Origin of the sequence: Psychrobacter sp. T6-6 (genome assembly GCF_052258185.1) — a bacterium.
Lineage (GTDB): Bacteria > Pseudomonadota > Gammaproteobacteria > Pseudomonadales > Moraxellaceae > Psychrobacter.
Window position 1 is genome coordinate 457,253 of record NZ_JBQQEX010000001.1, and the last position, 57,671, is coordinate 514,923.

The following is a 57,671-nucleotide window of genomic DNA, read 5'->3' on the forward strand; positions in this document are numbered from 1 at the left end:
TGATGCTTTAGATGGTACCACTGAGCTAACAGCTGCGCTACGCTACGATTTGGCAGTCAAAGCCTTTGAGCATACCGCACAGTATGACGGTATGATTGCCAATTTCTTAGGTAGCCGTGTCAATGAGACACAAGAGCCAGAAAACTTCTCACGTACATTCAATGTACAGCTAGAAAAAGCACAAGACCTACGCTATGGTGAGAACCCGCATCAAAACGCGGCATTTTATACTGAAAACCAACCCCTAAAAAGCCAGCAGGCCTCTATCGCTACAGCTAAGCAGTTGCAAGGTAAGGCGCTATCATATAACAATATTGCCGATACTGACGCTGCCCTTGAATGCGTAAAAGCCTTTAGTGCCCCTGCTTGCGTAATCGTCAAGCATGCCAACCCTTGCGGTGTTGCAGTTGATAATGATCAAGTAGCAGCTTATCGCACTGCTTTTAGCACTGACCCTGAGTCTTCTTTTGGCGGTATCATTGCATTCAACCGTCCATTAACTCTTGCTGCTGCAAAGGCCATCATTGACAATCAATTTGTAGAAGTCATCATTGCGCCTAGCATTGAAGACGGTGTGCTTGAAGCGACAGCGACTAAGAAGAACGTACGCGTATTGGTATGCGGCGAGCTACCAGCACCAGATCAACGTGATAGTCAGCTAGACTATAAGCGCGTCAATGGTGGTCTGCTGGTACAAGAGCAAGACCTTGGTTTGATTACCGCAAACGATCTAAAAATCGTGACTGATGTCCAGCCAACTGAAGCACAAGTGGCAGATCTGTTGTTCAGCTGGAACGTCGCAAAATATGTCAAATCTAATGCTATTGTTTATGCCAAAGGTCAACGTACTATCGGGGTTGGTGCAGGTCAAATGAGCCGCGTCAACTCAGCACGTATCGCTGCTATCAAAGCAGAACATGCTGGATTAGCTACTGAAGGTGCGGTCATGGCCTCAGATGCCTTCTTCCCTTTCCGTGACGGTATCGATAACGCTGCCGAAGTGGGTATCTCTGCTATCATTCAGCCAGGCGGCTCTATGCGTGACAACGAGACCATTGCTGCCGCCAACGAGCATGGTATTGCGATGGTATTTACAGGTATGCGTCATTTCCGTCATTAGGCTGTCATGTCGTTTTATAGACTGACATAAATAGCAGTTGAATATTATGACTGCTATTTATGATCAATCTGAATAAAAATGCTATCCAAAAAAAAGCCACTGTAACGTTACAGTGGCTTTTTTTCGGTCAATGCTTTTTTTTAGTAACAGGATAAACGCTTAGCGCCCTTGCGCATTAGCCATATTAGATTCATTGATCTCAACCTGATACATCAGACGCAGATAATCTAAGTAGTCTTGCAACTGATCTTGACCCAAATTGTCACGAATGATGCTAGCGGTCTGCGCTCGTTGCATATCAGACAGTGGTGACTGTTGCTCAGTTTGGATGCGATCACCCACCAACAGCGTTGCACCAAGCTCAGTCTCACTAGCAAGGGCTACCACTTTACCATCAGTAGCTTGCTTGCTAAAAGCCAAGCCGCGCTCTTTGTCTGTTAGCAGTGTCGTCTGACGGTTTATCTCACCCAATGCTCGTAAGCTTACAGACTGCTTAGAGATATCGCCTGATGTTTTGATACCAGCAGCTACCGCCTTGGCTTCTTTTAGTGCCAATGCTGTGGCTCTTTGCTGACGTAATATCTGAGTGATTCTTGGTGTAGCAGCACTCAGAGCAAGCGTCTTGGTAGGACGATAGTTGGTTGGTTGTACCCATACCGTACCATTACCGACTTCTATACCAGCTGTTACTGCTTGATCTTGAATCGTAAATTCATCAAAAGCCTGTTTGACTACTGCTGGTTGCGACAGGACTGAGCTGTTGTTTTGTTTGCGGTAATCTTTGATGTTTTTTAGCGTCACATTCTCTTGCTGTGCTATATCTTCGATACTAAAACCATCTGCTGCCAAATCATTAATCGACGTTACTTTGTCCGCATAAATCTCTTGACGCTTATATTCTTTCGCTTTTGCTGTTAGCTCTTCACGCATACTCTCAAGACTCGGTATTTTTTCACCATTGTCTTCGGTAACTGTAAATATCTGATAGCCAAAGCTGGTTTTGATAGGTGCGGTCACATCACCGACGCTCAATCCTTCTAAAGCGTTCTGAACCGTATCAGCATCACTACCAAATACAGAAGGGTTGAATCGACCGATATCACCGCCTGTTTCTCCTGAAGGGTCATCTGATTCTGTTTTGGCCACAGCAGCAAAAGACTCGCCTTTCGCTAAGCGCGCTTTGATTTTGTCTGCTCGTGTCTTAGCGTCATCACCCGTCAATAGAATTTGGCTCACTCGGCGCTCGTCAGTAGCAGCAATACTTTGCTTATACGCTTCATACTGCTGCTGTAATTCTTCTGAGGTTATCTCATCGACTTTGATGGTCTGCGGACTAAGCTGGATGTAAGCCAAATTGACCATCGCCGCACTTTTTAATGTGTCTTTGTTGGCATCATAGTACGTTTGGATGTCGGCTTTGCTGAGCTTGACCTGATCTGCGTAGTCTTGCCAGTTAAAACGGTGTATCCAGACATTGCGTGACTCTAGTTGCAAGTCAATTAGCTGACTAACCGCCTGCATGGGATATACCGCTGTCCCTACGATACTGGCATTCAACTGATCCAAACTTAGCTGATTACGAAACTCTGCAAACAACTGGTTTTTGGTCATACCACGTTGACGCAAGAAGTTTGAAAACTGGTCATTAGAAAAATTGCCATCCGCGTCTTTAAATATATCTTCTTCGCGCAGTAGACGATTGATCGTATCATCAGAGACTGTCATGCCAAGCTTGCCCGCCTGCTGCTCTAACAGGGTACGGTCAATCAGACCTTTTAGCACTTGTTCATGCAGTACGTCTTCATTTAATAAACTGGCATCATCAACTTGCTCGAGTATTTCGCTACGACGGTTATTGACGGCAGTCTGATACTCGGACAACCCTACGCTTGCCTCACCTACCTGAGCGACTTGATTGGGATCAACTCCACCGCCAAAATAGCTTTCGACACCCAATAAGGCAAGTGGCGATAGGCATAAAATCAATAAAATGCGACCCGGCCAGCTTTTTAAGAAATCGCGCAATTTATCCATAGTTATCTCTGCTTTATTAACCTATATTGATGAAAAACCATTGTAATACCGCTAGGAGCCAATAAATGCAACCTGCCAATATCAATGCTATCTAAGCCGGCAATGGCAAAAAAGAAGAACGTCTGCATGTTATAAAACAAAATAAGGCTGAATAGCAAACCTTACTTGAACAACGCATCTATCGCGCGCCCTATGATACGTGATTTTTCATCTATACTCAAAATATTCACATCGTATTATTCACGTTATATGATGCAAACTATAGCGACAAAAAAAGCACCTAAATATTAGGTGCTTTCTTGGTGCTTAGCTTATGACATCAGCCAAAGCACCCATTTGCTACAGGGCGTCTTAGTTCAAGCGCTCTTTTAGGTTTTTGCCAGCTTTGAAGCTTGGTACTTTGCTTGCTGGGATGCTTAGCTCTTCACCAGTTTTTGGGTTACGGCCCGTGCGCGCTTTGCGATCTTTTACGCTAAAAGTACCGAAACCAACTAGAGAGATGCTATCGCCAGCTTCTAAAGCTTCGCCAACACTTTCCATTACAGCATTCAAAGCATCACCAGCTTGAGTCTTATTTAGACCACTTTTGTCCGCGATGCTATCAATTAATTCTGACTTATTCATAAAATTTCCTTCAAGTTTATGGGGGTAATAAACGCTCACGCCAAGCATTGTAACGCTCTCATGGTACTTACGCAATAAAAACTACCTGACTGGCGTATTAACAGGTTTCACTTTGTTATCGTCTTTATATCAAGGCAGCATAAGGAGCGCAAGCGATTTTACATATTTTTGTGCGATATACTACGTATTTGACACCCAATGTTACGCAAAACATCTGCAACCTGTATTCAGGCAGGTTACTTTATCCTATCTAACCACCCTGCATATTTATTTATGCTTTGAAACGATTGTCAGACGGTGTCTGTGCACTGCCAGTCATAAATAGTAGTGTCTTTATTGACTGCTAAATTGTACTGTAATAATTTTGCCACTGACAGAAACTAGCGTTACTTTTTATTATAAAGGCGTTACTATAAACGAAATATCACTGCAAATTCTGTATACAGATAAACTTAAGTTCACTGATGTTCAATTTGCTAAATAAAAAAATGGATTACTTGCATGAAGCGTTCTACGTTGTCTCACTCTCTTCTTAATATTATTCTGGTGTTCATAGAGTCAGCGCTAACACTATTGTTGCGTTTAGATCCTGAACTGCGTAAAGCCGCTTATCCACTTGCTAAGCAAGGTACCGTTGTGGCACTACGTTTGTACCTACCTCATGTAGAAGTGTTTGCTACTTTTAGCACCAAAGGTGTGTTATTGGATGCTCAGCTACCTGTTGGACGTAGCGAGCCTGATGTTGTCATCAACGCTTATAGTATTCAGGTCATCAATGCCATCACGACTCATGACAGAGAAACAACCGAAAAATTACAAATGCGCGGTGAATCTCTACAAGTGCAACTGGTCAAGCAGTTCATTATACAGCTTGGTCTTGGCAGCCTGATTCAGGGTTTGATCAGAAAAATAAAAGGCGGTAAAGGCAAAACCAAACCGACCGATGCTGAAATGGCAGAGAAAAAAGATAATTACAAGCAGCGCATCAAAGAACAACAAACTCAAATTAATACATTGACCATCAAAAACCGCGAGCTTGAGACCACGGTAAAAGAGCTACAAAGTAAGCAAAAAACCTTAGTGGTTGTGACCGTCGTAGCGCTTGTCATTATGATCGGCTCAGTCATTGCTCTACTTGTGAACTAGCGCTAATCAAGAGCACTCTCAACACTTATATACTTAGTACTAGCTATACATAAGGATTTAATACTCGAAGTAGTATTAAATCCTTATGTATAGCACCCTCCTCTCTACTCCACACCTTTATCGCTAGCTACCTTATCACTACCCATCATTTAACAAGCTTTTTATAATCTGTATATATAATCAACTCTACTACTGGTTTATAAGTACATGTCACACGTCATTGTTTTTATCAATCATAGCGATAAGCTCTATTAACCGTTCGACCACACTTTAATCTTGACTAAATTACTCAGGATTAAGTATAATTGACCTAATCGTTGCACACATCGGGCTAACCATCTGTTGTCTAATAACGATAGAACACAACTTAGTTGGGCGAGATTGCAAAATTCTATATCGCTATAGTATTACCTTTCTATATACCCCTCTAAGATCGTTGTTAAATAAAAATGACATACAAGTTTGGAGATGACACATGCGTTTAACTACTCGAGGCAGATATGCTGTTACTGCTTTATTAGATTTAGCACTACAAACCAGTCAACAAGACAGTGCCGTTTCTTTATCTGATATCGCTAAACGACAATCGATTTCTATCTCCTACCTCGAACAGTTGTTTTCCAAACTTCGCAAGCGTGGTCTTGTGACCAGTATCCGCGGTGCTGCAGGTGGCTACCACCTAGCTAAACCATTAGATGAGATAGATGTGATGAGTATCATATCTGCGGTCGATGAGTCGGTAAATGCCATGCAGTGTGAAGGACGCGGTGACTGTCAAGGTGGTACAATGTGCCTGACCCATGACCTATGGTGTGCACTATCAAATCATATTGAGCAGTACTTGAAAAATATAACATTAGCGCAATTATTAGATATGGAAAACGTGCAGTCAGTATCAGAGCGTCAGCACACCTCTACAAAAGATATTTCCATAAAAGATATTAATACTATTACTTTATCGAACAGCGAGGCAAACCCAGCATGAGCCAACATAACAACCTTATATACTTAGATTATGCCGCCACCACACCAGTTGCTAGACCAGTAGCTGCTAAGATGAGCGAATATCTGACAGTAGATGGCATCTTTGGTAATCCAGCTTCTCGCTCACATGGCTATGGCTGGCAAGCAGAAGAAGCTGTTGAGACTGCCCGCGGACAAGTTGCTGAAGTTATCAACGCCGATCCACGCGAAATTGTCTTTACTTCTGGTGCGACTGAGTCTGACAACCTAGCTATCAAAGGCGCAGCTCACTTCTATCAGTCTCGTGGTAAACATATCATCACTAGCAAAATTGAGCATAAAGCCGTGTTAGACACGTGCCGTGAGCTTGAGCAAGAAGGTTTTGAGATTACTTATCTTGAGCCGCAGCCAAGCACTGGCCTTATCTTAGCAGAGCAAGTAAAAGAAGCGTTACGTGACGATACTATCTTAGTATCACTTATGATGGTGAACAACGAGCTTGGTACCATTACTGATGTGACTGCAATAGGTGAAATCACTCGTGAAGCCGGCGTAGTATTCCACGTCGATGGCGCACAATCTGTTGGTAAAGTAAAAATCGATCTTGAAGAAATGAAAATTGATTTGATGAGCTTCTCAGGTCATAAAGCGTATGGTCCTAAAGGTATCGGCGCATTATTTGTTCGTCGTAAGCCACGCATTCGCTTAAAAGCAGAGCAACATGGTGGTGGTCATGAGCGTGGTATGCGTTCAGGTACACTGCCGACGCATCAGATCGTTGGTCTTGGTGCCGCATTTGCTCTAGCTAACGAAAGCTTTGAGACAGATCATGCTCATGCAGCAAAATTACGTCAAAGGCTGTGGGATGGTCTTCAAGATATCGAAGAGATCTATCTAAACGGCGATCTTGAAAATAGCGTACCTAATATCGTTAATATTAGCTTTAACTTTGTTGAAGGTGAGTCGCTAATGATGTCGCTAAAAGATTTAGCTGTATCGTCAGGATCAGCCTGTACATCAGCAACGCTTGAGCCATCATATGTATTGCGCGCTATCGGTCGCCCGGATGAATTGGCACATAGCTCAATCCGCTTCAGCTTTGGTCGTTATACGACTGACGAAGACGTCGATACCGTTATTAAGCAAATGCATGAAGCTGTTGACAAACTGCGTGCCTTATCACCACTTTGGGATATGTACCAAGAAGGTGTTGACCTGAACTCAGTTGAGTGGGCTGAGCATTAATTTTTAGTATAGCTTTTTAGTATTAAGTAACCACATATATTTTATTAAACGATTGATTAGACAATTAAGTTAAGCGTTTGACCCCAATTATCGATGAGTAGTCGGACATTCAAAGTTAACAAACGACTATTCATCATCTAACCAGGAGAAAACCCCATGGCCTATAGTGACCAAGTTATTGATCATTACGAAAACCCACGCAACGTTGGTAATCTTGATAAAAATGCCAAAAACGTTGGTACCGGCATGGTCGGTGCCCCAGCTTGTGGCGATGTAATGCGCCTACAAATCCAAGTTGATGATAATGGCATTATCGAAGACGCACGCTTCAAAACTTATGGCTGCGGTTCAGCAATTGCTTCAAGCTCGCTTGTTACTGAGTGGCTAAAAGGCAAGAGCTTGGATCAAGCTGGCGAAATCAAAAACAATGATATCGCTCAAGAGTTAGCGTTACCACCAGTAAAGGTCCATTGCTCTGTACTTGCAGAAGACGCTATTAAAGCAGCTATCAGCGACTATAAAGGTAAGCACGGTACAGCAGTAACGGCAGAAGAAGCTGCTATCTAAGCTCAACCTATTAGCGTCTGCGTTATGATTTACTAGCAATGCTAAAGTGGCAATATCTAAATAGCTACTGACGCTAAAGAGGTGACAATGACATTATGTAATTGTCACCTTTTGTTTTCTGGTAGTCGCTAGTCTATTATTTTGGCAAACTTCTAATTTTAGTTGCCAATTTATACAAATTTTTATTAATACTTATGATTATTAATAGTCAATGGGAGTTGGCATGATTGAAATGACAGAACGCGCCGCTCAGCATGTTCGAGACTTTTTGGACAATCGCGGTAAAGGTGAAGGCATTCGCGTTGGCATCCGTACAGCGGGTTGCTCGGGTTTGGCTTATGTCTTGGAGTTTGTAGATACTCCTGATGAGAATGACACGCGCTATGAGAGCCGCGGTGTGAGCATTTTTATTGACCCCAAAAGCCTAGTGTATTTGGACGGTTTGTTAATGGATTACGAAAAAGAAGGCTTAAATGAAGGCTTCAAATTCACCAACCCTAATCAGAAAGGCGAATGTGGCTGCGGTGAATCTTTTACTGTCTGATAATTCGATGAGCTACTAGCCAAATAAAGACTTTAAAAAACAAATAAAAAGTAAGGCGTATGATATGACAGACTCTATTCTAGACACGCAATTTGGGAACTTCTTTGCCCTATTTGAGCAACCTGTACAATTTGAAGTCAACCAAGACAGTCTGGATCAACATCTACGTCTATTACAAAAGCGCTATCATCCTGATAATGTTGCAAAGAATTTAGCAAATACTAAGCAAGCTCAGCAGCAATCAGAGCAAGCCTCCGCTATCATCAACCAAGCATACCAAACGCTCAGCGCACCTGATAGCCGTGCTGGTTATCTATTGGATATGGCAGATCAAGCTCAAAATGTAGAGCACTCAATTGCAGATTTGGATTTTTTAGAAGATGCGATGGAAATGCGAATGGATCTAGATGACGCTATTACAGGTAAAAACCTTGCAACCTTGCAGCAGTTACATCCTCAAATTACAGCACGCCTAAACAATCAGTCTGAACGCTTTAATGCTGCTTATACAGAGCAAGACTGGGGTACAGCCATTGATGCGACACAAAAACTGAAATTCTTAGTGAAGTTAAATGCTGATGTGACGACTGGTCTCGATGATGTCGCCAGTACAGCGCATTCAGATGATGACGATCTCTATGTTTAGATGTCCGTAGGTTGTGTATTTTTTGACAATTAGATTTTAGTTTTGGCGTTAGATTCTGTATAGATGGTTAAATTAATATCAACTATGCCGTATAATCTCTAACCCTAAGTATGCATGACTGCCAAGATTTTCTGTCCTTAATGTGAGAACGTAGCTGTTATATCTACACTATACTTGCTCCATTTTACTTATTCATTTTATCCCTGAGTTATTCTTATGTCTTTAATGCAAATTGCCGAACCCAATCAAAGCGCCCAACCTCACCAGCATCGTTTTGGTCTAGGGATTGATCTTGGCACCACGCGCTCACTGGTCGCCGTAGTACGTTCAGGCAAGGCGCAAGTCTTAGAAGCAGGCAAAGCGTCAGATACGTTGTTGCCTTCTGTAGTCTATTATCCAGCGACCGGTAATCCATTAGTTGGTTATGATGCCCTAGCGCATTTAGCAGATGATCCAAAAAATACGATCGTCTCGGCTAAACGCTTTATGGGTCGTAGCCAAGCTGATATCAAATTCTCTCACCCTTATGAGTTGTCTGGTAGTACAGATGCTATGCCAGCATTTGTCACCGCTCAAGGTGAAGTGTCACCTGTCGAAGTATCAGCTCGTATCTTAGCAGCGCTTGAGCAACGTGCGGCAAGCGCATTACCTGCGGATAGCATTGAAGGGGCTGTCATTACGGTTCCTGCTTATTTCGACGAAGCGCAGCGCCAAGCGACTAAAGATGCTGCGCAAGCGGCTGGTATCAATGTGCTACGGTTGTTAAATGAACCAACTGCGGCTGCAGTCGCTTACGGTCTCGATCAACAAAATCAAAATGATAACGAAGAAAACTATTACCTAATCTATGATTTGGGCGGTGGTACTTTCGATGTGTCTATTCTAAAGTTAAATGATGGCGTTTTTGAAGTATTGGCAACGGGTGGTAATAGTGCGCTAGGCGGAGATGATATTGATCGTCTTATTACCAATTGGATCATCAAGCAATTGGGTATTGATCCAAAAGAAGTAAGCCTTCATGACAAGTCAATACTTGCACAGCAAGCCAAAGCTTATAAGCAAGCATTAACTGAAGCGGAACAGGTTGATATTGACGTTACTGTCAATGGGCAGTCTTATAAAGGTGTATTAAACCGTGAAGACCTGTTAGCTATTGTAGAGCCTGTTAGTCGTCGCACCTTGAGCGTATGTGAACAAGTACTGCGCGATGCTAAGCTAAATGCTGCAGATTTAGACGAAGTGATTTTAGTTGGCGGTTCAACCCGTATGCCCGCCATACAAGCAGTCGTCACTGAATTTTTTACCAAGCAGCCGCTTTCTCGTCTCAATCCAGATGAGGTTGTTGCTTTAGGCGCGGCCCAAACTGCTCACCAGCTGGTCAATGGCGACAGTGATAGCAATCTGTTGTTGTTAGATGTGACGCCATTATCATTAGGTCTTGAGACCATGGGCGGCCTCGTTGAAGTACTGATTCCGCGTAATACGCCCATCCCTGTCAAAAAACGCCAAGTGTTTACTACTTATCAAGATGGTCAAACTGGCATGGTTATCCATGTGGTGCAAGGTGAGCGCGAAACCGTCGAAAATTGTCGCTCGCTTGGACGTTTTGAGTTATATGGTATTCCGCCTATGAAAGCTGGGTTTGCTCGTATCGAAGTCACCTTTAGTATCGATGCCAATGGTCAGCTTACTGTCAGTGCTCAGGAAACGACGACCAAAACAGAAAGTAAGATCGAAATTGTGCCGTCTTATGGTTTGTCTGATGAGCAAAAAGAACAATTGCTTGTTGCTGGGTTTAAGCATGCAGAAGAAGATAAAAATGCGCGTTCTTTAATTGAGACCAAGGTAGAAGCTGAACGTGAAGTATTGGCTTTAGAGTCTGCACTGAACGAGTTTGCAGCGCTACTCTCTTCTGATGAGCAGCAGTCTTTAGCAGAGCAAATACAAGCGCTGAAGACCGCACTTGGCACTAGTGATTTAACACTTATAGAAGCGCAGCAGGCGCAGCTCAAGCCACATAGCGATGCTTTTGCTGCTCGCATTATGAATCAAAGCGTCAAAGCTAGCATGGCAGGTACTAGTGCTAAAGACTGGTAAGCGACACGCTTAAAATGATAGCTTAGTCATTATACTAAGCTAATTTCTTATTTTTAGATTGATTAGCATTGGACACATAATTTATGCCAAAAGTTACTGTACTACCCCATCACGAAATTTGCCCAGAAGGTGCAGAAGTTGAGCTAGAGTCTGGCGAAAACCTATGCAAAGCGCTATTAGGAAAAGGCATCAAAATTGAGCATGCTTGTGAGATGTCAAAAGCGTGCACGACGTGTCACGTTGTCGTACGCAAAGGCTTTAATAGTCTAGATGAGATGGATGATGTGGAAGCGGATCTATTGGATCGCGCATGGGGTTTAGAACCTGACTCACGTCTATCATGTCAGGTCATGCTTGATGATGAGGATTTGACCATCGAAGTACCCAAATATACGCTGAACCATGCAAAAGAAAACCATTAATAAATAATAAGTTTTATTTTGTTCTCAAAAAAAGCCAGCTATGATTAAATAGCTGGCTTTTTTCATCAATAATATGCCACGATATTACTGCTCATATCATGACTTTTTCTGAGTGCTATGGCGTTTACTTTCTTCAGCTATGCTAGTGGCCAGTTTTTCTTCCTCTTGCTCGATACGCTCAAGCGCAAAATTCAAGCGTGTTCTAATGTCCTGATAATCATTGTCTTTCATATCTTTAAAGTTCAAATGCAAGTTAAAACCTGGCAAGGTATGATCTACCCATTTAGACAAGTGACCTTTATTAGCATCAGGGTCAAACACCTGCCACGCATCTATTTTATTATCAAAACCCTTTAGTCGAAACGCGCCAGCATGCTGACACTCATAGTTGTGACAAATATAATCATAGGTGCTTTCGCTGACCAGTATCTCATCTTTGCCAGCATGTGCTTCAAGCCTTGATGCTAGGTTAGCTTCTTTACCGATGAGCGTATAGCTGAGGCGATTGTTGCTCCCGAAATTACCAACGTGGCAATAGCCCGTAGTAATACCGATACGTATATATAAACCCTCAAACCCCATAAGCCGCCACTTCTGACGTAAGGTGCGCATCTCTCGGCGCATATCTATCGCCATCGCCACACAGTCTAGTGCATCTTGGCGTGAACCACGGCTATCAGGCTCCCCAAAAAAACAGACCATACCATCGCCAATAAACTTGTCCAGTACAGCCCCATGCTTTTCAGCAATCAACGTCATGCAATGCATATAGGTATTCAAAATATCAGCCAAATTATCCGCACTTAAACTATCAGACAGCTCCGTAAAGCCTACAATGTCTGAGAACATAATGGTTAATTTAGCACGCTTGTTGGATACACTAACTGGACTATCTGTTCTGACAATGGGTTCCCAGATTTGCGGTGGTACAAAACGAGTCAGCTTATTGATAACTGATACCATCGTACTCAAACGCTCGCCTGCCTGCTGAGCACATGATTTGTAGGCAACATACTCTCCATACATACGCCGAAACTGGCATAGAATCACAGCCATACTTGCCAATAGTACTGTAGGTGGTAACCAGCTGTCATTACAGTCTATTCCACTGGGTCTTAGAATGGCGCTGACATAATAGAAAATGACAGCAGTCACTAAGGCTACGGTAAACAATCTTAGGCGATTCTGAGGCTTATTTAGAATAATTCTAACAGCAATCAAAGACGCCAAGCTGAGCGATATAATAATGCAAAACTGTGTCACGCCAATAACGACTGCCAGCAAAACAATGACAATATTGGACGTCCAAAAGTTGGTCTGGCGTCGATAGTTATAGATGAGAATCATCAGACTAGGCAGTGCAATAATAACGAGCAATGCCATTGAGGTAGGACGGAAGTCGTAGTATACAGCGAGTAACATGACCGTGAGTATTAAAACAAAAACTTCTGGGTAGTCAAATCGGCAGATGCCTTTACCCTCTAATAAAGTTTTTGGTTTCAATGTCTCTTTAAAAGGCATATTGAGTGTTCACTTAAATAAGACGGACTATCGAAGAGACAAGACATATAAGAATAACATGTATAGGCACTTTGTCTTTATGATAAATAATCATAAGATATATCTAATAATATATTATACTTTTTAAGTAGTACGAAACCTAGGTCATCGGTAACTAAAAAAACACCATTTATCATCTAATTGCACTACTGACTCGTAAGGTTTTATGGCTGTAAACACCCAATAGTATTAAAAAAGAAGCCAGATACAATCAGGTATCTGGCTTCTTTTCATTTCTGCATTATTTATTACTTCATAACTGTCGTTGTTACGCTGACACGTCGAATCTTTTTTATTACCGATTTCTTTTGTTAGCGGCACTATTAATAAATAGTATCAACTAACAATAGTGTCGATCACTTACTACATTTGCCAATCGAACGGCATTTGATGATGACCGCGTAGTGCCATCATCAATGTCTGCTGCATTTGTGCCAACACTTCTTTGGTATAAGGGACTGCTGGTACACCCCATACTGGATTTGGCCATTGCATGTCGTTTTGATAACGGACAATATGGTGAAAATGAAGTTGGGGTACTTGGTTGCCAAGGGCAGCGACATTCATCTTGTCCGCTTGAAACGTTTTAGCTAACTGGCTCGATAACCAGCTTGACTCACGTAAAAACTGAGTCTGATCTGCTTCAGACAGCTCATACAGCTCTTTTATACCTGATACGCGCGGCACTAATATCAGCCATGGAAATTGACAGTCATTAATTAAACGACAAGTGGATAATGGAAAATCCCCTACTAAAAAACTATCAGCAGCAAGTTTATGATGAAGTTGGAACATAATGACGGTTCTCTTGTTGTTTAATGCAAATAAAAGTAGGTACAAAATATAAAAGGTGAAATACAGTTTGGCTATTTTATCAGTTATCCTTTCGATAAAATAGCACCATAACTGACTGCTTCACTGTTACCTATCAACCTACTCAAACTATCTACCTTTTATCAAAGCCAAACTAAGCAGGTTCTGTCACCATATGCTCGCTAAAATAGCGCAACAGTTCTTGTATGACCGTCACTCGCTGCTGCGGTGTTGCCAACTTATCGCTATGTTGATAGCGAATACCAGATGCGCCATTCATACGGTAATGCTGACCATTCGATTGAATTAGCTTAATAATAGCTAAGGCATCGACTGGCGTATCTGGCGCAAATTCCAGCGTCATACTACTACTATTCGCATCAATCTTATTAATCTTTAATGGTTCTGCTTGCAAACGCAATCCATGAATGGCAAATAGCTGCTTGGTTTGGTCCGGTAACGCGCCAAAGCGGTCAATCATCTCTGTACGAATATCCGTCAACGATTCTTTGTCATCAGTGTTGCTAATGCGTTTATAAAACAACAAACGCTGATGCACGTCGTGTAGATACTCTTCTGGAATAAGCGCCGAGCTATGCAAGTTAATCTCGCTGGTTAGCGATAATGGCGTGTTCAAGTCAGGCTCTTTACCGGCTTTAATTGCTTTAGTCGCTCGCTCCAGCATATCCATATACAGGCTAAAACCAATCGCCTGCATATTACCACTTTGCTGCTTACCCAATATCTCACCTGCTCCGCGAATCTCTAGATCTTCACTCGCCAGCATAAAGCCTGCACCTAGTGTATTGGCGCGTTCAATCGCGTGGAGGCGGCGCTTGGCATCTCCTTTAAGACCTTTAAGAGAAGGCACTAATAAGTAGCAATACGCCTGATGATGACTACGTCCTACGCGGCCTCGCAGCTGGTGTAGTTGCGCTAGACCAAATTTATCAGCACGCTCAATGATAATGGTATTGGCATTTGGCACATCAATACCTGTTTCGATGATAGTCGAGCATACCAGCACATTGAATTTTTTATGATAGAACTGCTGCATGATTTGCTCAAGCTGGCGCTCTTGCATTTGCCCGTGAGCAACGCCTACTCTTGCCTCGGGTACGAGGTCACGAATGGTCTCTGCCATACGCTCAATACTAGCCACATCGTTGTGCAACAGATAGACCTGCCCGCCGCGTAGCAGCTCACGTAGGATAGCCTCTTTCATCAACGCTTCTGTCTTTTGCATGACAAAAGTTTTGATGGCAAGTCGGCGTGCAGGTGGGGTTGCGATAATAGACATATCACGCATGCCTGAGAGCGCCATATTAAGCGTTCTAGGAATAGGCGTCGCTGTCATAGACATACTGTCTACATCTGTCTGAATAGCCTTAATACGCTCTTTGTGGCGCACGCCAAATCGGTGCTCTTCATCAACGATCATCAGCCCAAGGTTGGCAAACTTCACATCGGGCTGTAATAGTTTATGAGTACCAATCACGATATCGACTTTACCATCAGCCAAATCCGCCAGCACCATGTCTTGATGTTTTTTACCACCGAAACGTGACAAGCTCTCAATACGCACTGGCCAATCAGCAAAACGATCACGGAAGTTGTCTTCGTGCTGTCCTGCGAGCAGTGTGGTAGGTACCAATACCGCCACTTGATAGCCTGCACTGACGGCAATGAAAGCGGCGCGCATCGCCACTTCTGTTTTGCCAAAGCCAACATCGCCGCAAATGAGACGATCCATTGGCTGGTTTTGTCTCATGTCTTCCATAACGGCATGGATGGCATTGGCTTGGTCAGCAGTCTCTTCAAACGCAAACTGACTGGCAAATAGCTCATATTGCGACGGGTCTATTTTAAAGTGGATGCCAACTTTAGCCTCACGCCTCGCTTGCATGTTGAGCAGCTCTGCGGCAACATCATGAATCTGTTCTAACGCCTTTTGCTTCGCCCTATCCCACTTACCACTACCAATCTTATGGAGCGGTGCTAACGCTGGATCACCGCCACTATAACGACTGATCATTTGCAGATTAGCGACCGGTACATAGATACTGGCATCATCATCATATTTTAAATGAATAAATTCTTGCTCACCATCGCCCACATCTAGCGTAATCAAACCGTTATAGCGACCGATACCATGCTCAATATGTACCACTGGGCTACCGTCTGTTATCTCAGTGACGCTTTTGACTAAGAACTCTTCTGATACACCGCTTTGACGACGGCGACGCGTTTGTAAGACTTGACGACCAAACAGCTGCGTCTCACTAATCAATACTAAGCGTTCAGGCACATAGACACCACGCTCAATCGGTGCCACAGTCAAACCGACATGCGGTAGACGAGCATTATTCATAGCACTCGTTTTATCTGCTGCTAAGAATGCTTCAAAGCTATCATATGCCTTGATATCAATCTTACCTTTAAACAGCTCAATGAGAATCTCACGACGGCCAGCGGTTTCTGCGACGATTAGTACTGGCGTTGCGGTTTCTTGTTGTGTGGTTAAGAATGCTAGTAGCTCAGCCAATGGTTCAGATTTTTGATGGTTAACTGCCAGCTCTGGCGGTTTTTGCGCACTTAATGTGACTAGGCCTTGCTGTTTAGTCTCATTATCATCAATGATATCGAGCGGCAGCTGTCTCTCAGATGGGAGTTTACTTTCAATATCCTGTGTCGCTAGCTCATCGCGTGCGCTTAGTATCACTCGCGGGTACTGGTTTAACTGCTCATTGAGCGCGTTAGATAATAGATATAACAGCGCAGGGTCTACGATAGGCTTATCAATATCGTGCCGACGCTCCTCATAACGGCGCTGGATCTGTGACCAATAATCTGCCTGCTTTTCGTTGATCAGCTCATCTGTGATAAACAACGCGTCATTGGGTAGGTAAGAGAATAAACTACTCTCTTCTTGCCAGTCTTTTAAATCAAAAAATAGCGGCTGATAATATTCCAGTCCGCTACTCGCAATACCTGCCATCACATCTTTATGCAGCTCAGACTTGCGGCTACTGGCATTAGGGAACATGGCCGCAAAATTCATGCGGAAGGTCTCGCGACCCTCATCCAGTGGGAACTCTTTTGCGGGAAGTATTTGAAACTGCTCGATAGGCTTAGAAATATCCGGCATCTTATGTAGTAGCGACAGCGACTCTTTGCCCATACTGGTATCATTACCCGTCAGCATTGCCTTGAGATCGTCAGCGGTCAAAGTGCGCTGCGTTTGCGGATGAAAAAAGCGAATGGTTTCGATTTCGTCATCAAATAAATCTAAACGTAGTGGGAAAGGCTGACCCATAGCAAAAATATCAATAATGCTGCCACGTACAGCAAACTCACCAGGCTCAAAGACATTGTCAACAGCACGGTAGCCCGCTTTTGCCAATAGCCCGCGTTGAGTGCTGATATCGAACCGATCGCCAACACTCAAATCAAAATGCTGACCGATTAACCAACTCGGCGGCGCCACACGATGCATTAGCGCCTGTACTGAGATAAGTAGCACGCCTGAGCTTGGCATGTCTGTCAACAAGTTAATACGTTCGCTGACGATATCTTGATGCGGTGACAGCTCATCATATGTCAGTGTTTCCCAGTCGGGGAACACATAGGCATCGACCCCGCAAAATGCCAGCTCGGTTTCTATCTGATTGAGTTGGTTTTGGTCGCGTGCCACCACGACCTTTAATCGCTCGGCAACATTCCATAGTGGCGTCTGAACCAAACTTGCCAACCACAAGCTACTGACCGCACCATGGACAGGCGCTAGCCAACGCCGCTCGGCATTTTGGATAGGAAACAACTGCTGGTTAATAGGGTCGAACGCATCAGTCAAAGCAGTAATAGGCATAAAAGATAGGATCAAAGTTAAGGAATTAGAAAGCTATTATACGAATATTTGAGCAATTACCAATACGATTTGACAAAACCAAACAGTTTGTTAGTATGGCACGCTTTTTATAATTATCGATCTTAACGTTTATTGTTTTGAGCTCTCTTTCTATTATTAGCATTTTATTGTTTTTATATACGTTTTCGCATATTAGCTTAAACAACTCTCTCCTATAAAGGCTTCTGACTGAGTGTCAACTACTCAGTAGCTTTTACGATTTATAGATCCTTAGAAGCCCTTTTATATCACCTAAAATTTAAAGCTTGTAGCTGCCAAAAACTATTTACTATTAATGAGTAGTCGATACTTTGACGGTGTCCAGCTCAGCTAACTCATCAGGAGATTCGTCACCTATGAACGAGCAAAAACAGATTCCAAAGCATCTTCTCGACAAGTTCCGTCGCAGACTCTATACCACTGAGCATACTACTGGTGAAAATAACACTGAGATATTAGGGTTAGATTTACACAGACCTGTATTCTTCTTTACCGCGTTTGCCGTTATTGGCTTTGTTTTATTTGCATTATTACTACCTAATATAGCTAACGCTTGGCTCAATGGTACTCAGGATTGGGTGGTCAATAGTTTCGATTGGCTATTTATCAGTACCGCCAATATCATGGTGATATTTAGTCTGATATTAATTGTATCGCCCTATGGCAGTATCCGAATTGGCGGTATCAATGCCAAACCTGATTTCAACCGGGGCTCATGGCTCTCAATGCTGTTCGCAGCTGGTATGGGCATCGGTCTTATGTTTTGGAGTGTGGCTGAACCATTGGCTTATGCAAGCGGCTGGGCAGGTACACCACTTGGCGTAACCGCAGGCAGTCCTGAAGCGTATCGTGCTGCTATGGGTGCAACGATGTATCATTGGGGTTTGCACCCTTGGGGTATCTATGCCGTCGTTGGTTTGTCATTGGCCCTATTTGCTTATAATTTCCGCTTTCCATTGACCATGCGCTCCGTGTTTTATCCTATTTTTAAAGAAAAAACGTGGGGGTTACCTGGCCATATTATTGATATATTGGCCGTACTAGCGACGATATTTGGTTTAGCGACTTCACTAGGTTTGGGTGCTCAACAAGCAGCCAGCGGACTCAATTATTTGTTTGGTTGGGATTTTGCAGGCAATTCACTTGAGATTGCCATCATAGTGGTCGTCACTGCGCTTGCCACAATATCAGTGGCACGTGGTCTCGATGGCGGGGTCAAGCTGTTGAGCAACGTTAATATGCTAGTCGCTTTGGCGTTACTATTGTTCGTATTCTTCGTCGGAGACTCACTCGGGCTTCTAAGCAAAATCGGCGCCACCACTATTGATTATGCAACTTATATCATCCCGTTATCTAATCCTATAGGCCGCAGTGATGGTGAGTTCTTTCACGGCTGGACCGTGTTTTATTGGGCGTGGTGGATCAGCTGGTCACCATTTGTAGGTATGTTTATTGCTCGTATCTCAAAGGGCCGTACCGTACGTGAGTTTATTACTTCAGTGATGTTAGCCCCTACCCTGGTAACCATCATCTGGATGACGGTCTTTGGACAGTCAGGATTGAGTCAATATGACAATAAAGTCGGTGAGCTGGCAGGTGGGGTTAGTGATGCATCCTTAACCTTGTTTCAGATGCTGGCAAATCTTCCTTTAGGGACCATTACCTCTTTAATTGCTATCATTCTAGTAATGGTGTTTTTTGTGACCTCATCAGACTCAGGATCTTTGGTTGTCGACACGATTACAGCGGGTGGTAAACTTGAAGCGTCAATATATCAGCGTATATTTTGGGCAGTTGCTCAGGGTCTTATTGCTATTGCGCTGCTTTATGGCGGCGGCGCACAAGCTCTAAAAACCATCCAAGCAGGCTCGGTAAGCACCGGCTTGCCTTTTACTTCGGTATTGATCGTGATGTGTATTAGCTTGTGGCTTGGCTTACGCAGGATCTATAAAGCACGTGAGCAGATGCTCTCGGAGCTTGAAAAATATTAACGGTTTGATTATTTTCAACCAAAAAACCCAGTTCTGTCATTGAACTGGGTTTTTTCTTTATAGTCATTTGGGATATATACTTGTTCGTAACTGTATGAGGTTTAGACTAATAATAATTTACGCTATCAAAGGCTCATAACTTGCAATAATGCCATTGTTATCTGCATAAACAAACATGCCTGAGTTGAGCGTTAAATCACCAAAGCTGATTTCGATATCTGTCTGTCCTTCATCACGTCGGGTCGACTTGCGCGGGATACAACCAAGTGCCATGACACCAATATTCATCGCTGCTATGTCATCAACATCACGTACACACCCATATACGATCACTCCAGCCCAGCCATTGTCGATGGCTGATTGCGCAATCATATCGCCCAGTAGTGCACAGCGCATAGACCCGCCGCCGTCGACGACTAGCACTTTACCGTTGCCCGCTTCATCTTTGCCATCACTATTCAATAACGATTTGACACGGCTATTGTCTTCAAAACATTTGACAGTCACGATTTCACCGCAGAACTTATCTTTTGCGCCAAAGCTATGAAACGACTTACCTTCTATATTAGGTAAGCATACCTGCAAATCAGGATTATCATCCAATAAATCACAAGTCACAAAATTCTCTCTATTCATTTCCATTGATTCTGACATTTCTTCTACTCCTTATCATTAGTGAGTTTGCTCATGGACATGCTTATGCTAACTGAAGATACTGTACTCTCTATCGGTGCTGTAATCTATCGGTGCTGTAATTTTAGGCTTGTGTCATTGGTAGATGGTCACTCCAGATGAGCACTCTCGTATGGCAACTTTGGGACGTACTCTGCACTTAAAAGACACCATACCGTTATTTCTTGACGCGAGTCATTGACAGCATTTTTTTATTTTCGATAATGTCTGTCTGATGAGTCTGAGGTTCGGAGCGGTATTTACTACGATGATAGATGTCATGCGCACTCATCGCCATAGCACTAGCAACACGTTTGGCAGAGATCGGATGTAGTGAAAGCGACTCTGAAACCAAAGGCGAGATTAGCTTAAACGCTTTTTGACCAATACTCTCAAGCGGACGTCCTTGGTGTTTACCTAGCAATAACGAAGGTCGTAAGATCACCAATTGTGTAAAGCCCAATGTCATAATAGACTGCTCAGTCTCGCCCTTAACACGATTGTACAAAAACCGACTGTCGATATCAGCATTCATCGACGACAGTAGAAAGAAGTTTTCCACACCTTTATCACGGCATAGTTTGGCAAAGTTGACATTGTAATCGTGATCTATCTTTCGAAAAGCCTCATCGCTACCCGCTTGTTTTTTGGTCGTACCCAGACAGCTAAAGGCATCTGTCGTTCGGTCAGCACCGACGCTTGCGAACACCTCAGAGAGGTTTTCAAAATCATTAACCTGATAAAATCGCATGCTGGCATTAATGTAGCGTGGCGGGCGCCGAGCGATCACAATCAGTGTGTCATAAAGCTCACTCAGCTGTTTTGCCAAATGCTGCCCTACCAATCCCGTTGCGCCAATCACAATTGCTTTTCGCTGCATACTCTATCCACTTATATGACATTAAAAATTCTATATTGATGAAGAATGACCCATGCTAAGGTCTATCGTTAGGATATCATACCTAAATTCATAGCCAGCTGACGCCATTATGCACAATATATTGTAAAAGATTTTATCAGCTACTTATATCTTCTAGTGTCTATGATTGGTTTCGTTATCTAAATACGCCAAATTTATAAAATTACACCACTTCTTTGAGCATTAATCATCAAATATATTGTCCTATGCTCAATAATTTGCTAAGATAACCGGCTTTACACGTCAACGCTGTTTAATTATTCCAAACAGTTCTGGCGCTTGCGATGATCTATTCATATTAGATACTTTAATATCAGACATCGACATCATGTTTGACGAGACGGCTGCTCGTCACCGATGATTGTTAAACCCATTATTGCAATCAACATTCATATTTTTATCTGTCTTTATCAAGGAGATACGCGTGGCTAATACTGCACAAGCTCGTAAACGCGCCCGTCAAAACACCAAACGTCGTCAGAACTCTGCGTCACAACGCTCTATGGTTCGTACTTACTTAAAACGTGTTGATGCGGCTATCGAAGCTAAAGATTATGACGCGGCTACCGAAGCTTACAAAAAAGCGGTACCAGTTATTGATCGTATGGCTGACAAAGGTATTATTCATAAGAATAAAGCTGCTCGTCGTAAGAGCCGCCTAAACAAAACAATCAAAGGCCTACAAGCTTAAGATTTGTATTGTTTAGACCGCATCACGCTTTTATAGCGTAATGACTAAAACCTTGCCACTGGTTCTCATACCGGGGCAAGGTTTTTTTATGCTACTCTCATGTACATATAAATATCTAGGAGAGGCTTAGTGGAATCAATAAATAAGCGGGCAATCGTGATTGGTGGTTCATTAGCTGGGCTGTTTTCAGGGACACTATTACGCTCTATTGGCTGGCAAGTAGATATTTATGAGCGCTCGACTCATGATTTGGACAGTAGAGGCGGCGGTATTGTATTGCAGGCCGATGTCGTCACTGCCCTCAAAAAAGCAGGAATTGCGACAGAAAATTTAGGTGTCGATGCCCTTGAGCGTTATTACCTACAAAAAAATGGCCAAATTGAAAAAATGGCCATGCGTCAGACACTTACCTCTTGGAATATTCTGTATCGCTCGATGCGAAGGCACTTTTCAGATGCGCATTATCATCAAGGCAAAGTATTAGCGCAGGTACAATCGAAAGGCACTAAGGTAACCGCTACTTTCGTTGATGGCTCTTGTGAGACTGCAGACTTATTAATTGGTGCTGACGGCCCAACTTCAACAGTGCGTCAGCAGCTTTTGCCTACTTACGAGCCTCAATATGCAGGTTACGTAGCTTATAGAGGCTTAGTCGATGAGGCTGACTTAGAGCCAGAAGCTGCCAAGATATTTACGGAACGCTTCGTATTTTATGATTTCCCAAACTCCCATATTTTGGCCTACGTCATTCCTGGCGAAAACGAATCACTGGTTCCAGGAAAACGTCGATTCAATTGGGTATGGTACGTCAACTACGACGAGAAGACAGAGCTCGCTCACATACTTACTGACAAGAACGGTAAGCCGCGAAAGTACTCTGTTCCACCAGAAATGATGTCACCTACGGTTGAGGAAGCAATGCGACACTACGCAGATGGTGTACTTGCTGTTCCTTTTAAAAAGTTAATAGCCGCAACTAAAGCGCCTTTTGTACAGTCTATTTTGGATTTGACAGTGCCGCAAATGGCTTTCGATAACGTTGCTCTGATAGGCGACGCTGCTTTTATTCCTCGCCCTCATACAGCAGCTGGTACCTCAAAAGCTGCGGCAAATGCGATTTCACTGGTGCAGGCACTGGTCCATCATAATCATGACGTTACTAACGCTTTACAGGCGTGGGAGAGCAATCAGCTATCGTATGGCATGAAGCTATGGAATCATGGTCGTAGCGTAGGTGATCGTTCTCAGTTCTCCTATGGTAAAAATCGAATAGCAGGATAGAACGCAAAATTAGGATGATTTTTCGCTTTTAAGATACCTAGGTCACATTGATACTTAGGTAATACTGATGCTCGGGTCAAGTGCATGCCTACTAAGCATGAAACACCTTTAGCAATCAGTTCCAATTCAATGTTGGCGGTAACAGCAACTTACTTGGATGAAAGCCTGCTGCACGGTAGCCCTCTAGTAAAGAGCTGACCGGCCTGGTATATACTTGCCCTCGCCAAATAAAATGCGCATTTGCCTGATCGAAAGGTTTGTCATCAAACCATAAAAACACGCCTTCCATCATCTTTGGCCAGTCATTCCAATCAATCTCAACCACATCAAACATCACTGCTAAAAATGCAGACAACAATGTATCGTGACTCACAGCAAGCATTAGATGACCGTGCTGTGGTTGGTTTTGATAAAAAAGCGATAAAATATCAAGACCACCTTGATAAGCATTTTTGGTACCCTCAAGATTGCCTTGCAAAAAGCGATTGATAAAATTTAGCACCCCAATCTCTTTGAATACTGGATTTGCTATTTCAGGCTCAGTGACGAGGCTACCAGGCTCAACTAATAGTGATTGACGTGCAATATCACGTTTAAGACCAGCCCCTTCTTGCATCAACTGCGCGGTATCAATACAGCGTCCAATCGGACTTGAGATACTATCGACATCGAGTGAGTATGGGAGGTGACCTGCAAGCCAACGCCCCCAAGATTTAGCCAATACGCGGCCTTTGGGCGTCAGAGGTAGCTGATAACTGGCAAACCCATTGCCATCAGAGCGCTCACGCAAAGAATGCCTAGTAAATAAAATCAGACGTTTGTCTTCAGGCAATAAACTAACCGATGGAATCATACTATCTGGTAGATGTGACGGTGCGGGCGCACTTGGTGTGTGACTCGCAAGCTTGTCAGCGGATATTTTTGATGGGGTATTATTCAGATATTTACTCATGGTAGCAAGCGTAGCAGATTTTTTGTCAGGAATGAACAACATACAAATTCAGTTGCAATATATCTTGTAAATATTTGGTAGTATTTTAATGTTATATCAAAGCTAATTTAACCAATATCGATGACTCTATCCCATGCAAACGCTAATGCCGTACTACTAACTTCATTGGGATAGGCTCTTGGATTGACGACTACCCGCGTATTGCCTATTTGATAATCAAAGGCTTCATGAGTATGTCCATGTACCCATAGCATTGGTGCCCAGTCCTCATCCATCCATCCAGATAGATCACTAACGAAGGCCGCATTACTCGGTAAGTTGGCGTATTTTTTGGACACGGACAATGCGCTAACGCTATGATGGCTCATTACTATTGTCTTTTTACCCAGCGCTTTGGCAGTGATCAATGCTTGTTGCAACCACTGACGGTGTTTTGCATGAATTTGCATTGAGATTTCAGGCGAGAACATCTCTTTACCAGCATAGATTTGCTTATAATCACGCATAAAATGCCTAGCAGCAGCCATGGTGTCTTCATTAGCATGATACTGGTAATCAGTCCATAACGTACAGCCCAAGATCCGTACGTCCCCAATATCAATGTGCTGACATTGCAAGACACGGACACCCTCACCAGACGCTGTGTTGTAGTTATCCCAAGTCGCAAGGTTTTGGTCAAAACTCAGTACATCTTCATCAAAGTACTCATGATTGCCTGCGATAGTAATCAAAGGCACTTGTAAGCGTGATGCTTGCTCTTGTAGCCATGGCATACCCTTATCACTATTGGCGGTATCTCCTGCTACCAATACGATATCTGCATCAGTCTTAGGAATATGCCCGATAGGCTGCGACTGGCGCACATAACTATCAATATGTAAGTCACTCAATATCTGTAATTTCATATTATTCAATATCATCCAGTAATGTCATTATCGATCATCTCACCAGCATACAAACGTACATCAAGTGCAGCCTCACTCTTTAAGCCAGCGCTTAGCAAGCCAAATATTTACTATGGTCGACAATACTTGAAAAATGCTATGGAGCATAAGACTAAACAGTGTAGCAGCTTTCTGTCCGTCATCGAACAGTAAAAAGGCAGCCTGAACGGCTGCCTTTTTACTGTTAACTACTACAAACCCTATATATCAAATACTCTGAAGTATTTTGTTCAGCTTAGCCGCAGGATCTGTCGCTTGAGTGATCGAGCGCCCAATAACCAGATAATCAGAACCGTCTACCAATGCTTGACTCGGCGTACAGATGCGCTTTTGATCATCAGCACTGTCTTCCGCTAATCGAATGCCAGGTGTGACCAACTTAAAGTCTGGACCACAGAGCTGCTTGAGTGCCTTTGCTTCCTGTGCAGAGCAAACCACACCATCCAAACCAGCTTGCTTAGTCAATTGTGCTAAACGGCTCACTTGCGCATCTAAGCCATCAGTAATACCTGTTTGCATCAGCGCTTCATTGTCCATCGAGGTCAATACAGTAACGGCAATAAGCAATGTATCAAGATCCTTATCTAGCAAACGTTGTTTTGCCAAAGACATAGCTTCTAGACCCGCACTTGCATGGACGTTCACCATCCACACACCAAGTTCGGCTGCAGTCACTACTGCTTGAGCAGTCGTATTAGGGATATCGTGAAATTTTAAGTCTAAGAATACTTCAAAATTACGCTGGTGTAGCGCTTTAATGACCTCAGGGCCACAGCGAGTAAACAACTCTTTGCCTACTTTCAATCGGCATAACGTTGGATCTAGCTTATCAGCTAACGCTAAAGAGGCTTGCAGAGTCATGTTATCTAGGGCAACAATCACTGGAGAATTAATCGTGTTATTCATGGTTTTGCCATATGTCAGAATTATCAAAGCATTATATTTTTGAGGTCAGCAGTACTGCTATCGCTCAGTAAGCTAATCACGTTTACGCTTGGACAGCGTACCACCAGCATTCAAGTCAGTTTCCGCGCTGCCCTGGACATTCGTAGTCCTTGCACTATAAACGGCTTCATCCACCGTTGGCGCACTTGCTTGACGGTCAATAACCGCATTGGCTTGCGTCAGCTGCTCTTCTAAATGTGTGTTCGCCTTATTTAGACGTGATATTTCCCATCTATTCTGTAAGACACGGAATATGAGCAATGACAGCAAGATACCAATGACAATGCCAAGCATCAAGCACAGGATGAGTAGTAACCCCAAGTTCATCGTAGGCGCTTGCGAAAACAGTAAATTGACTCCGACCTCGGTATTATTTGCTAACACCAAACCAAGCGAATAAGCAAAGCTCAAGAACAGCAATACAAATAGTAAAAAGCGCATGAGACAGTTACCCCTGTTTGGAATGATAAGGTGTGCTTGGTCAATAATAGATAAATATTAGCTATGGGCTACTTTATCGTTGACTGCTTCACGCAGAGCCTTACCTGGTTTAAAGTGTGGAATGGCTTTGGCTGGGACTGGTACACTTTCACCCGTCTTAGGGTTGCGTCCCACACGAGCACGGCGATGATGTAGACAAAAACTACCAAACCCGCGAACCTCGACTCGACCATCACTAGCCAAAGTATGAGTCATTAAATTTAATATTTCACGAACGGCATCATCGACAGTAGTATCTGCCATGTTGTCACAATTCGCACTCAAGTTACTAATAAATTCAGATTTGTTGATCGCTTGCTGCATTATTACACTTGCCTTGTTGATTAATGGATAAACTGATGATGAAACAGTATCGTGTGCTTAGTAAGTAATTTAATAGCTAATGATTAGCTATTCATTAAAAAATACATTCATGGCTAAAGTTAGGTTATAGCTCTGCATACACTGATGCTCACATCTCGTTACTCAATGTTGCAAATGATAGCGGATATTGCGGTAAATAGGAATAAGAGTTTGTCCATTTAGCCAAAAACCTTCGTTATTAATTATCCCTATCAAAATTTAATCAAAAAAAAAGCGACCGAAGTCGCTTTTTTATATTACTACTATATCAATAACTTACAGCTTACTGCATTTGTTCTTTGATCAAGTCACCAATAGTTTTTGGCTGTGCATCAGAACCTGGAGCAGCAGCAGTATTGGTGCTACCAAGATCTTTAATCGCTTGACGCTCTTCAGCTTCGTCTTTCGCTTTGATAGACAAGTTGATGTTGCGTGTTTTACGATCAACACTGATGATTTTCGCTTCAACGTCATCACCAACGCTCAGATGCTTAGTTGCATCTTCAACGCGGTCACGTTGGATCTCAGAAGCACGTAGGTAGGCTTCAACTTCGTCAGCAAGCTCGATAGTAGCGCCTTTAGCGTCTACTTCTTTTACTTTACCATTAACGATAGCACCGCGGTCGTTACCAACTAGGTATTCGTTAAATGGATCAGAGCTCAACTGTTTCACGCCTAGGCTGATACGGTTAGCTTCTGCATCTACAGACAATACCATAGCTTCTACAGTATCGCCTTTATTGTAGTTACGGATAGCATCTTCGCCAGTCTCGTTCCAAGAGATATCAGATAGATGAACAAGACCATCAATACCACCGTCTAGACCGATAAAGATACCGAAGTCAGTGATTGATTTGATCGTACCAGTGATTTTATCACCGCGCTCATGTTTCTTATCAAACTCATCCCATGGGTTAGCTAGAGTCTGCTTGATACCAAGGCTGATACGGCGACGTTCTTCGTCGATATCAAGAATCATTACTTCAACTTCATCGCCCACTTGAACAACTTTAGATGGGTGGATGTTTTTGTTGGTATGATCCATTTCTGATACGTGTACTAGACCTTCAATACCTTCAGAAATCTCAGCAAAACAACCATAATCAGTTAGGTTGGTTACGCGTGCTTTAACAACACTACCTACTGGATAAGTACCGCCAACGTTATCCCAAGGATCAGTACCAAGTTGTTTTAGACCTAGGCTTACGCGGTTGCGCTCACGGTCAAACTTCAATACTTTAACTTTTAGGTCTTGGCCAACTTCAACAACTTCAGATGGATGCTTGATACGGCGCCATGCCATGTCAGTGATGTGCAATAGACCATCGATACCACCTAGATCAACGAACGCGCCGTAATCAGTAAGGTTCTTAACGATACCTTCGATCTCGATGCCTTCTTCAAGCTTGTTCAATAGCTCTTCGCGCTCAGCTGAGTTTTCAGCTTCCATAACTGCACGGCGGCTAACAACAACGTTGTTGCGTTTTTGGTCAAGTTTGATGACTTTGAATTCTAGCTCTTTGCCTTCAAGATGCGTTGTATCACGGATAGGACGTACATCTACCAATGAACCTGGTAGGAACGCGCGTACTGAACCGATATCTACGGTGAAACCGCCTTTAACTTTGCTTGAAATAATACCTTTAACGATTTCATCGTTATCAGCGATTTTTTCAAGGAAGTTCCAAGTTTCAACACGCTTAGCTTTCTCACGTGACAGCAAGGTTTGACCCATGCCGTTATCAACCGCTTCAACTACGACATCAACGCTATCGCCAACTTCAACTTCAAGTTCGCCTTCTTCGCTTAAAAACTCTTCACGAGCGACGATACCTTCAGATTTCAGACCAGTATCTACTGTGATCCAATCGCTATCGATGGCCACAACAGTACCGTTGATAACCGAGCCACGCTCGATATCTAGGCCTGTTTCTTCGATGCTCGCTTCAAATAGTTCAGCAAATGATTCCATTATGTCTACCTTTGTATAGCCGTATCCTGTCCAGCACAGTACGGATCAAATTTATGATTGCATAAAACGAGGATACTGGTTTTATATCTCATACAATCATATAAAAAAACGTTTGTTGTTAGTAAGCATATTATCGAAATTACTAACAACAACTGTCTTTTTCTGAATTTTTCAGCTGACTATCATAGTCTGGTTAAAATACTGAATCCTAACTGTATAATTCTACATCAAAAACAAAGCTTGTGTTGAACTTTTTGGTACTTAATATGTTGTTTTTATTAGCTATTACTCTTTTATTAACTACTAAAAAAAACGCCTTGATCTTGGCAGTGCTTCTTTACTTGCTCATAAACAGCATCGGCATTGAGAGTAGAGCTATCAAGTAATAGAGCATCTGTCGCAGGTTTTGATGGCGCTGTACTACGATTTTCATCACGGTCATCACGTGCTTTGATCGTTGATAAAATCGCCTCAAAATCTGCCGTTTGACCCGCATCAATTAGCTGGGTAACACGGCGCTGAGCACGCGCTTCAGCACTGGCAGTCAAATACACTTTGACATCCGCATCTGGGAATACAACCGTTCCCATATCGCGACCATCAGCGACAAGCCCTGAACGTGTGGCCATGTCTTGTTGTAATGTGAGTAAGGCCTCACGAACTTGTGGAAACACTGCAATTTGCGACGCATATCCACCGACTGTCTCATTGCGTACTTGGTCACCAACTGCTTGCCCATTCACGATGATGTCTACACGTCCTGAGTCATTGTTCGGTACAAACGCTATATCTAAGCTTTTTGTAAGTGCCAATACAGCATCTTCGTCAATTGGTTGGCTAGCATCTGCGGTTATTAATCCAGCTTCAAATGCCTTGAGTCCTACGATTCTATATAACGCCCCGGAATCCAACAATTGATAACCCAGTACTTGTGCCAAACGCCAAGTGACCGTACCTTTTCCTGCACCGCTAGGGCCATCAATACAGATCACAGGATAGCGCGTTGGATGACCTTTGCTATCACTTTTGTTGAGCAAATCGTTGTCAGATGTGGAGACGGTCATAGTGCTTACTCAACAATAATAATTGCTACTTATGGGATCTATCACATAATCTCAATAAAGTAATATTTACTGATATATCATACGTTTGGTAGCAGAACAAAAGGTTCGCTACCAAATAGGGCGATATTATAGCAAAAAATAGACGCTATCACTAGCACCAAGACTGATATCTTGTTTATTAGTTATTTTCAATCAAAGCCTTACTTTTATTCTTTTTTGCTGCTCGCCTACGCTCACGAAAAAACGTCTTTAGCATCTGACTACTATGCTCACTGCACAACCCTCTATGAACTTGGATATTGTGGTTGTAAAAAGGCTGAATTGATAAATCAAGCTGACTACCTACCATACCAGCACGTGGTTCATTCGCTGCATATATTAGCCTATCTACACGAGCGTGAATCAAGGCACCAATACACATAGTACACGGCTCCAAAGTCACATATAGAGTTGTGTGTAGTGGCAATCGATAGTTTTCTAAGCGTTGACACGCATCTCTCAACGCGACTATCTCAGCATGAGCTGTCGCATCGTGACCGCCAATTGGTTGATTAAACCCTTGACCGATTATCTGCCGCTCATGAACTAACACTGCCCCGACTGGTACTTCCCCACACTCAGCTCCCTGTTCAGCGAGTTTCAGCGCTTTTTGCATCCATTTGGCATCTTCAGCTAACCAAAATGTACTGGTATGCACACCTTTGATATCTGGCTGATGACTCAACGATTGATAAGGTTTCAAACTTGTACTCGACATGGTCATCATCTATTGTGGCAGTTGCCAATCAATCGGTGTCTGACCGTATTGCACCAAATAATCATTGGTTTTGGAAAAAGGTTTGGTACCAAAGAACCCACCACGGTTGGCAGCCAAGGGTGAAGGATGTACTGCAGTCAGAATCAAATGCTTATCGGTATCAATATATTTTCCCTTCTTCTGTGCTTTACTACCCCATAGTATAAACACAGTATGCTCTGTCTGTTCGTTCACCGCATCAATGACTGCATCAGTGAACTGCTCCCAGCCTTTATTTTGATGACTATTCGGCTCGCCTTCTCGTACAGTCAGTGAACTATTTAACAGTAAAACACCTTGCTCCGCCCAATAGGTCAGATCACCATGCGCTGATGGACGGATACCGATATCATCTGCCATCTCTTTTAGTAGATTATTGAGTGATGGCGGCTTTGGAATGGCTTTAGGGACAGAAAATGACAACCCCATTGCCTGTCCTGGACGATGATAAGGATCTTGACCTAAAATTACGACCTTAACCTGTGATAAAGGAGTAAGGTTCAGCGCATTGAACATCAGTGGTGCTGGTGGGTAGATGCTATCACTCGACTGATAAGCTTCTTTCAAAAATGCGCGTAAATTGTCCATATTGTTAGACGTCAACTCATCTGCTAATGCCGTCTTCCAGTCTTCTGGCAAGCGGACATTATTTAGAATAGCTTGTTTTTGCTCTGGCGTTTTGGTTGTCTGTTCGTCAAACAGTTCCATGATATATCCTTTTTATATTTATTATGAGATAGGGCTCAATGATTGGTTTATTTTAAAGGTTAATGGTAACAAAAAACCATATGAGCTTTGTTGATAAATTATAGCAATAAAAAAACGGCTACCGCATTCATACGGTAACCGTTTGTCATTCACTCGAACTAAGCACCTTAGAACTAAACGAATTAGTAGTAAGTACCTCAGTAAGCTGCTTAGCTGGCTACTGACTCAGAATCCGAACGCGGCTCATGAGTTTCAACGACTGTCAGAACGATTCGACTGTCAGATGAGCCTTTATCCGTAGACTTATCTAGCTTCACGGTATCGCCATCTTGTGTGTCGTCTGCTTTGGGTTCCAAAGTCAGGTGAACTACCCCACCATTCACCAATTCACCGAATAAGATCATGCTTGCCAATGGCTTTTTGATTTCATCCTGAATCAGGCGCTGCATCGGACGCGCACCCATCAGACGGTCATAACCTTTGTCAGCTAGATAATCCCGTACGTCATCATCAATCTCTAAAGTGACTTGCTTATCATCAAGCTGTACTTGCAGCTCAACCAAGAATTTATCAACAACCGATACGACAACTGAAGTATCTAGGGGATTGAACTGAATAATCGCATCTAAACGGTTACGGAATTCTGGCGTAAAGACGCGCTTGAGTGACTCGGTATTATCACGGCTATGATCTTGCTGAGTAAAGCCCATAGAAGAGCGACTGATACTATCAGCACCAACGTTCGTTGTCATGATAACAATGACTTGCTTGAAGATAGCAACACGGCCGTTATTGTCCGTCAAGGTACCATGATCCATGACTTGCAGTAACAAGTTGAACACATCTGGATGTGCTTTTTCAATTTCATCAAGAAGCAATACACAATGCGGATGTTGGTTGATTTTTTCGGTCAACAAACCACCTTGATCATACCCGACATAGCCTGGAGGCGCACCAATCAGGCGCGAGGCAGTATGGGCCTCCATATACTCTGACATATCGAAACGTACCAGCTCTACGCCTAACAAGTTAGCAAGCTGACGTGATACTTCTGTTTTACCCACGCCTGTTGGTCCTGCAAACATAAACGAGCCGATTGGCTTATCTGGTGCTTTTAATCCTGCACGAGACAGTTTGATGGCATCAGCAAGTGTTGCAATCGCCTCATCCTGACCAAACACTAGATGCTTGAGGTCGCGATCCAAGTGTTCAAGAATGCTCTTGTCATCACTTGATACAGACTTAGGCGGAATACGTGCAAGCTTAGCAATAATAGCTTCGATATCAGCCACGTCGATTTTCATTGGCGGTTTCGCTGCTTTTGATACTTTTACACCATCAGTAGACTTAGCGCGGTCATCTGCCTTAGCAGCTTCGGCTTCGTCTAACATTTCATTATCACTGCCATTGTCTGCATCGATATCAACCTCTTCGGCATCGATTTGCGCATCAAAATCTTGCTCTAAATCGGCAATAAAGCTCTCTTCAGCATCGATGTCTTCTACATCAGGTACCACGCCCAAACGCTTATAAGCACCTGCTTCGTCGATTACGTCAATAGCTTTGTCAGGCAAGAAACGTTCGTGAATGTGCTTGGCTGATAATTGTACTGCCGTGACTAATGCTTCGTCGGTATACTCGACATTGTGGAACTCTTCGTAACGAGGTTTGAGACCGCGTAAAATATCAATAGTATCATCGACGCTAGGCTCTTTTACGTCGATCTTCTGGAAGCGACGCGATAGTGCGTGATCTTTTTCAAATACCTGACGATACTCAGTAAAGGTAGTTGAACCAATACAGCGCAGCTCACCGTTGGCAAGTGCAGGCTTAATTAAGTTTGATACATCCATATTACTACTCATCGACGACCCTGCGCCAATGATCATATGAATCTCATCAATAAAAAGAATAGCATTTGGTTTTTTCTTCAAGGCATCAAGCAATGATTTCATACGCTTTTCAAAATCACCGCGATATTTGGTGCCCGCGATCAGTGAGCCGATATCAAGGCTATAGATCACGCAACCATTAAGTGGTTTCGGCGCTTTGTCATTGATGATTAACCATGCTAAACCTTCGGCGATAGACGTTTTACCAACACCAGGCTCACCCACCAATAATGGGTTGTTTTTGCGGCGACGGCATAAGACTTGAGCCGCACGCTCAATTTCAGAAGCACGTCCAATTAAAGGATCTGTCTTACCTTCTGCAGCACGTTGATTTAAATTGGTCGCAAACTCAACCAATGGATCTTTGCTGGTTTTTTCAGATGCACTACGACGCTCACCAGACATAGAAGCACGAGGTTCAGACGGCTCTTCTTTGTCTTGACCATGTGACAAATACTGGGTCAGTTCAAGGCGACTAATGCCCTGCTTTTTGAGCAAATAAACGGCATAAGTATCATGCTCTGAGAACATAGATACTAAAATATCAGAGCCTTCAACTAGGCGACCACCGCCTATAGATTGCACGTGAAAAATAGCGCGCTGCAAAATACGATCGAAGCTTTGCGTTGGCTGCGGCGATTGTTCCGTGTTTGCATCGATAGTTGGCGTATGCTTATTAATATACGCTTCAAGCTCAGACCGTAGCGCCGACACATTGGCATTACAAGCAGTCAACGTATTGGCAGCGTGGGTGTTTTCTAGTAGCGCTAGTAGCAGGTGTTCAACAGTAAGATACTCATGCGATTTTTGGCGCGCAAGCGTCATTGCTAAACGTAGAGAAACTTCAAGATGACGACTTAACATAACAACTTCCTACGGTTATATCTATCTTTATAATTGATAGTTTTATGAATGAGTTAGTAAGTAAATCAGGGCGGTAGATCGATTGTTCAAGGGTGATATTCGTATTATCACAAGTCGTGAATATATTGTTTGTGATAAAGACTGTTTTACGAATGCTTAACCTATCTACCAGTTAGCAGTGATTGTGATAATTCATAGTCGCTTGTCTTTATATCAACACGATATTTGGACGGAGTCAATCTATTAACGCAGACTAAAGTGTATCAAAGCATACAAAAAGTAAGTGTTAAAAGGCTAAACAGCAACGACTGACACTCAAAATTTTGAGCAGATAAAAGATGAATAGATTATTAGGGGTATTAATATCGAGAGGATTATTTGAGTACTATGCCAAATGACTATGCTAAATAGCTCTGTAGCCAACAAAGCAGCTATCATCATAGTGCAGCTATCATAATAGTATCGAATTCAAAGCTATTTATAGACACACTTTAATATATAAGGATATATTATGAAAAAATCAAGTCTATCATAGCGACGTGGCTGCTCACTAATATGGTTAATACAATGAAGATTTGAAACAAAGTGATTAGAAAAATAAGTATTGAAAGAAAAGCAGACGTTGAGAAGATAAGTGATCAAGCTCACTGTGATAGTGAGCCGTTTATATATGTTAAAAAATCCTGCATGATGAGGCAAATACTAATGAAAAAACGAGACGCAAACGCTTATTCACCTTGATGAGGTTCAATCTGCGTCAGTAACGGATAACCTTCACGGTGCGCCAAGCTATTTACTTTTTTGGCTTTGGTCTCAGCAATATCTTTGGGGTAAATGCCAGCAATGCCTTTGCTACTGTTATGAATCGTCAACATAATCTCAACCGCAGAATCCATGGTATGGCGAAACTCTGACTGTAAAATATAAACAACGAATTCCATTGGCGTATAGTTGTCATTGTACATAACCACTGCATACATTGGTGGTTTAGCGACTTCTGGTTCTGCGACCAATACATCTGCTTGCGGTGATGTTTCATCATCGGTATCGCCATCTTGTGCACGATACGCAGGTATATGTGGAAAGTGCCAATCAGCAGCTGTTGGCATGTCTTGTGATATCATTTTTTTCATCATAATCAAAGTATAATTATAAGGTAAGTTTAAAATAAAAGAAGTTGTAAAGGCAGGCGGTGAGCCATGATGCAAAATATAATTACTAACTATAGTCGCTCTACTTTCTATGACTATAATCGTTCTACTTTGCTTTTGGCTATATCATCGCTATTAGATGTTTATTAGGACACGTCCCTATTGTGAAATGGGGCTTTCATCGACTTCTGGCAAATCTAAAAGTGATGGTAACATGTTATCAACTCTATCGCCGAGTCTCCAATCATACAGTTGTTCCACCTCTTGCCCACCTGCTTGCAAGCTAAGCTTTGCTTGTAAAGGCTTGAAACCTGATGGCATCACAAAGCGACCACGTATACGGACAATACCTTCAATAGCATAGCTTGCAGGATCTAGGGGCACTTCTACAAGGTCATCATTGTTGAGCAGTGTCAACGTTGGTCTAAGACGCTTGGCCTGACCATCGCTGCTAAGCATCCCGATGTCAAAACCATACTCAAAAGCATTTTCGGGTAGTGGCTCAATCTTGGCGCCTAATACTTGCAGTGGCATACCGCCTTTATCACTAATGACATCAGCATATAATTCATTGAGCTGTGTGACTTGTCTGTTTTCTACTGTCAACGCTTGCTGGTTTTCACGCAGCTCGTTGAGGTTCGCTAAGCTTATGGCCAATTCTTGCTTGGCAGTTGCCGCCTGATTCGTCGCTATCTTGTTACTGAGACGCAAGTCCTCAAGTGCTGCTGTCGCTTCAGTACCATCGATAATTGCTTGTTTAGCTTGTGTTTCCATCGAGTGAAAGCCGCGCTGATAGCCAAGCTTATGACCAAATACTAATCCAACCACAGCTGTTACTAATACGGCTACCACGAACAATGCCAGTACTAGCGTAGATGCGCCGCGTTGATTGCTCCCGACATGCTGTTCAAAACCATTATCATCTTGATTGGAATGCATTTTGTATCCCAAATCAGATAGAACAGGTTCTTGACACGATAAGCGTGCTGACTTCGAGAAAAAGCGTAGTTCAAGCTTAGTACGCATCTAGAGGGTATCTCTTAAAAGTAAGGGCAAGTCATTATAGCGGAATTTATAATCAATACCTAGTATCATAAATATGAATGACTTAAACGCAACAAAGTCAGCATTAAGGAACAATAGGCGCAAAATTTAGTCCCATTGTTTCATCAAATCCAAACATCACATTCATATTTTGAACGGCCTGTCCTGCTGCACCTTTCACCAAATTATCTTGTACGACAATAACCGTCAATTCGGCGCGCTCATTGTCTTGATGTATCGCAATGCGCAAACGATTACTAGCACGCACACTGCGTGTGTCTGGATAAATACCTTTTGGCATGACATCAACGAAACTTTCTAAGGCGTAGCTGTCTTCAAACGTTTGCTGCCAATCAATAGCCACGCCCTCATCAGTCAATTCCATATGAATCGAACTGAGCATGCCACGTATCATCGGTACCAGATGCGGTAAGAAACGGATACGGTGGTCAAACTGACTACCCAATAACTGTGCAACACCCTGCTCTATCTCAGGTAAATGGCGATGACCTTCAACGCTATAGGCTTTGAAGTTATCGGTTGTCTCAGCATAGTTGAGTGCAAGCGATGCTTGGCGACCAGCACCAGATACTCCAGATTTGGCATCAATTACGATACGAGACTCAATCAACCTTTTTGTTTGTTCATTTTGTGCTTCGATGATTGGTTTTAGTCCCAAGATTGCGGTGGTTGGATAACAGCCAGGATTACCTACTAACAATGCACTGGCAAGCTTATCACGATTGATTTCAGGCAATCCATAAACCGCTGTCTTCAACAGCTCAGGACAGGCGTGAGACTGTTTGTACCAGTGCTCAAACTCAGTCAATGATTGCAAACGAAAGTCAGCAGCCAAATCAATAACTTTTACGCCAGCTTGCGTGAGCGCTTCAGCTTGCTTCATCGCTACACCATGTGGCGTTGCAAAAAACACAACATCACACTCTTGTAGTGCACTCAGCGTGTTATCACCTAAATCACTGAACACGATGTCAGAGATACCGCGCAAACTTGGAAATATTTCATCAGCACGAGTGCCAGCTTCGCTACGCGAGGTAAGCAAATCAATAGAAACCTCAGGGTGAGCAGACAATAAGCGAATGAGCTCGATACCTGTATAGCCTGTACCACCGACAATAGCTGCTGAAATCATAAAACACTCTCTTTTATTCAAAATTACTAGACAATACCGATAGGCTCTTACATGGCTCATCTAGCCATACAAGAGTAAGCCCAATTTTAGATTTTATAGTCGTGTACTGCATCGACAAAGACTTTGGCATTGTCGGGGTTAACCCATTGAGTGATGCCATGACCTAAGTTTGCTATATAACCTGTCTTTTCGCCATCTGCATAAGCACGATCAAGCATTGCATTCACCTCAGCACGAATAGTCGCTGGTGATCCATATAGTGTTGCTGGATCTAAATTACCTTGAATGGCTTTGCTACTTTGCAGTTTTTTATGTTTTTTGGTCAACTGGCGCTGGCTTTCAGTTAGTACTTGACGCGCACGGTCAAGTGGCATCGTCCAGTCTAGACCTAGCACATCAGCCTCACTATCAGCTTGAGTATCAAGCCATAACCCGCCACCTTTAGTGAACAATACTACCGGTACTTGCGGGTGACGCAACTTCAGTTCAGCGACGATGCGTTTGTTGTAAACGTGCGAAAACTCAATAAACTGACGATGGCCAAGTGCGCCGCCCCAACTGTCAAATATTTGTACAATCTGAGCACCGGCAACGATTTGTGCATCTAGGTAATCAATAACCGAGGTCGCAAGCTTATCCAATAATTGATGTAAAAAACCAGGATTACTGTACAAGAAACCTTTCGTATAACGGTAATCTTTCGAGCTTCCGCCCTCAATCATATACGTAGCTAGCGTCCACGGACTGCCTGAAAACCCAAACAATGGTACTTGACCATTCAATGCTTTACGGATACTTGTGACGGCGCGCATCACATAGTCAAGAGAATCATTAGGTTCAAGTACCGGCAATCTATCAAGATCTGCCTGTTCACGAATCGGGTGTTTGAACTTAGGACCTTCACCCGTTTCAAAATAAAGACCCAATCCCATAGCATCAGGAATGGTCAAAATATCACTAAATAAAATAGCCGCATCTAGATCAAAACGACGTAATGGCTGGAGCGTCACTTCAGTAGCTCGATCTGTATCTTTGCACAGACTCATAAAGTCGCCTGCTTCAGCACGAGTGGCTTTGTACTCTGGTAGATAACGACCAGCTTGACGCATCATCCAAACTGGCGTGGTATCGATGGGTTCAAAGCGCAATGCGCGTAGCAGTCTGTCATTTTTCAAAGGGGCAAACTGCTGCTGAATCGAGTCACTATTGTCTAAAGCACTCATGTACAAATCTCCAAAGTAACACAATATCCATAATCGTTAACGGATGCTGTATTGGATAAAATAGATTGAATAAAATAATAAACGGTTATAGCGTATGAACTACATCAACTGAGATTAAGACAGAGTTTATCACCTATTTGTAGTTGATAAATTCATCTAACGCACCTAATATCCGGCGTACCTAAAACTTAGAGACGCTAGATAAAGTAAAGGCAGCTAAACAACTTATGCGCTATACGGTGAGTGCAAGATTATCACGATGTACCATAACCACGCGTTCTTCATTGTTGCCAAAGATCTTATCGAACTGTTCAGTACGCTCACGAGCGACGCGGCGTGCATCATTCGATGAAAAATTCACCTGTCCCACTGCAATACGCTCGCCAGTATCTTGATGGGTGATTTCTACGACGTCGCCTTCATCGAAGTCGCCACGCACATCTACCACGCCAACAGGCAATAGACTTCTATTGTGTTCAGTGAGCGCGTTGGCAGCGCCAGCATCAACCATCAGACTTCCTGCCATGCGCAAATGAGCTGCAAGCCACTGTTTACGTGCAATGATTTTGTCTTCGTCATTGGTAGTCAGCAATGTGCCTACCGCCTCACCTGACACCACACGAGTGATCACATCATCAATCGCACCGCTCACGATAACAGTTGGGCAACCGCCCATCGCAGCCAGACGACCCGCACGGATTTTGGTCAACATACCACCGCGTCCGAGCTTGCCACCGTCACCTGCTATGTCAAATAAATAATCAGCCATCGCACGCTCTTGACGGATCATTTTGGCATTGGGGTTGTCACGTGGGTTATCAGTAAATACCCCATCTTGATCCGTTAAAATAATGTACAAGTCTGCATTGATCATCGCCGCTGCCATGGCACCCAACGTATCATTATCACCGAATTTGATTTCATCAATAGTGATGGTATCATTTTCGTTGATAACGGGCAGTACACGCCATTCTAATAGTTGCGTCAGCGCACTTGTGGTGTTGAGATAACGGCTACGATTGGACAAATCATCGTGCGTTAATAGAAGCTGCGAGCTTTGAATACCATGCTGAATCAGAGCTGACCACCACGTTTCGATCAAACCCATCTGACCGATAGACGCACAAGCTTGTAGTGCGGCCAGTTTTTTGGGACGCTCCTCGAGATCCATACGTACCACACCTTCGGCAACGGCTCCTGATGACACCAGCAACACCTCTACGCCTTTTTTGTGTAAGCGAGCAATTTGCTTTGCCCACTCATATATGGCAGTACGATCCAGCCCCCGACCATTGTTAGTCAGTAACGACGAGCCAATCTTGACAATAACGCGCTGAATATCAAAGTTGCGATCTTGTTTAATAAACCTTGCTTCTTCGGTCGTATTTGCGATGTCACCTGCCATATAAACTCCTTTTTCTCACATAAATTGATTAGAGGGATTAATTTAATCATTCAAGTATATCAGCTCAAGCATACTAGCTTAAGGAACGTACATTACTTCAACACCATCGTCGTCATCGTCGTCATCAGACAAATCTAAACCTTCACGTGCCGCTTTTTTGGCTGCACGGTATGCTTCACGCTGTGCTTCAGTATTTAGACGTACTTCTGCTTCTAGTCGCTCAAAACGCTCTTTTTGTGCGTCAGCAAAGATAGGATCTTCTATCTCGCGCTCACGCTCACGTTCGATCTCATTCATTAAGTGATATTTGACTGCATCGACGCCTTCACCCGTTAAGGTTGCTGTGCGGAATACAATGCCTGTCCAGCCCAGTTCTGCTACGATATGCGTACATAGCTCATTCAGCTCTTCTTCAGCCACTTGGTCAATTTTGTTCAATACCAAAATCTGCGGTAGATTAGCCAATTCGGGCGAAAAACGCTCAAGCTCATTTAAGATAACGCGGGCATTCTCGACCGGATCACTACCATCGACTGGCTTTACATCAACCAAATGCAATAGACGACGGGTACGCGCAACATGCTTTAAGAAACGAATGCCAAGTCCTGCGCCTTCTGATGCGCCTTCAATTAGACCAGGAATGTCAGCCATCACAAACGAACGATGACGACCGATATCAACCACACCGAGGTTAGGAACTAGCGTGGTAAAAGGATAGTCAGCAACTTTTGGTCTGGCAGCAGAAACCTGACGGATAAAGGTAGACTTACCTGCATTAGGCAAACCAATCAGACCCACATCAGCCACTACTTTTAGCTCAAACTTAAGAACCTTTAGCTCACCTTCAAAACCTGAAGTGGCTTTACGCGGCGCTTGGTTGGTAGAGCTCTTAAAATGCGTATTACCCAGACCACCGTCACCACCTTTGGCAATCAGCAACGTCTGACCAATTTCAATCAAATCACCCAATACTTCATCGGTTTCAGTATCAACGACCGTCGTGCCAACTGGTACAGGTAAATAAAGATCATCTGACCCCTTACCTGAACAGTTTCTACTATGACCATTTTCTGCTCTCATGGCGTCATGACGACGTGTGTAACGATAGTCAACTAGGGTATTGGTGTTGTCTTCTGCAATGACATACACATCTCCACCCTTGCCACCATCACCACCATCAGGACCACCGCGCGGGACATATTTTTCTCGGCGAAAACTGGCGATTCCGTTACCACCGTCACCTGCTTTTACCGTTACGACGGCTTCATCAATAAATCGCATTCTACGTTCCTTAATTCACAATCCAGTGTATAAACTGGTAACAACCAACGGCTGTATTTTGGGTTTTGCTAGACTATTACGTCATAATGAAAACTAGACAAGCATCTATTACTCAACGCCCATTATGACAATAACACCCGATAATCAATCGGACTATCGGGTGTTTAAGTATGACAGTTAAAGTCATATCAATCTATTCAAAGTGGTATCTACGAACGCATAATTATCAAATAACGCTGATCTAAAGTAAATACGACTTCGATATGATTAATAATATGCCATTGCTCTAAGATGTTCAGTACACTATGCTGGAATTTGAGCGTAGCTGATTCCGGCCATTTGTGTCGCCAGACGTAGCACCTGAGTGCTGTAACCTACTTCATTGTCATACCAAACATATACGATAGCTTGGTTGTCAGTTAGGATAGTCGCTTGCGCATCAACAATACCAACATGGGTTGTACCCACAAAATCTGTCGATACTGCTTCTGTAGAGTCTGTATAAGCGATTTGCGACTGCCACGTGCTGCTGTTAGCCATTTTACGTAAGAACTCATTTAAAGCTTCAGCATTTGCTGGTGCATTTTTTAAGTTCAAGTTCAAAATGGCTAAGCTGACATTTGGCGTTGGTACACGGATCGCGTTACCAGTTAGCTTGCCGTTCAATTCTGGCAATGCTTTACCAACTGCTTTTGCTGCACCTGTGCTGGTAATAACCATATTCATGACAGCACTACGACCACGGCGATCTGCTTTATGGTAGTTATCAACCAAGTTTTGATCGTTGGTAAATGAGTGAATAGTCTCTACGTGACCATTAACAATACCGTACTCATCGTTTAGCACGTTTAGCGTTGGTGTAATCGCATTGGTCGTACAGCTAGCAGCACTAACGATAGTATCTTCGCCAACGGTATCATTGTTCACGCCATAAACGACGTTTTTGATATTGCCACCAGCAGGTGCTGTTAATAGAACTTTTTTCACGCCTGTCGCTTGCAAGTGTTTACCAAGACCAGCTTCATCTTTCCAAATACCTGTGTTATCGATAACTAATGCATCATCGATACCATAAGCGGTATAGTCGATTTCGCTTGGGTCTTTGGCATAGATAACTTGTACAAAACGGCCATTCACGATCATGCCGTTGTTGTCATCATCAATGCTAATGCCGCCTAAGAATCTACCATGGATTGAGTCACGCTCAAGCAATGAAATACGCTTAGCCAAGTCACCAGCAGCGGCTGGACGCACAACGATGGCTTTTAGTTGTAGACCTTTTGCGCTTGACGCTTGTGACAATAGCAGACGAGTCAAGATACGACCGATACGACCAAAACCGTATAGCACAACATCTGTCGCGCCATTTGAAGCACCCGCGTTATTGATAGACTGTAGAGCAGTTTGTAAGTCAGTATCGTTAGCAATCAATTGACCAACATCGATGCGAGTGGCTTGGATATCAGTGTTTTCTGAGATAACTTTTACCATCGCTAAAGTATCAGAGATATCGATAGATTTGGCACCGTGGTCACGTAGGGCTACTTTTTGATGTAGCGCTAATATCTGGCTGACTGAGGTAGAGTCTAGCGTTTCACCAAACAAAGTCACTTGTACATCTTGCGCATTGTAAAGCTTGTTCAATAGCCCCATAAGCTCAATGGCTTGTTGCTCTTGATTGTTGTAACTTTTTAAGTGGTCTTGATGTAATTGGCGTAAGGTATCAGCGTTGCTCACGAGAAACATCCTTATGGTCAGTAATGTATGATCAATAAAATATGGAGAAGTATAAATGAGATAGGTCGTATATGCTCTAAGTGGTGACTGTAATGCGATTATCAACCACTATCAACATCAGTTCTTGACGTCAGAGTATTCAAATCGCCTAGATTTTAGCCTAAAACGCCTTATTTTGCCAGTGATAACCGTTTACATAGTATCTATTAGCATCCCAGTTCTGATGTGTAGCAATAAAAATAAAGCAGCACGGACGGCTGCTTTATCTTGAATTAGTCTAGCTATTGAATATGAATCGTTGATGATATATCAAAAATTTGCATCTAAATCCCTGCAGAAGAAGATATGTGGCTTATTCAGCTTTATGGTACCAGATTCACGGTTTGATCAGTTTGTGACGTCAGCGTAAATTCTTTTAAATCGTAACCTTGCTGCTGCGCAATTTGGCGGTACTTTGCGTAGGTCTCTTGGCTAATATTTGGTGAACGTGCCAATAACCATAAGTATTTTTTGTCAGGTGTGCCCACGAGAGCCGTTTTGTAGTCTTCATCACGTGCCAGCACCCAATAATCTGCGCGACCTACTGGAATCCACCTGATCCACTTAGGTAAGAATGTCACTTTTAATTTACTGCCACTATCATCTACTGGCTTTGCTAGGCCTTCTGCAACGATATCTGAACCATCTGCAGCCACACATTTATTGGTGACTGTAATGCCTGAACCATCGTTATTTTGAGCATAATTTGCGGTTACGTCACCTGCGCACTTACGCTGAAAATACATCGGTAAACGACCAACTTCATACCATGTCCCTGCGTAAGAATTTAGGTCTACATTATCTACTGTGGTTGGTGTATTTGTAGACTTATAAATAATATCACTTGGCTTGATTGACAACATGTCAGTTGTGGTTTTTTCGCTCATCGCATTACTAGACGTTTCAGTAGTTGCCATATTTACTGATGGTGTAGCTGCATAGGCTGAAAAGGCCGCTAACGGTATAATAATCGCTAACGCAATGCCTGTATGTTTGATAAGTCCATTCATAAATACGCGCTCCGGTATCTCTTTATATGATGAGTCGATATCGGCTGACGATACGTTAGCATCCTGTTGGACGTTATCTTTTAAATTGCTCATTTGATCATCCAAAAGCCTTGATATCAATGGCTCATCTTTGTTAAGTGTTTTTGGTCGTTTGTAGCCATTAGCAGTATTGAATTGTTCTATGACCTGACGATTCATGGCTGACTCTTCTGCATCATTGAAATCTTTGTCAGCGCTTTTGTATCCAGAATAGTTATGTGATAAGACGTTATCTTCTGCCAAGTAGTCTGAGTACTCATTATCTGAACGTTCATTATTTATTTCTTTATGGCTATAGCTAGCATCATTACTAGCGTTTTTGGTCTGCTGCGTGACATAACTGTGCCTGCGGTAATCGCTAGACGGTACAGACTGCTGAGATTGAGAACCAGCTGCCTGTGTGTCAGTCCATTCTGACTTAGGTAACTTGTTGGTTTTCATAGGGATACCATATTAATAGTGACTGTTGAATTTCTTTGCGTATATCATCTATCTAGTTTCATTTATCCAGTTCCATTTATATAATTTCTAAATGAATATTGGCTATAAAATCGAGAACATATTCAAGCTTCACTACTACCAACGCTCTTATTTATTATAATTATTATAGAGTCGTCGTTAGTCAATCCATCACTGAAAAATAAATGTGCTTTAGATATGCAATATATACTAAAGGCAGTCAGGCGATTAAAACAGTAGTCCAATGTAGGGAAACGCAACGGTTTGTAAATAACGATGTGTTTGTGCATTGCTATAAATACATCATAACCACACAGTTACTTACTGAATAAATAGTTTAAAAATCAGTCATCTACATTTACTTATTTTAATAGTCACATGTGATAATCTAGCCAAAGTCTATACAAACAATATCGATAGCTGAACTATATTTGTTTTTGTATTTCTTACAAATGAAACTGACGGATACCAGCAATACTGAGACCGCCATGGTCTAATGCTTGTTCAATCATCGAAGGCGCCAATCCGCCTAATCCAATAACAGGCATATCAGCCAACTGTGCCAATGATGACCATGACTGCCAACCAAGTGGTACTGTATCAGGATGCGTTTGGGTCGCTAATACAGGGGATAGGAACATACCGATGACTGGAGGTAAGCCCTGCTCGATACGCGCACTGGCAAGCCTATTGGCAGCCTCAATACTGGCAGTATCATGGCAACTGACAATGAGTGGATAATTATTGAGTGAGTGGTCAGCGAGTAACTGGCAAGTGAATGAATAGTTATCATGCAGTAACGGTTCAGACGCTATAACGCCTTGAGTATTAGTAAGCCATTCCATTAATGCTGAATGTGTTAAGTGCCTAGCGACGATTGAATCGTTGGTTTTTTTGTGAGTAGCTTCTACTGAGACTTCAATGTCAGTGTCAGTGTCAGTGTCAGTGTCAGTGTCAGTGTCAGTGTCAGTGTATTGATAATCGTTGCTATACGGTAAAATTGCCAGAAGATCTGGACGTGCGTCCATTAGCTGCTTGGCTATAGACTCTGAATCAGAATGCTTCAAGCGAATATATGTCCAAGATTTTGGTGGTAGTTTTTCTTGATGATATTGTAGCCATGCTGTTTTTGGATCAGTATGCTGATGAAAATCAGCTAAAGGATAAGTGATAACTATTTGTGTAGGTAGCCTTAACCATTCTAGAATGGTTTTGTTGGCAGCAGGCAATGGGTAGTCACCTGCCAGTAGACGCGACTTATCTGCCCACGTTATTGCCTGCCCTTCTAAACCATACTCACGGCTCTTGTACTGCTCGTACTGCTGCGCTGTCAGCTCAATCTTATAAACCTGCAAGCTGACTTGCTTATCACCATAATCATGGTGCAAACGCCCAAGCTTAACGATACTATTATCATCAACTAAAATACCTGTCTCTTCAGCTACTTCTCGTTTTAGTGCCTGCTCTGCTGATTCAGTCGCCTCTATCTTGCCACCTACAAACTCATAGCGATTGCCTTGATGCTGTGCTGCATCTCGGAACCCAAGCAAATATTGGTTTTGGTAATGGATAACTGCGACAGCCACATTGACGATAGTTACGTTTGTTATTGCTGACGGGCTATTTGATTCACTTGGCATAGCGTTGTCCTCTACGATTATGTCTGTTGATGATTTTTAATTATTTGGTTTGAATCGGCTGTATCAATGAAGTTGATTCAGGCATACGAGATTTTTGTGCGTACAAATTTGCGTACATAACTCTCGAACTCTATAGTCTGTGACATCAAGCTTAGATAAGTTTACATAATAACTGCATTTTATTTTATCAATTGCTTGCAAATTCCTTTAATCTAAATGATAATTATTATCGTTAAAGTCAGTTACGATATAGCTAATTTACTAAGCCACTTACTATCAAAAGGAATTCACCATGAGCATGGTTATCTCTCGTTATTTAAACTGCCGTGAAAATCGTCTGCCGACTCTACAATCACAGCATCTATTTGCTTTGACCAAAGAAGTGCGTATTGAGCATGAGGGCGAAGAGTATCGATTACGCCTAACTCGTAATAACCGTTTGATCCTAACCAAATAGTTTAGTACCGTTTATTTGTACTTATAAAAAAACGCCTTCATTACAAGGCGTTTTTTTTGGACAGTCATTATTCAAATAGATTCAATTGACGTCAATAGTGAAACATCTGTCCTTGAGATACGTTATTAAAACTGCCAACTGTAGACGACATCCACGGCGTTTTCTGCCGCTGAACTCGCTTCTACGTAAATACGGCGGGTCAACTGATAACGAACCGACAGACTGTTTTGAGCATTGAACACGCCCACTCCATAGCGGATATACAGATCAGGGGTCACGTAACCGGTGACGTTGACATTGGTATCTTCACTACTGCCTGAGGCATCGACCGTTAGACTCTGTAGGCCAAAGGCTTGGCCAATTTGGTTGGTTAGACCACGTGTCCCACTCAAGCCAAAGCTCAATCCAGCGGCGGCAAGATTATTGGTCACCTGAGACTTAAATCCTTGCTCACTGATTTGAGTGGCACTCTTGTTATCAATACGTCCTGTTACCAGAGCGTTCATTGCTTGCTGCTGGGTCAGTCCTGCATTATTGAAAACAGTGATATTTGGACTCTCTGTACTGCCTTTCACACGTACGCCTACGGTTTTGCCAGTGATCGTTTTGACAGCTTCAATACTCAATATCGGCTTCATCACGTCGCCATTGAAGCGTACTTGACCATAATTAAGCTCTAAGTTCTGACCAAAGGCATTAATATTGGTACGGCGTGAGACCTGTACGACACCTGTTGCGCGCATGATACCTGTACCGCTTTGTGTGATATTAATCGCACCTGCTAATGGAATAACGGCACCAAAACCGCGGAAATTAATATCATCACCCAAATCGACACCGATATCAGCGTTGATTGACCATGGTTTTGAGATGGCCAATACCTCATCAATGTTACCAATCAAACGACGGTCCAATACGACGGCATCTTCAGTTTGAGTGATGATGTCTTCACTGGCTTCTGGTGGACGTATGGTAGCTGAGGGTACGCTAATAGCGCCTTTGATATCGACATAGCGATCACTTGGGCGCACGATGATATCGATATCAGGATCAATCTCAGCCACTAATAATGGTGGCTGAGTGATCACTAAGCGCTCGCCAACAATACTTAATTTGGCCTGAAGCTTTTGCTGCCAGTTGACGGTACCAGACAATTCACCTTTACCATCACCGCTGTTGAACGTCCCATCGATAGTCGCTTGCGTACCTCGTATTTTTGCTTCGGCATTCACGTTGGTTAGATTGACTGGTAAGTCAAGCATCGCGACGCGGCCGTCAGAGAGTTTTACATCACCGTAGAACTGCGGCTTAGTCAAAGTACCTCCCAGTCCGCCTGCCATCGTGACGTTACCTCTTAGGACACGCATACCAGGGAAGAAAGGCTTCAATATCGCTAAATCAAGCTCGTTGAGCACTAGGGCACCAGAGATTGGCTTAGGATCTTTGTAAGGATCAACGACAACCTCAGCATAGCCACGGGCACCGCGTCCTGTATTGATATCAGTGCGCAGCTTAATACCTTCCGGCACAGACAAAGCGATAAGAGAAACGCGCTTATAAGGCAATGTCATTGGTGTACTATCGCCATCTTGAATCAAGCCGATTTTGCCATTGTCTGAGTATAGGGTTGTGTTTATGGTTGGCGGACGACCACGTTGCCAGCCGACAACGGCTTTACCGTTGATTTTGCCATGCCAATCGATATCTTTTGGTAAAAATACTGAAAATAGTGAGGTGTCTAAATTCTGCAGTGCCACATCGACTTCACCATCGGATGGTGAAGCGACCAGTTTTTGGCGCAGACATAGCTTGCCCGTTTGGTCAGCTGCCTGCCAGCAATGCGCTGCTAACTGTACCTTTAGGTCTGTATTGTTGCCGTTTTGGTTATCAGGCAAGTTCACAATCAACTGTGCTGGCTGTAATTGGTTTAAGGTGGCGTATTTGGATTTGACGCGGCCTTTACCAATAACCCCTGACCAGCTGAGCTTATCTCTATCAAAGCCACCTTTGAGTCTGGCCCCAATATCTAACTTACTATTGGCGACGTTTAGATCGACTACATGAGATTTTTCGGTACCGTTAAATGATGCTTTTATACTATCGAAACTTTGTCCAGCAGCATCTAGTCCCTCAGCAGTGACAATGAGCTGACTGGGACTATTGGCTAAGTTGACAAGCTTGCCGCGGATACGGCCCTGACGTAAGATAAACCCTGGTAGTGCAAGTCGTTCACCGACCAAGTCGATATAAATCGTTGGTAACGCCTGTCCTGCTGGCTGAGCCAATGTGGCGCCGCCAGTCACTTTTCCAGCAAGCTTATCAGACAATTGATCTAAACTTGTGATATTGATTTTGGTTTGCAGCTGTTTGGCATTGCCATTGGCAGTGACGTAGTTATCACCCCAGCGCAGCACTAGATTATCAGCGTTCAAACTATCCACTAAAGCATTTACTTGCTTATATTGTGCCTGTGCATCCTGTGCCTGCAGACGCTTAAAATAACTGGCCACGTCTTTTGGCAAGCGCAGTTTTGCAGCCAAGCTACCTTTCGCACTGAGTGGTTGACCTTTTAGCATACCGCTCAGGTTTACTTGATTGATATTGATGGTCTGCTGCGTGTCACCCCAGCGACCATCGGTATCGATAGTACCCGTGATCAGACTTGGCGTGTCTTTTAGGAAATACCCAATGTTGAAACGATCCATCACTGCATTGATATCCCAGGCAATGCCTTGTCGCACATCGACTGTTCCTTCTGCATTGATACTACCTGCCGCACCTACATGACGGAAGCGATTGATACGAATCAATTGGCTATCGCCACTGGCTTCAATATTAAGCTTACCTGCTGGCAATTGCTCAGCATCCAAAACCCCATCGAAGTTAATGGCAAAACGCTGTAATTTACCTGCGGCATTCGCATTGTTTCTGGCAGGGGTTTGCCACTCACCGCTAGTTTTTAGATTCCCTGTGATAATGGCTGGATTGTTGGGTAAAAAATACCCTACATTAAATTTGTCAAAGCGGCCATCGACATTCCAGCCGATATTGTTCCGTAGATCTATGACACCTTTTGCATTTACTGCACCAGCTTCACCGTTATAGTTTAACTTGCGAATACTGATTAGCTTTGGTGTACCAGCAGCATCAATTGAGAGACGACCTTTTGGTACATCTGCTGTATCGACCTGACCATCAAAGCGCGCGTCAAATACAGACAACTCACCACCCACGATATCAACACTGGCATCGCCGCTACCTGTCACCCCAATAGCACGGCTATTCTGCGTGGCATCAAGCTGCGCCTGTAAGTCGGTATTGTTTAAAGTAATCACATGACGCTGACCACTTACACCGTTTTTGCTGATATTGAGCAATCGGCCACGAGCACTTAGGCGCCCTGTGAGACGCTCAAGTGGCAGGTCGCTACGGTATTTTTTAGGCAGTAGACCTGTGGTACTGGCATCAATCTGCCACGTCAATGGGCGGTTGCGATTTGCAAGCTGGATCTGCCCAGTACCTGATAGATCACCCACGATACCATCGTAATTGAGTCGATTGATATCAATGACGTCACCTGCTTTGCGTAAGCGCACGTCGTAGTTACCCTTAGGCGCAGCGTTGAGCTCATTAATAACCGCATTGGCATCGACTGATAGATTCGAGCCGCGAACGATGACATCTGCCTGACCACGAGGACTGTCAATACTACCGATATTAGGGACATCGCGGCGGATCAGATTCCGCCACGTGGCATCGATATACCAAGGCGCCACCTGCTTAGATTTAGCAGAGGTTTTGCCGCGGACCATATTCGCATTGATATGTTCACCATCTCGCTGGCGTAAGTCAGCATCGATCTCTGTATTGCCCGTAACGTTCTGCTGCTGATAGCGTAGTGATAGTCTGCCATTCAGTGTTTGGGGGGCATAAGCTTTGAAATCAGCATAATCATTGGGGATAGCACGGCGAATATCAAAATTACGACCCGTTGCACGTATCGTGGCATCAAAGCCGTCTCTCCAGCCTAAGATACCTTGTAACGCCAGACGCCCCGCTGGGACATCAGCCTCCAAACGATCAATGCGCAATTGGCTATCGGCAATGACCGCGCGCCCTTGATAATGACCTGACGGAATATCCTTTGCGGTCAGCTCAGTATTGATACGCAACCGTATTTCGGAGATAACCCCTGACGCCGTAGCCGTACCGCTTTGTAAACGGATATCTTGGCTGTCGGCATAAGGGATCAGAATATCATCCCATTGTAATGTTGCGTCAAACGGTGCACCTGCATCTAACCCCTGCACCACAAAATCACCACTGACATCACTATCGTTGTAGCGACTACGCACCTTACCAACAGTACGTTTCAGTGTGCCGGTCGCACTAATATTTAATGGGTCAATGTATGCTTTTTCAAGCGCACTGACTTCAGCTATCGCGCTCAGATCTAATGGATAGTCGCCTTGTAGATCAATCTCACCTTGTAGCGCACTTATTTTGACGATATCAGCATATTGTAAATCACCGCGGCCTACGGTCACGGTACTACCGACCCACGTCAGATCACGAGCCGTAATATTATTGATAACAACCGGGTCTTTAGTAACTTGTCTATAAATGATTTTATTAATCTTTGCTTGATCAAAACGTAAATTAATGGGTAGTTTTAAGGTTTTATAATCGAACGGCTCACCCGTAGGTGGTTTTTTATTGATAATTTCGATGGTATTTATATCAGCATCACTCAGATGCACTTCTTTTGCAAATACTGCACGCCAGCCTATTTTGACATAGGCTTTGTCTACTAATATCTCAAGGTCTTCAGTTGCATCGACATCGATATCAGTTACCCAAATACCGTCACGCAAGTTACCGCGTCCATATTTAAAATCAATACCCGTCTCAGCACTGATTTTTTCTAAAATAAACTTGGTACCAGCATCGGTGCCTGCTGCATAAAAGAATATCGCAAACATAATCGCGAGTACGATAAGAATCAGTACCAGCAATTTGATGAGAAATGATAGCGGATACCAACGCTTGACTGCGCGGGCATCGCGCTGTGCTGGATCTTCATCTGGTGCGTGGTTAGGCGGGGTATTTTCTGTCAGCATGACACTCAACTACGTTAAAAAATGATGACCAGCGATCGGCGCGATGGGTAATAGATAAGACGGTTTAAACAATCTGATTGCACGTTTATAAAGCGAGCGCTTACAATGGTGAGCCAATAAAGAAATGTAGGCGCACAGGAATACTTTCTTCGGTCACCCCTGCAGCTACATCGACGCGTACCATTCCAACAGGAGATGCCCAGCGGATACCGACACCAACGCCGACTTTTGTCTCAGTCTCAAAGTCTTTGTCATAGGCGTTACCAACATCGGTAAAGAACGCACCGCGAAAGCCTGGTCTGAACTCATAGTTATACTCTGCACTACCGACCGCCAATACTTGACCACCTGTCAGATAACCATTTTCTAGCGGTGACAGGCTCTCGTAATCATAGCCGCGGATGCTCTGATCACCACCTGCAAAAAAGCGCAGCTTATAAGGAACATCATAAAAATCATCCGCCCAGATATAACCGCCATTCACGCTACCTAGCACTTGGTGTTTGTTGTCGTCACCGAAACTATAGATACCGCTGACACCAGCACGAACGATTGCCAAATCCGTATCACTTAGTGCCTTATCAGAACCTGCTTCGATCGAGTAATACTGACGCATACCACGCGTCGGGTTAGTAGCACTATCCGTATCGGTCTTGTTCATACCATAACCAAATAGCAACGCTTTCTGCTTAGGGCTAGACGAGGTGAAACGTATCGGCAAGTCATCAAGCGCTGCTCCATCAACACCCGTCTCAAGCTCATCTAAACGATAGCGCACAGAGTAGCTGCGATTCCAACCATTATCACGACGGATATTACGTGCCAACGCTGCTTTTAGCGTTTTGGTAGACAAATCAAAGTTACCTTCACCTTGATCAATGACTTCTTCTTCATAAGTAAGACGGGCGTCTAACTTATCATTGAGTGGATGATTCCAAGGGCGACTGGCATAGACCGCGACGTTTTTGCTGATTCTTGAGACCTCAGTCTCTGCACCTGCTTGATAACCCTGACGGTTCAGCAAATTGTAATCGATCTTTGCCGTCGCTCGAACCCCTGTATCAGTACCATAACCCAAACCAACTTGAGCGTCACGCGGCTTGTTAGCAGCTACAAAAACATATAGCGGTATTTTTTTACTTGCCTCAACGTCTTGCGGCGTTTTGCGTCCCGCTAATGTCGGAGGTACGAAGTTTTCGTCGGCCAATATACTTTCTTCGTCAGGGAATATCTTTTGCGCCACATTACTGATTGAGTCACTGATTTTTCCTAATAAATTATCAGCTTCTTGGTCTTTTTCATCTAGCACACGATCGTTTGGCAAACGGCTCAAGCGTTCTGCTTTTTGTCTTATCGCTTGTAGCTTATCGAGCGTTGCTTCATCCGCTTCAAACTCGATGGCAGCGATATCAGCTTCGTTGACCATCTCCCCGCTGTTGGCAGTCAGTACATTGTCACCTTCGCCACCAATATTGCTATTATCGTTGAGAGTATCTTCTCTATTGGTCAGGCTAGCAAACCCATTACCATTGGCAGCATCCAAAATACTGTCGTCATTGACATCATCATCTAACGTACCATCACTGTTAACGGGCGTATTGTCAAATGCCAATGTACTCGCTTGACTACTATCATCTGGCGGCAGTATAGACTCAACGTTGACAGTATTAAAATAACGGGTCGCTGATAAATCATTGCTAAACTTTGTCACTGATGGACGATAAAACGGGTCGCCTGGTGTGAACTCATACAATTGCTGCAGTAATGACAACTCTACTGGGAGTTTGTCAGGATCTTGTGTCAGTGTGTTGGTCTTTTCGTCATACGTAAAGAAAACTACATCATCAAACTCATAGCGATCGCCTGTGTTGTATACCAACGAGACATCAGCTTTATTGTCTGGCAAGATAATATCCACAGATTTGTTCAACCAATATTGATCAAAATATCCGTAGGTATTACTCAAAGACTCAAGCGCTGCTTTGCTACTTTTATATACACGGTGGTTGAAAATATCACCTTCTTGGGGTGGCAGCTCTGTTTTGAGCGCAACAAACTCTTCTTGCTCGCTGCCTTCACCGCGAATCTCAACAATACGGCTGTCTACAAGTACAGGCTCGCCAAGCGCCTCGATAACGACGTTGACTGTATCGCTGTTAGGTTGGCTCAAACGTAAGGTAACATCATAGTAGCCGACCGCTTTTGCCGCATCTAGTGCTGTCTCACGCAAGCGTGGCAACGCTGCTGTAAAATCAACAACCGACTGTACCGACGTATCATCAAGTGCAGCTTTGATGTTTTTTATTGGTTGAATATCGTTATCAGCCTCGATAAGTACAGCCTTACCATTAGGGGCGTCTTCAGCGGACACTTGCTCTAGATAGATAGTGGTCTCTACATTCGGCAGCGCCATCACACCGCCGTTGAAAAAACGATTGTAGAGACGCTTAACAATATTGCCTCTGTTACGAGCACGTGGCTTTGGTTTATCGGCTTGATCGATACTTTGATTTACCGCTTGGGTATTGCTTTCGTAATCGGGTAGATAGTCATCAGGATTGATAATTTCTGCAGGCGTATTGCCTTGATTTGATGTATCGCTATTACCTGCTACCACCTCATCAGTAATATCGTTTGCTGTATTGACGCGTCCACTACTTACAGAATCACTGACATCAATAGGACGTGCCATAATCTCAGCAGTAGCTGCCCGTTCCTCTATCGTCTCTTCCGTACCTAAGGTATCAAGATTGCTAGGTTCAGGTAGATTAGTCGCATCCAGATCAATATCTAAGCCAATAGGCGGTGTTGTATCATCTAGCGTGGCAATTGGCGCATCAAAGGCATTGCCGCCATCGAGATTGTTTATGTTGTCAATATCCTGAGCGTTTTGCAAGTCCAGCATCGCAAGCTCACGATCGATCTGCTCAGGCGTCATCATCTGATAGCCTTGCTGCTGTACGGCAGTTGCCTGCTCCAACAAATCATCATTAAAGAGGTTCGAATTTCGAAGGGTGTTGTTTTGGGAGCTGCTACTTTGAGTGGACGACTGATTAGCACCAGAGGTTTGGTTACCTAGGGTTTGTTCGTTATAGTCATCTAAGACCGACTGATCGATGATGCCTTGTTCTACGGCTTTTTTTAGACGCAACGCATCCAAGGCAGCATTTAGCTGGGTATCATCGTCTGATAGCGTAGCTGATTGATTGTCAGCAGCTTGGTTGCTAACCATCTGATTGCTGGTAAATTGGTTTGTAACCCCTGTGCTACTGGTTGTTTCCGCCAATGCTACAGGGGCAATACTAACTAGACTGGTTGCTAGCGCAGTACAGAGTGCTGAGCGCTTAAAATACATACGCGGCGCGGTGACATAGACGCTTTGAATACTGGTGTTGCTTTGAATACTCACCCTATCACGCTGCTTTGTGGTTATGTTGCGTGCTCGAGTTAAAGGGTGCTGTGTCATATCTGTGTCCTATCGCCTCACACGGCGCACTTTTATTAACGATAACTATCGCTAAGTCTGACCGGTGAATAAGCTTATCGCAGTTTGCTGAATGAATGGTTGACTACTTTGCTCTCAATGATGGACATTACTAATGCAAACGGTAGCACTAGAACCATGACACCATACAGACAGTTTTGATTGATAGCAGGTCGTCAACTTTACCGTCGCTCTCACCTTTTAATACAACCATATAAAATTTACAAATCATAACTTAGTTAATTATGAAATCATAGCGCAGGTTACATGTATTTTTACCTAAGCCTTGCTATTATACGGCTTAATATTCATAAAACCTATGTTATATTTTGATAAGTTTTTGATAATACTGACGATTACTATAATACTATAAGCTATATTCAGGGCTTTTTCTTACTCTATTAGCCGCGTCTCATCTGTAGGAACGTTCATGTCCAATCAGTTTCAGTTGTTCAAGCGCCGCCGTTTTAGCGCCATGTTTTTCACCCAGTTTTTGGGCGCGTTTAATGACAATATATTCAAACAAGCGCTCATATTGGTTCTTACCTATACCGCTGCCAGTCAGTTGGGTGTAGAAGTCAGTATTTTAAATAATTTGGCGGCAATGCTATTTATTCTGCCTTACTTTTTGTTTTCGGCATTGGCAGGACAGATTGCTGATAAGTATGAAAAATCAAAGCTCACACGATTTATCAAAATGCTTGAGCTGGTCATTATGGCAATCGCTGCGGTTGGCTTTGTCTTTGAGTGGTATGCGCTCTTATTTGTCGCCTTGTTTTTGATGGGGACGCACTCGACCTTCTTTGGACCGATTAAGTACGCGTATCTACCCCAAGCTATGAAAGAAGATGAGCTGGTTGGTGCTAATGGTCTGTTTCAGATGGGTACGTCCTTGGCTATTCTTGTTGGTATGATCGTCGCTGGCATATTGACTCAGTTATCCCAATCGTTGTATTGGATCAGTGCCACGGTATTGGTTGTCGCTGTATTAGGCTATCTAGCGGCTCGTTATATTCCTAATATGCCAGCCATGCAGCCGGACCTCAAGGTCAACTGGAATATCATCACTACCAGTTTGTCCACGGTACGCTACTTATATTCACTGCCGTTTTTATTCTTTGTTATTCTTGGCAACAGCTGGTTCTGGTTCTATGGGGCGACCTTTTTGACTCAAGTACCAGAATTTAGCAAGGTGATTTTGCACGGTGATGAGTCAGTCGTTATCTTTTTATTGACGCTGTTTTCGGTCGGGGTATCGATCGGATCACTATTATGCAAATCCTTGACCAAAAATCAAGTGAGCTTACGCTTGCTGCCGTTCGGTATTGCTGGATTGAGTATCTTTGCTATTGATTTGTACTTTTCCCTATCCAGCTTAAACATAAACGTGAATAATGATGTATTGCTCGGTATTGGTGATTTGTTTGGTACGAGTGGTAGCTGGCGCGTTTTTGCTGATTTGTTCTTTTTGGGATTCAGTGGTGGTTTATATATTGTGCCTTTGTATGCCTCGATGCAGGCCTATGCCCCTAAAAGCCATCGCGCACGTATTGTAGGTGCTAATAACATCTTTAATGCGATATTTATGGTGACATCAGCGATTTTTGCGATTGTTATCTTAAACTCACTAGGACTAAGTCTACCGCAACTATTTTTGGTCACTGGTGTGCTCAATATTGCCTTTGGTACTTTTTTATACATTAAATTGAACAAGCATATCAAACATGCCGTCATTCAAACCAATGACGAGATAACCCCATAAGAGTGATCCTATAAAAAGCAGCCCTTTGAACAGGCAATATTGAACTTGGTTGGCTATAGCAATTGATAGTGCTCAAGATCATAATATTGATGCCGATAATTTGGATTGTTTGCTATAGTAATGTGCATAAAAGCTGTGTATAGGATTATTGCCTGAGAGCAGTCACTAGTCTTATTTTATTGATAGAATTTAACGCCATCAGGAGTGAACCATGGCCCTGCGTCCCTTATCCAAAGTCGACCAATTACTACTTGGGGTCGACAAAGCATTACGAGCTGTCGTGCCAAACTCAAACCCCAGTGCGCGCCCGTTACCGGTGAGCAGTGATGAGATTCCTGAGCTGACCATCACTGAGGCGCGTCATGTCGCAGGATTGATGCGTATCAACCATACTGGTGAGGTCTGTGCGCAAGGTCTATACCACGGACAGGCGTTTGCAGCCAAA

General features: G+C 43.3%; 43 protein-coding genes (2 of these 43 running past the window's edge). 15 read left to right on the forward strand and 28 right to left on the reverse strand.

Features of this window, described 5'->3' with window-relative positions; all coding sequences use genetic code 11:
* Positions 1-1,120, forward strand: the 3' portion of a protein-coding gene (gene purH / locus ACTXGL_RS01970) for a bifunctional phosphoribosylaminoimidazolecarboxamide formyltransferase/IMP cyclohydrolase (protein ID WP_443524493.1). It extends 461 nt beyond the left edge of the window; the window shows 1,120 of its 1,581 coding nt (coding positions 462-1,581); its start codon lies beyond the left edge, outside the window; the stop codon is at positions 1,118-1,120.
* A gap of 159 nt (positions 1,121-1,279) precedes the next feature.
* Here purH and ACTXGL_RS01975 read toward each other — a convergent pair whose 3' ends face one another.
* The gene (locus ACTXGL_RS01975) at positions 1,280-3,154 is read right to left on the reverse strand and encodes a SurA N-terminal domain-containing protein (protein ID WP_443524495.1); all 1,875 of its coding nucleotides are present in this window, start codon (positions 3,152-3,154) and stop codon (positions 1,280-1,282) included.
* A 351-nt stretch (positions 3,155-3,505) separates the two neighbouring features.
* The gene (locus ACTXGL_RS01980; protein WP_443524836.1) at positions 3,506-3,826 is read right to left on the reverse strand and encodes an HU family DNA-binding protein; all 321 of its coding nucleotides are present in this window, start codon (positions 3,824-3,826) and stop codon (positions 3,506-3,508) included.
* A 453-nt stretch (positions 3,827-4,279) separates the two neighbouring features.
* Between ACTXGL_RS01980 and ACTXGL_RS01985 the strand changes: the two genes are divergently transcribed.
* The 8 genes from ACTXGL_RS01985 to fdx all read left to right on the forward strand — a co-directional run bounded on the left by ACTXGL_RS01985 (position 4,280) and on the right by fdx (position 11,408).
* On the forward strand, positions 4,280-4,924 hold the full coding sequence (locus tag ACTXGL_RS01985) for a hypothetical protein (RefSeq protein WP_443524496.1): 645 nt from the start codon (positions 4,280-4,282) through the stop codon (positions 4,922-4,924).
* 475 nt (positions 4,925-5,399) lie between these two features.
* A complete protein-coding gene (locus ACTXGL_RS01990; RefSeq protein ID WP_443524498.1) occupies positions 5,400-5,909 on the forward strand; it encodes an Rrf2 family transcriptional regulator in 510 nt (169 codons plus the stop codon).
* The gene (locus ACTXGL_RS01995) at positions 5,906-7,132 is read left to right on the forward strand and encodes an IscS subfamily cysteine desulfurase (protein WP_443524500.1); all 1,227 of its coding nucleotides are present in this window, start codon (positions 5,906-5,908) and stop codon (positions 7,130-7,132) included. Before ACTXGL_RS01990 ends, ACTXGL_RS01995 begins: the two co-directional genes overlap by 4 nt.
* 156 nt (positions 7,133-7,288) lie before the next feature.
* Positions 7,289-7,699 (forward strand): Fe-S cluster assembly scaffold IscU, encoded by a 411-nt coding sequence (iscU, locus tag ACTXGL_RS02000; RefSeq protein ID WP_319050099.1) that lies wholly within the window; start codon positions 7,289-7,291, stop codon positions 7,697-7,699.
* Between the two features lie 223 nt (positions 7,700-7,922).
* Complete coding sequence (gene iscA / locus ACTXGL_RS02005) at positions 7,923-8,243, forward strand: iron-sulfur cluster assembly protein IscA (protein WP_021814983.1); 321 nt, start codon at positions 7,923-7,925, stop codon at positions 8,241-8,243.
* Between the two features lie 64 nt (positions 8,244-8,307).
* Positions 8,308-8,889, forward strand: a complete 582-nt coding sequence (hscB, locus tag ACTXGL_RS02010) for a Fe-S protein assembly co-chaperone HscB (protein ID WP_443524502.1) — start codon at positions 8,308-8,310, stop codon at positions 8,887-8,889.
* 216 nt (positions 8,890-9,105) lie between these two features.
* A complete protein-coding gene (hscA, locus tag ACTXGL_RS02015; protein ID WP_443524504.1) occupies positions 9,106-10,986 on the forward strand; it encodes a Fe-S protein assembly chaperone HscA in 1,881 nt (626 codons plus the stop codon).
* 83 nt (positions 10,987-11,069) lie between these two features.
* Positions 11,070-11,408, forward strand: coding sequence for an ISC system 2Fe-2S type ferredoxin (gene fdx, locus ACTXGL_RS02020; protein ID WP_319050095.1), 339 nt, complete (start codon positions 11,070-11,072; stop codon positions 11,406-11,408).
* 96 nt (positions 11,409-11,504) lie between these two features.
* Here the strand turns inward: fdx and ACTXGL_RS02025 are convergent, their stop codons facing one another.
* From ACTXGL_RS02025 to mfd, 3 genes are all read right to left on the reverse strand, one after another.
* On the reverse strand, positions 11,505-12,929 hold the full coding sequence (locus ACTXGL_RS02025; RefSeq protein ID WP_443524506.1) for an adenylate/guanylate cyclase domain-containing protein: 1,425 nt from the start codon (positions 12,927-12,929) through the stop codon (positions 11,505-11,507).
* Between the two features lie 402 nt (positions 12,930-13,331).
* A complete protein-coding gene (locus tag ACTXGL_RS02030) occupies positions 13,332-13,763 on the reverse strand; it encodes an HIT domain-containing protein (protein WP_057759208.1) in 432 nt (143 codons plus the stop codon).
* A gap of 172 nt (positions 13,764-13,935) precedes the next feature.
* Positions 13,936-17,649 carry a transcription-repair coupling factor gene (mfd, locus tag ACTXGL_RS02035; RefSeq protein WP_443524508.1) on the reverse strand — a complete coding sequence of 1,238 codons (3,714 nt, stop codon included), beginning with the start codon at positions 17,647-17,649 and terminating at the stop codon, positions 13,936-13,938.
* A gap of 395 nt (positions 17,650-18,044) precedes the next feature.
* Between mfd and ACTXGL_RS02040 the strand changes: the two genes are divergently transcribed.
* A complete protein-coding gene (locus ACTXGL_RS02040) occupies positions 18,045-19,679 on the forward strand; it encodes a BCCT family transporter (RefSeq protein WP_443524510.1) in 1,635 nt (544 codons plus the stop codon).
* 117 nt (positions 19,680-19,796) lie between these two features.
* Here the strand turns inward: ACTXGL_RS02040 and rraA are convergent, their stop codons facing one another.
* Both rraA and ACTXGL_RS02050 read right to left on the reverse strand, forming a co-directional pair.
* Entirely contained in the window at positions 19,797-20,333 is a 537-nt protein-coding gene (rraA, locus tag ACTXGL_RS02045) for a ribonuclease E activity regulator RraA (RefSeq protein ID WP_443524512.1), read from the reverse strand.
* Between the two features lie 196 nt (positions 20,334-20,529).
* Positions 20,530-21,231: an NAD-dependent epimerase/dehydratase family protein gene (locus ACTXGL_RS02050; RefSeq protein WP_443524513.1), complete on the reverse strand. Its 702-nt coding sequence runs from the start codon at positions 21,229-21,231 to the stop codon at positions 20,530-20,532.
* 463 nt (positions 21,232-21,694) lie between these two features.
* Between ACTXGL_RS02050 and rpsT the strand changes: the two genes are divergently transcribed.
* Positions 21,695-21,961: a 30S ribosomal protein S20 gene (gene rpsT / locus ACTXGL_RS02055; RefSeq protein ID WP_058024191.1), complete on the forward strand. Its 267-nt coding sequence runs from the start codon at positions 21,695-21,697 to the stop codon at positions 21,959-21,961.
* A 129-nt stretch (positions 21,962-22,090) separates the two neighbouring features.
* A complete protein-coding gene (locus ACTXGL_RS02060; RefSeq protein WP_443524515.1) occupies positions 22,091-23,242 on the forward strand; it encodes an FAD binding domain-containing protein in 1,152 nt (383 codons plus the stop codon).
* 115 nt (positions 23,243-23,357) lie between these two features.
* Here ACTXGL_RS02060 and ACTXGL_RS02065 read toward each other — a convergent pair whose 3' ends face one another.
* From ACTXGL_RS02065 to ACTXGL_RS02155, 19 genes are all read right to left on the reverse strand, one after another.
* Entirely contained in the window at positions 23,358-24,194 is an 837-nt protein-coding gene (locus ACTXGL_RS02065; RefSeq protein WP_443524838.1) for a histidine phosphatase family protein, read from the reverse strand.
* Positions 24,195-24,301: 107 nt separating this feature from the next.
* On the reverse strand, positions 24,302-25,099 hold the full coding sequence (locus tag ACTXGL_RS02070; RefSeq protein ID WP_443524516.1) for a metallophosphoesterase: 798 nt from the start codon (positions 25,097-25,099) through the stop codon (positions 24,302-24,304).
* A gap of 246 nt (positions 25,100-25,345) precedes the next feature.
* Positions 25,346-26,044, reverse strand: a complete 699-nt coding sequence (gene pyrF, locus ACTXGL_RS02075) for an orotidine-5'-phosphate decarboxylase (RefSeq protein WP_443524518.1) — start codon at positions 26,042-26,044, stop codon at positions 25,346-25,348.
* Between the two features lie 72 nt (positions 26,045-26,116).
* Entirely contained in the window at positions 26,117-26,524 is a 408-nt protein-coding gene (locus ACTXGL_RS02080; protein WP_443524520.1) for a lipopolysaccharide assembly protein LapA domain-containing protein, read from the reverse strand.
* Between the two features lie 57 nt (positions 26,525-26,581).
* Complete coding sequence (locus ACTXGL_RS02085) at positions 26,582-26,887, reverse strand: integration host factor subunit beta (protein ID WP_319050085.1); 306 nt, start codon at positions 26,885-26,887, stop codon at positions 26,582-26,584.
* Positions 26,888-27,209: 322 nt separating this feature from the next.
* Complete coding sequence (rpsA, locus tag ACTXGL_RS02090; RefSeq protein ID WP_443524522.1) at positions 27,210-28,898, reverse strand: 30S ribosomal protein S1; 1,689 nt, start codon at positions 28,896-28,898, stop codon at positions 27,210-27,212.
* 296 nt (positions 28,899-29,194) lie between these two features.
* Positions 29,195-29,962, reverse strand: a complete 768-nt coding sequence (gene cmk / locus ACTXGL_RS02095; RefSeq protein WP_443524523.1) for a (d)CMP kinase — start codon at positions 29,960-29,962, stop codon at positions 29,195-29,197.
* A gap of 178 nt (positions 29,963-30,140) precedes the next feature.
* Complete coding sequence (gene tadA / locus ACTXGL_RS02100) at positions 30,141-30,728, reverse strand: tRNA adenosine(34) deaminase TadA (RefSeq protein WP_443524525.1); 588 nt, start codon at positions 30,726-30,728, stop codon at positions 30,141-30,143.
* Positions 30,729-31,466, reverse strand: coding sequence for a uracil-DNA glycosylase (locus ACTXGL_RS02105; RefSeq protein ID WP_443524526.1), 738 nt, complete (start codon positions 31,464-31,466; stop codon positions 30,729-30,731).
* A 209-nt stretch (positions 31,467-31,675) separates the two neighbouring features.
* Positions 31,676-34,222, reverse strand: a complete 2,547-nt coding sequence (clpA, locus tag ACTXGL_RS02110; RefSeq protein ID WP_443524528.1) for an ATP-dependent Clp protease ATP-binding subunit ClpA — start codon at positions 34,220-34,222, stop codon at positions 31,676-31,678.
* Positions 34,223-34,950: 728 nt separating this feature from the next.
* Positions 34,951-35,346: an ATP-dependent Clp protease adaptor ClpS gene (locus ACTXGL_RS02115; protein WP_319050078.1), complete on the reverse strand. Its 396-nt coding sequence runs from the start codon at positions 35,344-35,346 to the stop codon at positions 34,951-34,953.
* Positions 35,347-35,532: 186 nt separating this feature from the next.
* Positions 35,533-36,312, reverse strand: a complete 780-nt coding sequence (locus tag ACTXGL_RS02120; RefSeq protein WP_443524529.1) for a hypothetical protein — start codon at positions 36,310-36,312, stop codon at positions 35,533-35,535.
* A 190-nt stretch (positions 36,313-36,502) separates the two neighbouring features.
* Positions 36,503-37,570, reverse strand: a complete 1,068-nt coding sequence (argC, locus tag ACTXGL_RS02125; RefSeq protein WP_443524531.1) for an N-acetyl-gamma-glutamyl-phosphate reductase — start codon at positions 37,568-37,570, stop codon at positions 36,503-36,505.
* 86 nt (positions 37,571-37,656) lie between these two features.
* Entirely contained in the window at positions 37,657-38,793 is a 1,137-nt protein-coding gene (gene hemE / locus ACTXGL_RS02130) for a uroporphyrinogen decarboxylase (protein WP_443524533.1), read from the reverse strand.
* Between the two features lie 232 nt (positions 38,794-39,025).
* Positions 39,026-40,198 (reverse strand): glutamate 5-kinase, encoded by a 1,173-nt coding sequence (gene proB / locus ACTXGL_RS02135; protein WP_443524535.1) that lies wholly within the window; start codon positions 40,196-40,198, stop codon positions 39,026-39,028.
* Positions 40,199-40,276: 78 nt separating this feature from the next.
* Positions 40,277-41,479: an Obg family GTPase CgtA gene (gene cgtA / locus ACTXGL_RS02140; protein WP_443524536.1), complete on the reverse strand. Its 1,203-nt coding sequence runs from the start codon at positions 41,477-41,479 to the stop codon at positions 40,277-40,279.
* Between the two features lie 303 nt (positions 41,480-41,782).
* Positions 41,783-43,225 carry a glyceraldehyde-3-phosphate dehydrogenase gene (locus ACTXGL_RS02145; RefSeq protein WP_443524538.1) on the reverse strand — a complete coding sequence of 481 codons (1,443 nt, stop codon included), beginning with the start codon at positions 43,223-43,225 and terminating at the stop codon, positions 41,783-41,785.
* A 353-nt stretch (positions 43,226-43,578) separates the two neighbouring features.
* Positions 43,579-44,745, reverse strand: coding sequence for a lipocalin family protein (locus tag ACTXGL_RS02150; RefSeq protein WP_443524540.1), 1,167 nt, complete (start codon positions 44,743-44,745; stop codon positions 43,579-43,581).
* A 464-nt stretch (positions 44,746-45,209) separates the two neighbouring features.
* Positions 45,210-46,403, reverse strand: a complete 1,194-nt coding sequence (locus ACTXGL_RS02155) for an NUDIX domain-containing protein (RefSeq protein WP_443524541.1) — start codon at positions 46,401-46,403, stop codon at positions 45,210-45,212.
* A 298-nt stretch (positions 46,404-46,701) separates the two neighbouring features.
* Between ACTXGL_RS02155 and hemP the strand changes: the two genes are divergently transcribed.
* Positions 46,702-46,860, forward strand: a complete 159-nt coding sequence (gene hemP / locus ACTXGL_RS02160) for a hemin uptake protein HemP (RefSeq protein WP_227672156.1) — start codon at positions 46,702-46,704, stop codon at positions 46,858-46,860.
* 125 nt (positions 46,861-46,985) lie between these two features.
* On the opposite strand, the gene ACTXGL_RS02165 is transcribed toward hemP, so the two are convergent.
* A complete protein-coding gene (locus ACTXGL_RS02165) occupies positions 46,986-51,980 on the reverse strand; it encodes a translocation/assembly module TamB domain-containing protein (RefSeq protein WP_443524542.1) in 4,995 nt (1,664 codons plus the stop codon).
* Between the two features lie 100 nt (positions 51,981-52,080).
* On the reverse strand, positions 52,081-55,446 hold the full coding sequence (locus tag ACTXGL_RS02170; protein ID WP_443524543.1) for an autotransporter assembly complex protein TamA: 3,366 nt from the start codon (positions 55,444-55,446) through the stop codon (positions 52,081-52,083).
* Between the two features lie 448 nt (positions 55,447-55,894).
* Between ACTXGL_RS02170 and ACTXGL_RS02175 the strand changes: the two genes are divergently transcribed.
* Positions 55,895-57,226, forward strand: a complete 1,332-nt coding sequence (locus ACTXGL_RS02175; protein WP_443524544.1) for an MFS transporter — start codon at positions 55,895-55,897, stop codon at positions 57,224-57,226.
* A 217-nt stretch (positions 57,227-57,443) separates the two neighbouring features.
* Positions 57,444-57,671, forward strand: the 5' portion of a protein-coding gene (gene coq7 / locus ACTXGL_RS02180) for a 2-polyprenyl-3-methyl-6-methoxy-1,4-benzoquinone monooxygenase (RefSeq protein ID WP_443524840.1). It continues 411 nt past the right edge of the window; the window shows 228 of its 639 coding nt (coding positions 1-228); the start codon lies at positions 57,444-57,446; the stop codon falls past the right edge of the window.

Excerpts from the sequence above, each read along its gene's own strand:
- ACTXGL_RS01975 (WP_443524495.1), bottom strand. The coding sequence starts at position 3,154 with ATGGATAAATTGCGCGATTTCTTAAAAAGCTGGCCGGGTCGCATTTTA.
- ACTXGL_RS01980 (WP_443524836.1), bottom strand. The coding sequence starts at position 3,826 with ATGCTTGGCGTGAGCGTTTATTACCCCCATAAACTTGAAGGAAATTTT.
- ACTXGL_RS01985 (WP_443524496.1), top strand. The coding sequence starts at position 4,280 with ATGAAGCGTTCTACGTTGTCTCACTCTCTTCTTAATATTATTCTGGTG.
- ACTXGL_RS01990 (WP_443524498.1), top strand. The coding sequence starts at position 5,400 with ATGCGTTTAACTACTCGAGGCAGATATGCTGTTACTGCTTTATTAGAT.
- ACTXGL_RS01995 (WP_443524500.1), top strand. The coding sequence starts at position 5,906 with ATGAGCCAACATAACAACCTTATATACTTAGATTATGCCGCCACCACA.
- iscU (WP_319050099.1), top strand. The coding sequence starts at position 7,289 with ATGGCCTATAGTGACCAAGTTATTGATCATTACGAAAACCCACGCAAC.
- iscA (WP_021814983.1), top strand. The coding sequence starts at position 7,923 with ATGATTGAAATGACAGAACGCGCCGCTCAGCATGTTCGAGACTTTTTG.
- hscB (WP_443524502.1), top strand. The coding sequence starts at position 8,308 with ATGACAGACTCTATTCTAGACACGCAATTTGGGAACTTCTTTGCCCTA.
- hscA (WP_443524504.1), top strand. The coding sequence starts at position 9,106 with ATGTCTTTAATGCAAATTGCCGAACCCAATCAAAGCGCCCAACCTCAC.
- fdx (WP_319050095.1), top strand. The coding sequence starts at position 11,070 with ATGCCAAAAGTTACTGTACTACCCCATCACGAAATTTGCCCAGAAGGT.
- ACTXGL_RS02025 (WP_443524506.1), bottom strand. The coding sequence starts at position 12,929 with ATGCCTTTTAAAGAGACATTGAAACCAAAAACTTTATTAGAGGGTAAA.
- ACTXGL_RS02030 (WP_057759208.1), bottom strand. The coding sequence starts at position 13,763 with ATGTTCCAACTTCATCATAAACTTGCTGCTGATAGTTTTTTAGTAGGG.
- mfd (WP_443524508.1), bottom strand. The coding sequence starts at position 17,649 with ATGCCTATTACTGCTTTGACTGATGCGTTCGACCCTATTAACCAGCAG.
- ACTXGL_RS02040 (WP_443524510.1), top strand. The coding sequence starts at position 18,045 with ATGAACGAGCAAAAACAGATTCCAAAGCATCTTCTCGACAAGTTCCGT.
- rraA (WP_443524512.1), bottom strand. The coding sequence starts at position 20,333 with ATGTCAGAATCAATGGAAATGAATAGAGAGAATTTTGTGACTTGTGAT.
- ACTXGL_RS02050 (WP_443524513.1), bottom strand. The coding sequence starts at position 21,231 with ATGCAGCGAAAAGCAATTGTGATTGGCGCAACGGGATTGGTAGGGCAG.
- ACTXGL_RS02065 (WP_443524838.1), bottom strand. The coding sequence starts at position 24,194 with ATGAGTAAATATCTGAATAATACCCCATCAAAAATATCCGCTGACAAG.
- ACTXGL_RS02070 (WP_443524516.1), bottom strand. The coding sequence starts at position 25,099 with ATGAAATTACAGATATTGAGTGACTTACATATTGATAGTTATGTGCGC.
- pyrF (WP_443524518.1), bottom strand. The coding sequence starts at position 26,044 with ATGAATAACACGATTAATTCTCCAGTGATTGTTGCCCTAGATAACATG.
- ACTXGL_RS02080 (WP_443524520.1), bottom strand. The coding sequence starts at position 26,524 with ATGCGCTTTTTACTATTTGTATTGCTGTTCTTGAGCTTTGCTTATTCG.
- ACTXGL_RS02085 (WP_319050085.1), bottom strand. The coding sequence starts at position 26,887 with ATGCAGCAAGCGATCAACAAATCTGAATTTATTAGTAACTTGAGTGCG.
- rpsA (WP_443524522.1), bottom strand. The coding sequence starts at position 28,898 with ATGGAATCATTTGCTGAACTATTTGAAGCGAGCATCGAAGAAACAGGC.
- cmk (WP_443524523.1), bottom strand. The coding sequence starts at position 29,962 with ATGACCGTCTCCACATCTGACAACGATTTGCTCAACAAAAGTGATAGC.
- tadA (WP_443524525.1), bottom strand. The coding sequence starts at position 30,728 with ATGATGACCATGTCGAGTACAAGTTTGAAACCTTATCAATCGTTGAGT.
- ACTXGL_RS02105 (WP_443524526.1), bottom strand. The coding sequence starts at position 31,466 with ATGGAACTGTTTGACGAACAGACAACCAAAACGCCAGAGCAAAAACAA.
- clpA (WP_443524528.1), bottom strand. The coding sequence starts at position 34,222 with ATGTTAAGTCGTCATCTTGAAGTTTCTCTACGTTTAGCAATGACGCTT.
- ACTXGL_RS02115 (WP_319050078.1), bottom strand. The coding sequence starts at position 35,346 with ATGATATCACAAGACATGCCAACAGCTGCTGATTGGCACTTTCCACAT.
- ACTXGL_RS02120 (WP_443524529.1), bottom strand. The coding sequence starts at position 36,312 with ATGCATTCCAATCAAGATGATAATGGTTTTGAACAGCATGTCGGGAGC.
- argC (WP_443524531.1), bottom strand. The coding sequence starts at position 37,570 with ATGATTTCAGCAGCTATTGTCGGTGGTACAGGCTATACAGGTATCGAG.
- hemE (WP_443524533.1), bottom strand. The coding sequence starts at position 38,793 with ATGAGTGCTTTAGACAATAGTGACTCGATTCAGCAGCAGTTTGCCCCT.
- proB (WP_443524535.1), bottom strand. The coding sequence starts at position 40,198 with ATGGCAGGTGACATCGCAAATACGACCGAAGAAGCAAGGTTTATTAAA.
- cgtA (WP_443524536.1), bottom strand. The coding sequence starts at position 41,479 with ATGCGATTTATTGATGAAGCCGTCGTAACGGTAAAAGCAGGTGACGGT.
- ACTXGL_RS02145 (WP_443524538.1), bottom strand. The coding sequence starts at position 43,225 with ATGTTTCTCGTGAGCAACGCTGATACCTTACGCCAATTACATCAAGAC.
- ACTXGL_RS02150 (WP_443524540.1), bottom strand. The coding sequence starts at position 44,745 with ATGAAAACCAACAAGTTACCTAAGTCAGAATGGACTGACACACAGGCA.
- ACTXGL_RS02155 (WP_443524541.1), bottom strand. The coding sequence starts at position 46,403 with ATGCCAAGTGAATCAAATAGCCCGTCAGCAATAACAAACGTAACTATC.
- hemP (WP_227672156.1), top strand. The coding sequence starts at position 46,702 with ATGGTTATCTCTCGTTATTTAAACTGCCGTGAAAATCGTCTGCCGACT.
- ACTXGL_RS02165 (WP_443524542.1), bottom strand. The coding sequence starts at position 51,980 with ATGCTGACAGAAAATACCCCGCCTAACCACGCACCAGATGAAGATCCA.
- ACTXGL_RS02170 (WP_443524543.1), bottom strand. The coding sequence starts at position 55,446 with ATGACACAGCACCCTTTAACTCGAGCACGCAACATAACCACAAAGCAG.
- ACTXGL_RS02175 (WP_443524544.1), top strand. The coding sequence starts at position 55,895 with ATGTCCAATCAGTTTCAGTTGTTCAAGCGCCGCCGTTTTAGCGCCATG.